47 protein-coding genes and 3 pseudogenes (1 of these 50 running past the window's edge) are annotated in these 57671 nt (G+C 58.7%); 20 read left to right on the top strand and 30 right to left on the bottom strand.

The genetic code is table 11. The features are described 5' to 3' along the window. Positions 1-225: 225 nt before the first annotated feature. Positions 226-1161, bottom strand: coding sequence for an NAD-dependent epimerase/dehydratase family protein (locus tag BLW62_RS16410; RefSeq protein WP_090508124.1), 936 nt, complete (start codon positions 1159-1161; stop codon positions 226-228). Between the two features lie 356 nt (positions 1162-1517). Between BLW62_RS16410 and BLW62_RS16415 the strand changes: the two genes are divergently transcribed. Genes BLW62_RS16415 through BLW62_RS16430 form a run of 4 tightly spaced genes read left to right on the top strand, consistent with a single transcriptional unit; the run spans position 1518 to position 6110 of the window. Then, the gene (locus tag BLW62_RS16415) at positions 1518-2687 is read left to right on the top strand and encodes a glycosyltransferase family 2 protein (RefSeq protein ID WP_090508312.1); all 1170 of its coding nucleotides are present in this window, start codon (positions 1518-1520) and stop codon (positions 2685-2687) included. Between the two features lie 7 nt (positions 2688-2694). Continuing rightward, a complete protein-coding gene (locus BLW62_RS16420) occupies positions 2695-3840 on the top strand; it encodes a glycosyltransferase (protein ID WP_090508125.1) in 1146 nt (381 codons plus the stop codon). Between the two features lie 50 nt (positions 3841-3890). Beyond that, positions 3891-4793 (top strand): glycosyltransferase family 2 protein, encoded by a 903-nt coding sequence (locus BLW62_RS16425; protein ID WP_090508126.1) that lies wholly within the window; start codon positions 3891-3893, stop codon positions 4791-4793. A gap of 36 nt (positions 4794-4829) precedes the next feature. Next, positions 4830-6110, top strand: coding sequence for an O-antigen ligase family protein (locus tag BLW62_RS16430; protein ID WP_090508127.1), 1281 nt, complete (start codon positions 4830-4832; stop codon positions 6108-6110). 94 nt (positions 6111-6204) lie between these two features. Here BLW62_RS16430 and BLW62_RS16435 read toward each other — a convergent pair whose 3' ends face one another. After that, entirely contained in the window at positions 6205-7629 is a 1425-nt protein-coding gene (locus BLW62_RS16435; protein ID WP_090508128.1) for an O-antigen ligase family protein, read from the bottom strand. 243 nt (positions 7630-7872) lie between these two features. On the opposite strand from BLW62_RS16435, the gene aglF reads away from it, so the two are divergent. The 3 genes from aglF (at position 7873) to BLW62_RS16450 (ending at position 11419) form a co-directional block, all read left to right on the top strand. Further along, positions 7873-8610 carry a UTP--glucose-1-phosphate uridylyltransferase AglF gene (gene aglF, locus BLW62_RS16440; protein WP_090508129.1) on the top strand — a complete coding sequence of 246 codons (738 nt, stop codon included), beginning with the start codon at positions 7873-7875 and terminating at the stop codon, positions 8608-8610. Between the two features lie 105 nt (positions 8611-8715). Then, positions 8716-10518 (top strand): ABC transporter ATP-binding protein, encoded by a 1803-nt coding sequence (locus BLW62_RS16445; protein WP_090508130.1) that lies wholly within the window; start codon positions 8716-8718, stop codon positions 10516-10518. A 112-nt stretch (positions 10519-10630) separates the two neighbouring features. Next, entirely contained in the window at positions 10631-11419 is a 789-nt protein-coding gene (locus BLW62_RS16450) for an AAA family ATPase (protein ID WP_090508131.1), read from the top strand. A 96-nt stretch (positions 11420-11515) separates the two neighbouring features. Here BLW62_RS16450 and BLW62_RS16455 read toward each other — a convergent pair whose 3' ends face one another. The 3 genes from BLW62_RS16455 to BLW62_RS16465 all read right to left on the bottom strand — a co-directional run bounded on the left by BLW62_RS16455 (position 11516) and on the right by BLW62_RS16465 (position 15651). Continuing rightward, positions 11516-12934: a sugar transferase gene (locus tag BLW62_RS16455; RefSeq protein ID WP_245726737.1), complete on the bottom strand. Its 1419-nt coding sequence runs from the start codon at positions 12932-12934 to the stop codon at positions 11516-11518. An 892-nt stretch (positions 12935-13826) separates the two neighbouring features. Then, positions 13827-14657, bottom strand: a complete 831-nt coding sequence (locus tag BLW62_RS16460) for a hypothetical protein (protein ID WP_090508133.1) — start codon at positions 14655-14657, stop codon at positions 13827-13829. Positions 14658-14934: 277 nt separating this feature from the next. After that, positions 14935-15651, bottom strand: a complete 717-nt coding sequence (locus BLW62_RS16465) for a phosphatase PAP2 family protein (RefSeq protein WP_090508134.1) — start codon at positions 15649-15651, stop codon at positions 14935-14937. Positions 15652-15969: 318 nt separating this feature from the next. Between BLW62_RS16465 and BLW62_RS19235 the strand changes: the two are divergent. Both BLW62_RS19235 and BLW62_RS16475 read left to right on the top strand, forming a co-directional pair. Then, positions 15970-16541, top strand: a pseudogene (locus tag BLW62_RS19235) (IS6 family transposase). 160 nt (positions 16542-16701) lie between these two features. Next, positions 16702-18804, top strand: coding sequence for an acetate--CoA ligase family protein (locus BLW62_RS16475; protein WP_090508135.1), 2103 nt, complete (start codon positions 16702-16704; stop codon positions 18802-18804). Positions 18805-18845: 41 nt separating this feature from the next. Here BLW62_RS16475 and BLW62_RS16480 read toward each other — a convergent pair whose 3' ends face one another. Further along, the gene (locus BLW62_RS16480) at positions 18846-19694 is read right to left on the bottom strand and encodes an HpcH/HpaI aldolase/citrate lyase family protein (protein WP_090508136.1); all 849 of its coding nucleotides are present in this window, start codon (positions 19692-19694) and stop codon (positions 18846-18848) included. Between the two features lie 126 nt (positions 19695-19820). On the opposite strand from BLW62_RS16480, the gene BLW62_RS16485 reads away from it, so the two are divergent. Then, entirely contained in the window at positions 19821-21152 is a 1332-nt protein-coding gene (locus BLW62_RS16485) for a CapA family protein (protein WP_090508137.1), read from the top strand. A 59-nt stretch (positions 21153-21211) separates the two neighbouring features. Here BLW62_RS16485 and BLW62_RS16490 read toward each other — a convergent pair whose 3' ends face one another. After that, positions 21212-21988, bottom strand: a complete 777-nt coding sequence (locus tag BLW62_RS16490; protein WP_090508138.1) for an enoyl-CoA hydratase/isomerase family protein — start codon at positions 21986-21988, stop codon at positions 21212-21214. 123 nt (positions 21989-22111) lie between these two features. After that, positions 22112-23107: an LLM class flavin-dependent oxidoreductase gene (locus BLW62_RS16495; protein ID WP_090508139.1), complete on the bottom strand. Its 996-nt coding sequence runs from the start codon at positions 23105-23107 to the stop codon at positions 22112-22114. A gap of 95 nt (positions 23108-23202) precedes the next feature. Here BLW62_RS16495 and BLW62_RS16500 point away from each other — a divergent pair, with 95 nt between their 5' ends. Continuing rightward, positions 23203-24213, top strand: a complete 1011-nt coding sequence (locus tag BLW62_RS16500; RefSeq protein ID WP_090508140.1) for an LLM class flavin-dependent oxidoreductase — start codon at positions 23203-23205, stop codon at positions 24211-24213. A 95-nt stretch (positions 24214-24308) separates the two neighbouring features. Here BLW62_RS16500 and BLW62_RS16505 read toward each other — a convergent pair whose 3' ends face one another. The 5 genes from BLW62_RS16505 to BLW62_RS16525 all read right to left on the bottom strand — a co-directional run bounded on the left by BLW62_RS16505 (position 24309) and on the right by BLW62_RS16525 (position 29292). Next, positions 24309-24737, bottom strand: coding sequence for a universal stress protein (locus BLW62_RS16505; RefSeq protein ID WP_090508141.1), 429 nt, complete (start codon positions 24735-24737; stop codon positions 24309-24311). Positions 24738-24883: 146 nt separating this feature from the next. Further along, complete coding sequence (locus BLW62_RS16510; protein WP_090508142.1) at positions 24884-26386, bottom strand: tripartite tricarboxylate transporter permease; 1503 nt, start codon at positions 26384-26386, stop codon at positions 24884-24886. Position 26387: 1 nt separating this feature from the next. Further along, positions 26388-26906: a tripartite tricarboxylate transporter TctB family protein gene (locus BLW62_RS16515; RefSeq protein WP_175459781.1), complete on the bottom strand. Its 519-nt coding sequence runs from the start codon at positions 26904-26906 to the stop codon at positions 26388-26390. Positions 26907-26987: 81 nt separating this feature from the next. Further along, entirely contained in the window at positions 26988-28034 is a 1047-nt protein-coding gene (locus BLW62_RS16520) for a tripartite tricarboxylate transporter substrate-binding protein (RefSeq protein WP_090508144.1), read from the bottom strand. 376 nt (positions 28035-28410) lie between these two features. Then, positions 28411-29292, bottom strand: coding sequence for an LLM class flavin-dependent oxidoreductase (locus BLW62_RS16525; RefSeq protein ID WP_090508145.1), 882 nt, complete (start codon positions 29290-29292; stop codon positions 28411-28413). A gap of 123 nt (positions 29293-29415) precedes the next feature. On the opposite strand from BLW62_RS16525, the gene BLW62_RS16530 reads away from it, so the two are divergent. From BLW62_RS16530 to BLW62_RS16550, 5 genes are all read left to right on the top strand, one after another. Next, positions 29416-30387, top strand: coding sequence for an NAD-dependent epimerase/dehydratase family protein (locus BLW62_RS16530; RefSeq protein WP_090508146.1), 972 nt, complete (start codon positions 29416-29418; stop codon positions 30385-30387). A 113-nt stretch (positions 30388-30500) separates the two neighbouring features. Then, positions 30501-31082: a carboxymuconolactone decarboxylase family protein gene (locus tag BLW62_RS16535; protein ID WP_090508147.1), complete on the top strand. Its 582-nt coding sequence runs from the start codon at positions 30501-30503 to the stop codon at positions 31080-31082. Next, complete coding sequence (locus BLW62_RS16540) at positions 31079-31849, top strand: SDR family NAD(P)-dependent oxidoreductase (protein ID WP_090508148.1); 771 nt, start codon at positions 31079-31081, stop codon at positions 31847-31849. Before BLW62_RS16535 ends, BLW62_RS16540 begins: the two co-directional genes overlap by 4 nt. Positions 31850-31955: 106 nt before the next feature. Continuing rightward, positions 31956-33176 carry an MFS transporter gene (locus BLW62_RS16545; protein WP_090508149.1) on the top strand — a complete coding sequence of 407 codons (1221 nt, stop codon included), beginning with the start codon at positions 31956-31958 and terminating at the stop codon, positions 33174-33176. 98 nt (positions 33177-33274) lie between these two features. Further along, the gene (locus BLW62_RS16550) at positions 33275-34642 is read left to right on the top strand and encodes an MmgE/PrpD family protein (RefSeq protein ID WP_090508150.1); all 1368 of its coding nucleotides are present in this window, start codon (positions 33275-33277) and stop codon (positions 34640-34642) included. Positions 34643-34663: 21 nt separating this feature from the next. Here BLW62_RS16550 and BLW62_RS16555 read toward each other — a convergent pair whose 3' ends face one another. The 7 genes from BLW62_RS16555 to BLW62_RS16585 are packed head-to-tail and all read right to left on the bottom strand — an operon-like array spanning position 34664 to position 40898. Further along, on the bottom strand, positions 34664-35734 hold the full coding sequence (locus BLW62_RS16555) for an isocitrate/isopropylmalate family dehydrogenase (RefSeq protein WP_090508151.1): 1071 nt from the start codon (positions 35732-35734) through the stop codon (positions 34664-34666). Between the two features lie 7 nt (positions 35735-35741). Then, positions 35742-36512 (bottom strand): SDR family NAD(P)-dependent oxidoreductase, encoded by a 771-nt coding sequence (locus BLW62_RS16560; protein WP_090508152.1) that lies wholly within the window; start codon positions 36510-36512, stop codon positions 35742-35744. 57 nt (positions 36513-36569) lie between these two features. After that, positions 36570-37811 carry a CaiB/BaiF CoA transferase family protein gene (locus BLW62_RS16565; RefSeq protein WP_090508153.1) on the bottom strand — a complete coding sequence of 414 codons (1242 nt, stop codon included), beginning with the start codon at positions 37809-37811 and terminating at the stop codon, positions 36570-36572. Positions 37812-37828: 17 nt separating this feature from the next. After that, on the bottom strand, positions 37829-38302 hold the full coding sequence (locus tag BLW62_RS16570) for a MaoC family dehydratase (RefSeq protein ID WP_217630543.1): 474 nt from the start codon (positions 38300-38302) through the stop codon (positions 37829-37831). Between the two features lie 2 nt (positions 38303-38304). After that, a complete protein-coding gene (locus BLW62_RS16575) occupies positions 38305-39471 on the bottom strand; it encodes an acyl-CoA dehydrogenase family protein (protein ID WP_090508155.1) in 1167 nt (388 codons plus the stop codon). Continuing rightward, on the bottom strand, positions 39468-39965 hold the full coding sequence (locus BLW62_RS16580; RefSeq protein WP_217630544.1) for a MaoC family dehydratase: 498 nt from the start codon (positions 39963-39965) through the stop codon (positions 39468-39470). Before BLW62_RS16580 ends, BLW62_RS16575 begins: the two co-directional genes overlap by 4 nt. 21 nt (positions 39966-39986) lie before the next feature. Further along, positions 39987-40898: an HpcH/HpaI aldolase/citrate lyase family protein gene (locus tag BLW62_RS16585; protein WP_090508157.1), complete on the bottom strand. Its 912-nt coding sequence runs from the start codon at positions 40896-40898 to the stop codon at positions 39987-39989. Between the two features lie 257 nt (positions 40899-41155). Between BLW62_RS16585 and BLW62_RS19295 the strand changes: the two genes are divergently transcribed. Continuing rightward, entirely contained in the window at positions 41156-41884 is a 729-nt protein-coding gene (locus BLW62_RS19295; RefSeq protein ID WP_449289558.1) for a DUF7260 family protein, read from the top strand. Positions 41885-41967: 83 nt separating this feature from the next. On the opposite strand, the gene BLW62_RS16595 is transcribed toward BLW62_RS19295, so the two are convergent. Next, the gene (locus BLW62_RS16595; protein WP_175459783.1) at positions 41968-42759 is read right to left on the bottom strand and encodes an IclR family transcriptional regulator; all 792 of its coding nucleotides are present in this window, start codon (positions 42757-42759) and stop codon (positions 41968-41970) included. Between the two features lie 1310 nt (positions 42760-44069). Here BLW62_RS16595 and BLW62_RS16605 point away from each other — a divergent pair. Beyond that, positions 44070-44640, top strand: a pseudogene (locus tag BLW62_RS16605) (AAA family ATPase); the annotation flags it as partial. A gap of 1055 nt (positions 44641-45695) precedes the next feature. Here BLW62_RS16605 and BLW62_RS19240 read toward each other — a convergent pair. The 7 genes and pseudogenes from BLW62_RS19240 to BLW62_RS16640 form a co-directional block, all read right to left on the bottom strand. Beyond that, positions 45696-46620 (bottom strand): annotated as a pseudogene (locus BLW62_RS19240) (aldehyde dehydrogenase family protein). Positions 46621-46625: 5 nt separating this feature from the next. Continuing rightward, positions 46626-46721, bottom strand: a complete 96-nt coding sequence (locus BLW62_RS19245) for a hypothetical protein (RefSeq protein WP_394328165.1) — start codon at positions 46719-46721, stop codon at positions 46626-46628. 158 nt (positions 46722-46879) lie between these two features. Then, positions 46880-47983 carry a zinc-binding dehydrogenase gene (locus BLW62_RS16620; RefSeq protein WP_090508163.1) on the bottom strand — a complete coding sequence of 368 codons (1104 nt, stop codon included), beginning with the start codon at positions 47981-47983 and terminating at the stop codon, positions 46880-46882. 209 nt (positions 47984-48192) lie between these two features. Beyond that, a complete protein-coding gene (locus BLW62_RS16625; RefSeq protein WP_090508164.1) occupies positions 48193-48765 on the bottom strand; it encodes a hypothetical protein in 573 nt (190 codons plus the stop codon). Positions 48766-48825: 60 nt separating this feature from the next. Next, positions 48826-50493, bottom strand: coding sequence for a sodium:solute symporter family protein (locus BLW62_RS16630; protein ID WP_245726739.1), 1668 nt, complete (start codon positions 50491-50493; stop codon positions 48826-48828). A 438-nt stretch (positions 50494-50931) separates the two neighbouring features. Continuing rightward, positions 50932-52230 carry a histidinol dehydrogenase gene (gene hisD / locus BLW62_RS16635; protein ID WP_090508165.1) on the bottom strand — a complete coding sequence of 433 codons (1299 nt, stop codon included), beginning with the start codon at positions 52228-52230 and terminating at the stop codon, positions 50932-50934. A 68-nt stretch (positions 52231-52298) separates the two neighbouring features. Next, positions 52299-52733 carry a universal stress protein gene (locus tag BLW62_RS16640; RefSeq protein WP_090508166.1) on the bottom strand — a complete coding sequence of 145 codons (435 nt, stop codon included), beginning with the start codon at positions 52731-52733 and terminating at the stop codon, positions 52299-52301. Positions 52734-52859: 126 nt separating this feature from the next. Here BLW62_RS16640 and BLW62_RS16645 point away from each other — a divergent pair, with 126 nt between their 5' ends. Beyond that, positions 52860-53633 (top strand): SDR family NAD(P)-dependent oxidoreductase, encoded by a 774-nt coding sequence (locus BLW62_RS16645; protein ID WP_090508167.1) that lies wholly within the window; start codon positions 52860-52862, stop codon positions 53631-53633. A 6-nt stretch (positions 53634-53639) separates the two neighbouring features. Here the strand turns inward: BLW62_RS16645 and BLW62_RS16650 are convergent, their stop codons facing one another. Both BLW62_RS16650 and BLW62_RS16655 read right to left on the bottom strand, forming a co-directional pair. After that, positions 53640-54401: an IclR family transcriptional regulator gene (locus BLW62_RS16650; protein WP_090508168.1), complete on the bottom strand. Its 762-nt coding sequence runs from the start codon at positions 54399-54401 to the stop codon at positions 53640-53642. 533 nt (positions 54402-54934) lie between these two features. Further along, a complete protein-coding gene (locus tag BLW62_RS16655; RefSeq protein ID WP_090508169.1) occupies positions 54935-56194 on the bottom strand; it encodes an iron-containing alcohol dehydrogenase in 1260 nt (419 codons plus the stop codon). A gap of 567 nt (positions 56195-56761) precedes the next feature. Here BLW62_RS16655 and BLW62_RS16660 point away from each other — a divergent pair. Then, positions 56762-57671: the 5' portion of an FAD-binding and (Fe-S)-binding domain-containing protein gene (locus tag BLW62_RS16660; RefSeq protein WP_090508170.1), read on the top strand. 2075 nt of this gene lie beyond the right edge of the window; only the first 910 of its 2985 coding nucleotides appear in the window; its start codon is at positions 56762-56764; the stop codon falls past the right edge of the window.

Raw genomic sequence — 57671 nt, forward strand, 5'->3', positions numbered from 1 at the left:
AAGAACGGTAAGAACGGTAAGAACGGTAAGAACGGCAAAAACGGCAGAAGGGGTCCCCCAGATAACCGTCCTCCAGACAACCGTCCTCCAGACAACCGTCCTCCAGACAACCGACCTCCGGATCGGTAGGGTCCCTCATTGTCAGATTTTTTTGCTCCATTGAAAATGCAGTACGGCGGTAGAATCATAGTTTCTCAGCGGCCATTCCGTTTTGAAGACGACGGGTTATTCTCGTTTGCGAAACCACGCAACGGTCCGCTCGAGACCGTCGCGAAGCGAAACCGTGGGTTCGTATCCGAGCGCCGTTCTGGCCGTCGTAATGTCGGCTTCGCTGTGACGGATATCACCAGTCCGCCCTTCGGTATGGGCAATCTCGGAATCGGAGTCGGTAACGTCGACGATGGTTTCGGCCAGTGCACGAATCGTGACGCTCGTTCCGGTGCCGACGTTGTACGCGGCGCCGACCTGGTCGGTCGTCGCCGCCTCGAGGTTCGCCTGCACGATGTCGTCGACGAAGACGAAATCGCGAGTCTGTTCGCCGTCGCCGTGAACCGTAATCGGCTCGTCGCACAGCGCCTGCTCGCAGAAGATGCTGATAACGCCGCTGTAGTCGCCGGCGGTTTGGCCCGGTCCGTAGGCGTTGAAATAGCGCAAAGCGACCGTCTCGAGACCATAGAGGTCGTGGTACTGTCTGGCGTAGTGGTCGATCGAGAGTTTGTCGAGTCCGTAGGGCGAACTTGGCGTCTTGGCGTCGCCCTCCCGAATCGGCACGCACTCGGGGTGGCCGTAGATCGCCGCGCTCGAGGCGAGGACGACCCGCGCGTCCTCCTCGCGGGCGGCCTCGAGTACCTCGAGGGTCGCGTCGACGTTGATCTCGTGACTCGTTTGCGGCGCTTCGACCGACCCCTGGACGCTGACGAGGGCGGCCTCGTGAAATATCAAGTCGACGCCGTCGGTCGCTCGCTCGAGCGTTGTGCCGTCGCGAAGGTCGCCCTCGATGAGCGTCGCGTCGTCGGGGACGTTCGCTCGCTCGCCCGACGTCAGGTTATCGAGCACTCGGACGTCGTTGTCGGCGACGAGTGCGTCCGCGAGATGGCTGCCGATGAACCCTGCACCACCCGTAATGAGAATCGTCCGTCCCGTCGGCTGGCCGGTAGTCATACGCGAAGATCCCCACGGAAATTACATGAGTCTGCTGATCCCGCCGACCAGCAGGAACCGGCCCGTCCACGTCGGTCGTGTTCGTGCAACGGACGTTCCGACGGTGATTGTCACATCCGTATAATATATCAAAAGTAAAGACTGTGTGTATTTCTGATTTTGGACCACAATGGAGAGAGTACGATAATCGACCGATAGACGCCCCAATCATCAGCTTTAGTCAGAGACAGAGCGATCGGGTATTGAAGTCACTCTATGTCGGAAGTTTGAATTTGATGCTGTTAGAAGAGAGCGGAAGAGCGGACCTACTCGAATCGCTACCCGAATCGCTACTGAATCACCCAAAAGTGATCTCCATGCTCGAACTCACGCTCCTCGCTGCATTCGTCCTCTCCGTCGGGTTGTTGTTCCATACGTACGCCCTCTACGTCCCGATTCTGTACGTATTGAGCAGTATCTTCCCGAATTCGTCTACGGACCGTCCGGACGACACCCCGTCGGTTGCGCTCGTCATCGCGGCCTACAACGAAGCAGACGTGATCGCGGAGAAGATCGAGAACAGTCTGGCCCTGGCGTACCCGGACGACGAACTGTCAATCGTCGTCTTCTCCGATGCATCCTCGGACGACACCGACGAAATCGTTCGCTCGTACGCCGACGACGGCGTCGAACTCGTTCGGATCGAGGGTCGAGTCGGAAAGACCGAATGTCAGAACAGAGTCGTCGCACAGCGAGACGAGGACATCATCGTCTTCTCGGACGCGAACAGCATGTACGATCCCGACGCGATACGCAATCTCGTCTCGTCGTTCGCCCCGGGAGTGGGGTGTGTCGTCGGCGAACTCACGTATCGGGACTCGAGCGACGTGGACGGCGAATCCGTCTACTGGCGCTACGAGTCGCTCATCAAACGACTCGAGTCGAAACTCAACTCGTCGGCGGCTGGAAACGGCTCGATCTACGCGGTTCGGCGCTCGTCGTACGTCCCCCTTCAAAGCGGTGCGATCAGCGACTTCGCCGAGCCGCTAGCGATCGTCGGAAGCGGCGAACGGGTGACGTACGCACCCGACGCGGTCGCCTGGGAGAACACGGGAGAGGGGGTCGACGAAGAACTCGAGCGCCGGAGCCGGATCGTCACTCGCGCGTGGCACACCCTCGCGAACAATCTACAGTTGCTCAACCCGGTTCGGCACCCGGTGTTTGCGTTCCAACTCACCTCGCACAAGCTCCTCCGGTGGCTATCGCCTGTGTTCCTCGGCGTTGCACTCGCGGCGAACCTGGGGCTCGTCCTCGTCGACTCGAGTCCGCTCTATCTCGGGCTTCTCGCGGCGCAACTCGCGTGCTACGGTCTCGCCGGCGTCGGCGCGCTCCTCGAGCGGACGTCGATTTCGACGCCGACGGTCGTCCACATCCCCCACTACTTCGTCGTCGCGAACTACGGCATGCTCGTCGGATTGTGGAACTTCCTCCAGGGAGAGAACATCGTCACCTGGGACACCGCCTCGCGACAATCAGACCAAAGCTAAGACACACATGACACACGTCGTTCACCTCTCGTCCGTCCATTATCCGTTCGATCCCAGAATCTTCCACAAACAGCTCCGAACGCTGGCGGCGGAGGGCTACCGGGCGACGCTGCTCGTCCATCACGACGAATCGACGGTTCGAAACGGCGTCCACGTCCGCTCGGTCGGCGACGTCGAGACGCGCCTCGAGCGCTGGCGAAATCTCCCGCACCTGTTTCGCGTTGCGCGCCGCCAGGACGCCGACGTCTACCACGTTCACGATCCGGAGTTGCTCCCCATCGGCGTCGCGCTGTCGGCGACGACCGACGCCGAGGTCGTCTACGACATCCACGAGGACTACACGGACGCGATCCGCGTCCGCGAGTGGATTCCGAAGCGCCTCAAGCCGATCCTGCAGACAGCGTTTCCGACCGTACAGTCGGCGTTGACGCGACCACTGGATCTCGTCATTACGGCGGACGAATCGACCCGCGAGAAGGTCGCCGCTCGAACGAGTACGCCCGTCGAAACGGTCCGGAATCTGCCGAAAGTCGGCGAGATCGACACCGATGGTACCGACCTCGAGCGCTCGCACGAGTACGTCCTCGCGTATGTCGGAGGGCTGGATCGCGAACGCGGGCTATTGAACATGCTCACCGTGACGTCGCGGCTCCGGGAGGAGGGACTCGACGTCGGCCTCTGGCTCCTCGGCCCGTTCCAGGACGACGAAATCGAGCGCCGGGCCCGGGAGTTCATGGCGTCCGAGGAGATTACGGACCACGTTCGGCTGTTCGGGTACGTCGATTACGACGAGATATTCTCACACCTCTCGCAGGCCGATATCGGCTTGCTACTCGTCGACGAGGAGCGCTTCGAGCGAAACGTGCCGACGAAGTTCTTCGAGTACCTCTACTGCGGCCTCCCGGTCGTCTCGACGGCGGTCCCGTCGCTCGAGTCGTACACGGACGACGACTACTGCGTCACCGTCTCCGAGGACAATCTCGACCGGGTCGTGGCCGAAACTGAACGGTTGCTCGAAGACTCCGAAACGCGGGCAACGATGAGCGACGCCGCCCACGAGACGGTCGTCTCGGAGTACAGTTGGGAGGTCGAACGGGAGCGACTGGTGGGCGCGTACGAACGACTGCTCGCGACGGAAACGGACGGCAACTGAGACAGACGAATGGATCGACACGAAATCGAACGGACACACAGAACTCACGAATGACAACCGTTTCAGTCATCACACCGACGTACAACCGGGCGGACACACTACCACGAGCGATAGAGAGCGTCCTCGAGCAGCGCTACGACGATTTCGAACACGTGATCGTCGACGACGGGTCGACCGACAACACCGAAGCCGTCGTCACCGACTACGACGACGACCGAATCGAGTACATTCGACTCGAGGGCAACAACGGCGCGAACGCCGCCCGGAACGAGGGAATTCGGGCCGCTTCCGGGGAGTACATCGCCTTTCTCGACTCCGACGACGAGTATTACCCGGGGAAACTCGAGGCCTGCGTCGACGCGCTCGACTCGCTACCGGAGTCCTACGGCGGCGTCTTCCACGGCTACGACGTCTACCGGGGCGAGACGTATCTCGGGCCGGAATCGACCGACGAGGGCCGGGTGACGCTTTCGGATCTCGGCGAGCGAAACGTCCCCGGTAGTTTCATCACCTCGACGTTCCGCCGCTCCGTCTTCGAGGACGTCGGCGTCCTCGACGAGGCGATGGCCTCCTCGCAGGACTACGAGTTCTACCTGCGGGTGGCTCGAGCGTACGACCTCTACGGACTCGGGGAGATCCTCGCGAAACACTACCGACAGGAAGATTCGATCTCGCTCGACCTCGACGCGAGGCGGCGGGGGAAAGAACAATTGATCGAGCGACACGACGACGTGCTGACCGATCGGCGACACTCCCACCATCACTACCTGCTCGGAATCTCTCACGGGAAACGCGGCGAGATGGCGATGGCGCGTCGAGAACTCGCCAGGACGATCCGGTTGCACCCGACGAACCCGTTTCCCTACTTTCACCTAGCGACGTGTGCAACGCCGGGGACGTTCGCGGCCGGACTGTCGATCAAACGAACGGTGAAACGACAGCTCACGAAATGAGACAACACGAGACCGACAACGAGGGAGTACGTCCGAATGCGTAAGGACGGGGTACTCCTGGACGCGGCCGTTGCACTCTGTTACGTCGCGTTCGTCTTCGCCGGCGTCTACAAGAGCGCCTGGTACCTCGAGTGGCTCCCGATCGATCTGACGCTCCTGCTCGGCGCCGCGACCGTCGGGCTCTCGGCACTTCTGGTCGCACTCGGCCGGCTCAGGCTCTCGTTTCGGGGAGTCGCCGTCTGTGTCCTGTTCGGAATCTTCGCCGGGTACGCGGTTCTCTCCGGCCTCTGGTCGCCGAGTTCCGAATACTACGTCTCCAAGTCGTTCCGACTGGTCGCGGTGACCGGATTGGCGCTCGGACTTGGCGCGACCGTGATCGCGACGTCGTCCCGGCGGCTTCGGTACGCCGGCTTCGCCACCGTCGGCGTCGCGCTCGTCACGGCCCTCGAGGTCATGTCTCAGTACCAGCAGGCCGGCGGCGACGGCGTCCTCCAGCCGTTCGGAACGAACTACCTGATCACGGGTCGCGCCATCGGGATGGGGCTAGTGCTCGCCGTCGGCTACCTCGTTCTTTCTCGAGACGACAGGTTCCTCACGGCCGGGGCACTCGCCATGATCCCCGTGATGGGCTACGCCCTGCTCGTGAGCGGAGCGCGCGGACCGACGGTCGCCGTCGCGGGGGCGGTCGGGGTGCTCCTCCTCGCCGGCGTCTGGACCGGCCGGCTTCCAAACGGCCGAATCGCACTGGCCGGATACGGCGTCGGGGGGCTCGTCTCGATGATCGGTCTCGTGACCGTCGCCGGACAGTTGCGGGGAATCCGTCGAATCCTCGCGTTGACCGACGGGCCGGGACGCTCCGTCGGGCTCCGACTGGGGTACTGGGAGGGGACGATCGACGCGTTGCACCTGCGGATGCTGCCATTCGGCGAGGGTCTCGGCGCCTGGCCGGTGCTGATCGATCCCGGAGCCGACACCCGCTACTACCCGCACAACATCGTCTTCGAGGTGCTGTTCGAACTCGGACTCGTCGGCCTCGTCCTGCTCGGCGCGCTGCTCGGCTACGCCGTTCTGGCGCTCGCTCTCGACTGGCGCGAGCACGGCGGAGCGACGCATCTCGTTCTCGGCGCGCTGTTTGCCTACATGCTGGCGAACGTGATGGTGACCGGCGACCTGAACGACAACCGGTTTCTCTTCGCGATCGTCGGCGTGATGGCGTACGCCGTCGGCGATCGGACGGTGAAACCGATTCGATCGGTGCTCGAGCCGGGTGACTCGTCGGTTTTGTCGTCGCTCTCGTCGGAAACGCGTCGGGAGTGACGTGACGACTCGAGGTGTCGGAGAAAACGTCACTGAGGAGAGTCAGCGGAGAGAGTCACCGCAGAGAGTGAGCAGAGAGAGTGAGCGGAGAGGGTTAGTCGTCAACGAGGAGGTAGCCGAGGGTCAACGCCGCGAGCACCGCGCCGAGTGACCAGTCGAACATGGTGTAGGACTCGAAGAACTGGTGGACGGCCCACCCGGTCACGAACGCGAGGATCGCGACGTTCACGTTCTCGTAGTCGATCGCACCGGCGACGATGCTGCCGACGACGAGGCCGACGTACGCGAGGCCGCCGACCAGTCCGGTCTGGATGATCACCGAGAGGTAGGAGTTGTGTGGTGTGGGCGCTCCGTCGCCTGCGAGGTAGGGTTCGATGACGGCATTCTCCGAACCGCTGCCGTGCCCGAACAGCAGCGGGCCATCCTGTATCGCGTTGACGCTCGCGGACCAGAGTTCGAAGCGGTTTGTCGCGGAGATGCCGATGAAATCGACGTACATTCCTCCGATCAATCCGAACAGGCCGATCACGCTCGAGGCGAGCACCACGGGGACGACGCGCCGGCCGCCAACGGCGTAGCCGACGTAGATCACGAGGGCAACCGCCGCGGCGAGCATCGCCGCTCGAGCGTTCGAGAGAAACAGCCCGAGTCCGCAGAGTCCGGCGAGGACGGCGGTGATCGTTGCGCTAATCGGTCGCTCGGCGACGACGGAGCGGTGGAAGTCGATGGCCGCGGCGACGAAGCCGGCGAACGAGAGGAACCCCAGCCCGTTCGGGTTGGGGAAGATCGATTGCAGCGTCATCACGTCGGGATCGAATCCGGGAACCGACGGGGAGGAGCCGGGGTATTGGCGGACTTCGAAGAGCCACAGCGTGTAGTCGCCGACGGAGTACGTGGCCAGCCCGAGCACGACGACGACCGCTGCCAGACGAGGGAGTATCCAGAGGAAAACCCGTTCGGGAACGAGCCGAGGGAGCACGAAGAGGCTACTTCCCATCACGACCGCGGCCCACAGCGGCCACCGGGATTGAGAACTCGAGGGGTAGTACTCGAGGGAGTGGGCGAGGTAGATTCCGGCGAGGACGCCGAAACAGGCGATTGCCGCCCAGTCGCGGGCCCCGTACTGCTCGGCATCGGTGACGACGAGGAAGAAGGCAATCGTGAGCAAAAAAACGACCACGAGCCCGAGCGACCGGTTCGATCCGGGACCGAGTCCGGGTGAACTGCTCTGGTAGACCATCCAGAGTGTGAGAAGCGACACGCCGAGAACCGAGAGGACGCTCGCCCACAGGTATCTGGCGTCCTGAAAGGCGTCTACAGCCCACCGACACCCGAGAATCGCGCCGAGAACGACCGTCGAGGCGGCGAGGTGCCACGCTAATACCGAGTCGGTCGTGTGCGCGAGCAAAACGAGAATTAAGTAGGCACCGAACAGTCCATAGATCACGCCGTTCGCGACCCGCGCTATACTCCAGTCGTGGGTGAAAACAGTCACCGGATCTCGTTCGGCGGTACTCACTATCGTAGTGATTCGTCAGTTCCCCCAAATATCAGTTCTGATACTCAGATGGGCTGTGAAGCAGTCGGCTAGCCTCGAGTGTGTGAATCACGCAAGCGTCGAACCCTCGGTTAGCGGTGGCCGCCTCTTCGGCACCGAAACGGGAGTAACTGGACGCTCGAGGCGGTGTCCGTTTCGATACAAAATGTGGGAATACCGAAAACCAGAACGTTATTGTGAGGAGAGAGGTATTGATTAGTCTCGATGCAAGCTGTCGTACTCGCCGCAGGAGAGGGAACCCGACTCCGGCCATTAACCGAGGACAAACCGAAGGGGATGGTCGAGGTCGACGACGAACCGATCCTCACGCACTGTTTCGATCGGCTCATCGAACTCGGTGCCGAGGAGTTCGTCGTCGTCGTAGGCTACCTCAAGGAAAAGATCATCGATCACTATGGCGACGAGTACTGCGGCGTCCCGATCACGTACTCCCACCAGCGCGAACAGCAGGGACTCGCTCACGCGTTGTTGACCGTCGAAGAGCACATCGACGACGACTTCATGCTGATCCTCGGCGACAACATCTTCCAGGCGAACCTCGAGGATGTCGTTCGTCGCCAGCAAGAAGACCGAGCAGACGCCGCGTTCCTCGTCGAGGAGGTGCCGTGGGAGGAGGCCTCACGCTACGGTGTCTGTGACACGAACAAGTACGGCGAAATTACTGACGTCGTCGAGAAGCCCGACGACCCACCGTCGAATCTCGTCATGACCGGCTTCTACACGTTTACGCCGGCGATTTTCAACGCCTGTCACCTCGTCCAGCCCTCCGACCGCGGCGAGTACGAGATCAGTGAGGCGATCGACCTGTTGATCCAGAGCGGGCGGACGATCGACGCGATCGGTCTCGAGGGGTGGCGAATCGACGTCGGCTACCCGGAGGATCGGGACAAGGCCGAACGGCGGTTACAAGACGCCATCAGCGCCGAACCAGTCTCGGACTGACGACGGTTCCCAGAGCGACACCGAACGCGTTTTTTCGAGACGATTCGTCTCGGTATCGACGGGGATATACGACGCCAGCGTGCACTAATAGCTGATTACTCCCGAATGTCCTCCGACACTGCCGAGGATATCTCTCGACGTGACAAAATCGATGCACTGGCAGATGTCGCTCGGTTCAGCCCGAAGTTCACGGCGCTCATCGTCGGCCTCGGATTGCTCGCCGCGGTTCTCGAGGGGATCGGCCTGAGTTTTATCCTCCCGATCATCGAAATCGTGCAGACGGACGATCCGGCCGCGGAGGCGGACGGACTCATGGAGGCGTTCGTCGTGGTCTACGAGACGCTCGGCGTGCCGTTCGAACTCGGCTTCGTGGTCGTCGGCGTGACGGTCGTGATGACCGTCCGGTACACGGCGAGTTTCCTCGTCGGCTGGCTACGCGAAGCCCTCCGAACCTACTACATCCGCGATCTGCAGGTGCGAGCGTTCGACAACGCCCTCGACGCTGAAGTGAAGTACTTCGACGAGGAGGGCTCCGACGACATCCTCAACGCGATCGTCACCCAGACCTACTACGCCGGTCGGGTGATCAGGCGAGTCATCAAGGTCCTCGAGCAACTGTTCCTCTCGCTCGCGTACCTCGTCATCGCGCTGGTGATGGCACCGATGTTGACGCTGATCTCCGTCGTTATTCTCGGCGGGCTGACGGTCTTGTTGCGCGGCGTGATAGAAGGAGGATACGATCTCGGGGACGAGGTCGCCGACGCGAACGAGCGTCGACAGGAAGCCGCCCAGGCGGGAACCCAGGGGATCCGTGACGTGCGGATCTTCGGGCTCGCCGCCGAACTCCGCGAGAACTTCCTCGACGCCGTCGACCAGTACACGACTGCCCGGATTAAACTCCGGCGCAACGAGGCGGCGATCAACAACTTCTACAACCTCGGCGTCGCGGTCTCGGTCTTCATCCTCATCTACATCGCCCTGACGTTCGCCGACCTGTCGATCGGCGCGCTCGGCGTCTTCCTGTTCGCGATGATGCAACTCGGACCCAAAGTCAGCGCGCTCAACGAGTACTACTACAAGGTCGAAAACGACCTCCCACACCTCGTCCGGACCCAGCAGTTCATCCGCGACCTCGAGAATCGCGAGGCAATCAACGATCCGACGCGCGAGGTTCCCGACGCGGTCGACCGTCTCGAGTTCGACGACGTCGAGTTCTCGTACGACGGCAACGAACGCGTCCTCGACGGAATCAGCTTCGAGGTCGAGAAAGGCGAATTCGTCGCCTTCGTCGGGCAGTCCGGCGCTGGCAAGTCGACCATCGTCTCACTGCTCGCCCGCCTGTACGAGATCGATCGCGGCGAGATTCGCGCGAACGACGTTCCGATCAGCGAGGTGGACGCCGACGAGTGGCGCGATCGGGTCTCGATCGTCCGTCAGGATCCGTTCATCTTCAACGACACGCTCGAGTATAACCTCACGATCGGCAACCGGGACGTGACCCAGGGCGAGATCGAACGAGCCTGCGCGATCGCGAAAGTCGACGAGTTCGTCGACGACCTCCCGGACGGGTACGATACCGTCCTCGGAGACGACGGAACCCGGCTCTCGGGCGGACAGAAACAACGCGTCTCGCTCGCGCGGGCGTTACTCGAGGACACCGAGTTGCTAATCTTGGACGAGGCGACGAGCGATCTGGACTCGAACCTCGAGCAGGAAGTGCAAGCGGCCATCGAGCGGATGGACCGCGACTACGCGATGATCGCCATCGCCCACCGACTCTCGACCGTCGAGAACGCCGACCGAATCTACACCCTCTCGGAAGGCGAGGTCATCGAGTCGGGACAACACGGCGAACTGATCGAGCGGGACGGCCAGTACGCGGACCTGTACGCGATCCAGTCGCAGTGAGCCCACTCGCAGTGAGCCCGGTTGCAGTGAACCCGGTCACAGTGAACGACGGCGAAGGACACCCTGAACGCCGCCCGGCCGTTTCCAGACACCATCCGATCCGACACACCGTATGACCGATCCACCGCATCGCAGAACCGACGCCCCGCACCGCGAGACCGACCCGCCACACGTCGAGTTCATTGGTCCGCCGGGAGCGGGTAAGTCCGCGATCCATAGACGGTTGATCGAGAATCCCCGGTACTACGGCGAACTCTACGAGGACGCCGTCGAACGGCTGTTAGTCGCAGAATCCGGACGCCGATACCGACTCGCGTACCGGCTGTTGCCGTCGCTGGTCACGTCGCCCCTCGAGACGCTGTTCGTTCAAACGCCGGTACAGCGACGGATGTTCGCCGCGTTCGTCGCCGAGCGGCCGGCGTTTTCGAACGCGCTGTATCGCGCTCGCCAGGCGGCAACTCACGATCCGGACCAGGTCGTCTCCCTACTGCAGTACGCGGCGGAACGGTACCAACTGGGCGTCTCGACTGTCCGTCCGGACGAAACGCTCTGTCTCGACGAGGGGTTCATGATGGGTGCCGTCTCGGTGCTGTGGCGGAGCGAAGGGGACCAGACTCGGTTTTCGATAGACGAGTACCTCGAGGACGTGCCGACGCCAAAGACGCTCGTTCACGTCACCGCGCCCACGGAGGTCTGTCTCCGTCGACAGCGCGAACGAGACGAACTCGTCTCGGAAACGCACGACATGGGCGCGGTCGAAGCTGCCCAGCGACGACACGAAGACGCGTGTTCGAGGGTTCTCGATGCCGCGGCCGAACGAGAGTCGATTACGACGGTGACCGTCGCGAACACAGCGGCCCTCGAGGACGTCGTCGGCGAGGTCGAGCGGGTCCTGGAGTAGCGCCGAGACGGTCGCTACAACTGTGACGACGACGCTGCGGAGAAAGGGGGAAGGTGGGAGGGGGAAAGGGAGTGTAGCCGACGAGCGGACGGCCGTTCAGTCGGCACTCGACCGGTCGTCGTCCCCCACTCGGTCCGTCGCCAGGTCGACGACGTCTGCGAGGACCGACGACACCTGTAAGACGACGAGTTTGCCGTCCAGCCAGATCGACTGTCGGCGGGCGTACTCGATATCGTAGGCGAGTTTTTGCTTCGGCGTGAAACCAGTGACGTCGTTGATCTGTGCGATCCCGGTCATCCCCGGCTTCACGAACCAGCGCTTGGACCAGTCGACGCCATCGGCTGCAATCTCGCTGTCGAGTTCGGGTCGCTCCGGTCGCGGGCCGACGACGCTCATCTCGCCTGTAAGGATCGAGAACAGCTGTGGAATCTCGTCCATGTGCGTTTTGCGGAGGACGCGCCCGACTCGAGTGACTCGCGGATCGACGCCGCCGGCGTCGGCCTCACTCAACTGTGCGCCGTCGGACTCCGCGTCGGTCACCATGCTTCTGAACTTCGAGATGGTAAACGTGCCTCCCAGTTCGGACGAACGCGTCTGATTGTACAACACCGGGCCGGGGGAGTCACGTTTGATCGCGAGCGCGATGATCAGGATCAGCGGCGACAGCACGACGACGCCGACCGCTGCGAAGACGATATCGAACGCGCGTTTTGCCGCGCGACCGTACCACGGCCACGGCTCGAGGGTAACGCGTACCACGTCGTCACCGACCCGTTCGTCCACGAGGAGGAGGTCGGCGAACGATTCGTGAGCTAGTGCGTCGACCCCCTGGTCGTGACACGTTCGCAACACGCCGAAACACTCCTCGCGACACCCCTGTTCGAACGCGAGCGCGACGGTGTTGACGTCACGTTCTCGAAGCACTGACTCGAGGCGCGAGAGGCCCTCGAGGCGGTCGACGCCAGCGATCGAATCGACGCGGTCGCCGACCGCGAGTCCGCCGTCGGTCACGATGACGGGCGCTGTCTGCTTCGACTCCTCGGTGGACGTCGACTCCGTCTTGGGTGTCCCGTCGGCCGGTCGCTCGGAAAGCGCCGGCGAGAGAAATCCGATCGGCGCGACCGGCAGCGACCGGATCGTCTCCTCGAGCAGTGCGGGGTCGTCGCCGACGACGAGTATCCGCTGTGACTCGCTTCGGCGTCGACAGGCCCGATACCAGACCGGGAGGACGAAGACGAGGAGGGCTCCGGTCACGAGCGCCGTCGCGAGATCCGGTGCGGCCGCGACACCGGCCACGTCGAGGGCACCGAGGGCGAGACAGGCGATTGCAAGCTGACGGCCCGTGTGCCCGACCAGCGTCGTCACCGTCCGTGGCCGCGGTGTGTAGAGTGAGACGAGTGCAACGCCGACGACTGCCCCAGTGAGTGCCACTGTAGAGACAGGAACCCCCGCGAGCGCGGCCGACTCGCCGGTAAGGAGGCGCGCGATGGCCGCCGCCGCGAAAGCGAGCACCACTGTCCCTGTGGCTGCCTCACTGCGGTAATCACGGCTTAGGAACATTCAACACGTCCGTTTTGTGAGATATCGTATTAAAGGTTTTGAGGTCCTCTAACGCCCGATATCACGACATTCAGAGAAAGTAATATATTACTACTTACGACTATCACGATAGTTTTTATTAGGGAGATTAGGTACCGGAGAGCAACTCAACGGTGGAGGGACGACGATAATATCAGAAATTTGGTATCGCCCATAGACGGTTCTGAACACGTACAACGGGCGAGTTGAGAATTTCGATTGCACCACCGCGTTGCTCCCGGCATCGTTTCGAGCGCAGTAGGCCACCATTACTATCGCATATCAGTCATAGAGTAGATGGTAGCGAATCAGAGACATCGATAATGTGGGTCCGACACTACCTTTCTTCGCGGAGTGAATCTCACCGTTTACGGCGTCGACGAGAGCGAAGTCTCCTCTCCGGTTTCGACGAGGAAGTCACTCGGCCCGAATCTCGTTCACCATGAAGTACGGAAAACGCTCCAAGAACCATTGGAACCGCCGAAATATCTCGGTTCCAGGATCGCTCGCACCGATTCGTGATCTCGTTTCGACCTCGACTCGTTTTCCACTCAGTCGAGCGCCAGACGGCAAGTCGTCTCGTGGTTCACCCACGGTTACTCATCGCACCGTCCCGCCTCGAGGCACTCACTCGTTGAGAGCGACCATCACCATAAAATACCTAACAAACAGTTCTAAATGAGAGACATACCAATGGGAGTACTGCTTTCGGTCGCGGTGTGGGGCGTCCTTCTCTCAGCCTATCTGCTGTTTTTCTTCGGTGCAAGCCGCGTCGACGCTCGGTACCGATAGACAGCACGCGGGTTCGAGTAGTGACCTCGAGTTCGGACTACGCCAAGGAGTCGGGGACGTGTGCATCCACGTCCGGATGACGAAGGTGGTCGCGGGCCGTCGGGCTTAACTGCTCGATCGATTCCGCGTCGGTGATCTCGTCTCGAATCGATTGCCACTCGGCGTGTCGCACGCGAACCGTAACTGGAACGCGCTCGACGCCGACGAGCTTCGCGATGGACAGCCGGTGAAACCCCGCCCCCTTCTTCGCCATCGTCCCGTCCCGGTAGATGTTCACTCCGATCTCCTGTATCACCGGGTGTGGGGCGTCCGTGTTCTGACGCCGAACCGAGTCGGGGTTCTTCGAGAGCAGCGTTCGCTGGCTCTCGTACCCGTTTTCGGAGATCGTCCCGTACAGTTCGTCGATCGACTCGAGGTACGCCTCGAGTTCCTCGTCCGTTCGACACCGCCAGTACGGGTCGCCGGCGTCGATTCGGTCGGCGTAGCGATCGTACAGTTCCGTCTCCGACCAGTCTCGACCCTCGTCGTATCGCTGTCGGAGCGATCGGTGAACGACGTGATCGTCGAACCGGCACTCGGGCTCGTCCCAGTCGCCGTCGACGACGCGGCCGAAGCCGCTCGGTCCGGAGCCGTGGTAGTACGTGATCCGGCCGGGATCGACCCAGACCGGTCGTGTCGGGTTCGCGTCGCTCATCCGCGAACTGCAGACCGATTTGGCGTCGAAGTAGTACTCGACGGCGAGTGGTGGCAGGTGCGGAAAGGTGACGTCGACCAGCGTTCCGGCCAGAACCGTCCACGTTTTCCGGACGGCGGCACGCAGACCCTCGTTTCGCACCGTCTCGTACCCCTTCCGGACCAGCCCCGTCATTACATCCGGCTGGTTACGCCGAGCGAATAGACCTTGTGATCCTGACGACGGCAATCGGCCCGATGGCACGACTCGAGGATCTCTGGTCCGGACCCCGTCGCCACGTCCCCCGGTTGCTTTGCGGGTCCGGTCACACTCACGAGTGGACCCCCGACACGGTGAGTTCGCAGTCGCGTCGATGTCGATGCCCGCTTCAGCGGCCGAAGTGTCGGCCACGCCCTCGAGTGAGACGTACTCGTCACACCAGAAATCGACGAATCGAGCGACTGGCGAAGGGTCAGTTCACTCGCTGAGCCAAAGTTACCAAGCGCCGACGGACAACCGGTCGTTCGACGACGTACCAGCCCACTGCTCCGCCGACGGTTCCGAGGAGTGCCAATACGGCCCGACTACTTCCGTTGCTCGCAACCACCGCGAGCACCGCGATGACGATCGCTATCCCGAACGCTCGCTCGGGACGCCCACGGGCGAGCCACGCGATTCCCGCGAGATACACGACGCCGAAGGCCATCGACGCGAGGACGTCGACGAGGTAGTGGACGCCCAACGCGAGCCTCGAGAGCGCAACGAGCGACACGAGTAGCCCTGCACCAGCGAGGCGGCTCGCTCGGTCACCGATATGGAGCCACAGTGCGAGCATTCCCCAAAAAACCGTGGCGGCCATCGTATGGCCGCTGGGGAAACCGTGTTCGCTCGGCTCGATTGCATGCCACTCAACGGGCGGCCGTGGAAGCGCAAACACCGCTTTCACGAGGACGATCAGTGCGAGTCCGCCGAAGACGGCCGCAATGAGAAATGCCGTTCGATCGGAACACAACGGTTGATCTCGTTCTCCACGAGCGAGGCTTCGACCGACAGTCACCAGATAGAGCAAGCCAAGAATCGGAACGATCACGAGTAGATCTCCGAATACCGAGAGGACGGCAAAGCCCTCGAGCGTCCATTCGGGGACCCACTCTCGGACTGCCTCCGTAACTCCAACGCCGCGGCTCATTGTCCCTCGAGAGTGAGCAGGCCATCCAGCGTCCACATTTCTCCCATCTTATCGCCTCACGAGTTCTGCAGCAGCGACCCGTTTCAAGCGTGAATCGTGCGGTAACAATCCGCTCGACGACCGCTGCATTGCACACATCGTCGCCCATGAGTTCGGAGGTTCTGCGTCGATACAACCACTGTGCACCCTGTCGGCCGAATTCACTGTTCTGTTGATTGATTTTGGTGTCACGAGACGAGTAGAAGCTATCCGATACGGTGTCGTTGTGACCCTCCGATCCAAACGACTCGACGAGATGTCCGCCGACAAGGCCAACCCATCAATTCCGAGAACGTCCATCGGTGTAATAGAATCGAGAGACGAATCAAATATCTGCTGGTTATCAGTATTCAGCCTCATCTTGCCGAGCACTCGTTTTCGAACATTGTTCTAATTTTCGATATCTTCGGTGCCGAACGGGCTCGATCCACCGTTCATAACTGGGTTCACAAAGCCGATTTGCAACCAGATTCTGGTCGGAATGTAGATCGCGTCTCAGTTATCGAGACCGTGGTTCGGCTCAACGGTGAGCAGTACTGGCTGGACGCTGCGGTCGGTCCTGGGTCGAACAAATTCCCCCATACACAGCCCGAACCGTCAATAATCGCGGAAATAATAATCCCGTTATTTGCGGAACTGATCGAGAAACACGGTGTCGTCAACGGTGACAAAACACTGATCTACGCTTACTAACGACACTTCCTCGCTTTCAGATACGAACGCCGCGGAAATCAGAACAGGTCGAACGTGTTTTTCGTGAGGTAAATATCCAAACCCCTTCGTCCTAAAACATATTAGTGACATATCCGCAGAAGCAGCAAATATGGCTTAGATCGTTCGTATTTCCATGAGATTAGCTCATCTGAACACGACGCGTATCCCTATATGATTATTTTTATTCTTTGTGGCAATCAATATCCTGAACACGATTCTCATATCACAGCGAATACGGCCTGATGTCTTCCACAAAATCGCCTCAAATGATATGTACCCGCACGATGATAGAGAGTTGTGAACGGGACACCAATAGATCGATTGTTCGGTCCCGAGTCGGTCGCCGTCGTGGGCGCGAGTCCAGACGCGACGTATTCGGGAACCCTCATCGAAAACCTTCTGGAGTACGGCTTTGCGGGCGAGCTGTACCTCGTAAACCCGAACAGAGAACGGGCCTGGGGACGAACCTGTTATGATTCGATCGACGACGTGCCGACTACTGTTGATCTTGTGATCGTCAGCGTCCCTCGCCAGTACGTCGTCAAAACCATCCGCTCGGCCGGCGAGCGGGGTGTACCGATAGCACTCGTGATCACGGCGGGGTTTGCTGAAGCCGACGAGACCGGTCGAGATCTCGAAAAAGCACTCGCCGATGTCGCGTCGGAGACCGGAATCCGAGTCTGTGGGCCGAATACGCTCGGCGTTGCGAGCGGGCACCACGGAACCGTCGCGACGAGTACGTCCTCTCGGCCGCCGCAACCGGGGCCGCTCGGCCTCGTCTCTCAGTCCGGTGCCCTCGCGTTTACGACGTTCTTCGAACGGGCGGCGGACGAGCGCATCGATTTCGGGTACGTCGTAGCGACGGGCAACGAAGCAGATCTCACGCTCTCAGAGTACGTGACGTACCTCGCTGGACAGGATCACGTCGACGCCATCTGTGCCTATATCGAAGGACTCGAGGAACCGAGGGACTTCATGGTCGCCGCGGAAAACGCCGTTCGATCCGGGACGGCCGTTATCGCGATCAAAGTCGGCAAATCGGACTCGGCCGCGGCCGCAGCGCTCTCGCACACGGGATCGGTAACCGGTGACGACGATGCGTGGGACGCAGCCTTCGAGCAAGTCGGGGTGGAGCGTGTCCACGATGTCTCCGAAATGCTCTCTCGCGCTCGAGCGCACGCTGCGTTCGATCCGCCCGAGACTGATGGCGTCTGTATCGCATCGACGAGTGGCGGGCTCGGGAGCCTGCTTGCAGACATGGCGGCGACGCGGGGAATCGAGGTCCCTTCACTCGAGGCTGAGACGGAGCAGGCGTTGCTCGAGATGGACGAGTTGCTCACGTTCGACGAACTGCACAATCCGATCGACATTCGGGGCTACGGCGCGGAAATCCTCACCGAGATCGCGGATGTCCTCTTCGACGATGACGGGTACGACGTCTACGTGTTCGCGATCGGACTCTCGGCTGTCGACGAACGAGCGGAGCGCATTGTCGAACAGATCGAAACGATCGCTGAGCGTGTCGAGGCACCAATATTTGTTCTCTGGACCGGGAGGAAGGAACCGCTCGATCGCCCAGATCCACAGCCCTACGAACGACTCCGCGAGACGGTGCCAGTATACTACGATCCTGGCGCATGTATGGATGCGATCGCCTCGCTGGTCCGGTTCGGCGACGCCCGCGAGCGACTCACCACGGAATCCGCAAGAACTGACCTCGAGGACGGCGACCGGTCGGCGTTCGAGTTCGAATCGGACCGCGTGCTCTCGTGGACGGAAGCCGAATCCCTCCTCGAGAGCTACGACCTCGACACGGTTCCGTCAGGGCTCGCACACGATCCGGACGAGGCCGTCGAAATCGCCGACGAACACGGCTATCCGGTCGTACTAAAGGTGGACTCGCCAGGGATCCCACACCGGACTGAAGCGGACGCTGTTCGAATCGACCTCGAGTCGCCAAACGAGGTCCGAGCAGCTTACGAGCGGATCCTCGATAACGCGCGATCGTTCGACCCGGACGCGACGATCGACGGCGTTCTCGTCCAGCCGTATCGACCCGACGGTGTCGAAGCGCTAGCAGGCATCACCGACGATCCGACGTTCGGCCCGCTCGTAACGGTCGCACCGGGTGGCCGTGACGTCGAACTTCACGATGGTGTTGTTCGGGTTCCGCCGTTAACACGCGACGAGGCCGAGCGAGCAATCCGAGAGACGGCACTCGACGACCTCCTCGATGGGTACCGAGACGGCCCTGAGGCGGACATCGACTCGTTGGCATCGGCGGTGGTCAATCTTGGACGACTCGCTGCAAACGAGGATATCGCCGAACTCGATCTCAATCCAATCTTGGTGGACGAAGACGGTATTTCGATCGTCGATATCCTCGTCCGAACGGGCTGAGCGGTTCCGAAGTAATTCGGACTGAACGACATCGCCAGATGTCACTCCGAGTCATTTGAGTTCGGACCTCGGTCGAGCGTTCGACGGGCCTGCTCGTAGACGGGACGGTCGATCATTTGACCGTCGACTCGGACGACGCCGCCCTCGGACTCCTCGAACGCCTCAACGATCCGTTCGGCAGCCTCGAGTTCCGCTCGAGTGGGCGTGAATACGTCGTTGATTACGGACGTCTGTGCTGGGTGGATCGCACTCTTCCCGTCGTACCCCAGTCTTTTTGCCGTGAGCGCAGTTTCTCGGAGGCCCTCGGGGTCTTCGATGTCGATATAAACGGTATCTGTGGTGGTGATTCCAGCGGCCGCTGCGGCCATCACGATTCGCTGTCGTGCATACTGGAGTTCATCGCCGACGGTGACCGTCGCACCGACGGCTGCTGACAGATCTTCGCCGCCGAAGCCGAGGCCTGAGACGCCCGGACTCGACGCGATTTCGGGTGCGTTCAACACGCCTCGAGCAGTCTCGATCGATGCCCGAACCGATACCGACGAGCCACGATCGTCGAGTTCGGCCGTTACTGCACGGACGTCGCTCGCTCGGTCGACCATCGGTACGACGAGATACGCGGGATCACGGGGTCCGCCGATGATCGCGTTCAGATCGTCCGACCCGCCTGCGCTGAGTGGGTTCATCCGGACCCCGAGTCGGGGAGATCCCTCGCGAGCCGCGCTGTCGAGGAATCGGCACACCTCCTCGCGGGCCGTCGGTTTCGACGCAGGGGCCACAGAGTCTTCCAGATCGAGCGTCACCGCGTCCGCCTCGGTATCGACGGCCTTGCGCATCATTTCGGGCTCGTCACCCGGCGTGAACAGCGTCGATCGAGCTATCGAAGGCATTCGAAAGGTAATCGGTGCGAAATATCTTAAATCCTCCCTCGGCCGCGGCGGTCGTGTTCGGTGAGGAGAAGATCGAATGTGATAGTTACTCACAACCATTATGACAACCGGTGAAGATACGAGACTATGTCAGAAACCGACAAAGCACTCACGATCGCTGCTGGCGGTGACGCGATGGTAACTCAGCGACTGACACAACTGGATGACGACGGCTTTCAAGAACTCCAGCGCGTCGTCGCTGACGCCGACGCATCGGTAGTTAACCTCGAAGGACCCCTTCACGACGACGAGTCTACGCCAATCCCGGGACCGTTGACACACTTCCGATCCCCGCCGTGGGCCGTCGACGAACTCGTCTCGACGGGCTTCGACCTCTTCGCGGTCGCGAACAACCACGTCGGTGATTACGGACAGTCGGGGATGACAGCGACGATCGACGCACTGGAGCGACGCGCCCTCCCGCACGCGGGTATCGGGCGAAATTTAGCGACAGCACGTGCGCCAGCGTATCTCGAGACGTCGTCGGGTCGAATCGCACTGGTCGCTGCGACGACGACGTACGTCCCTGGCACCGAAGCGGCCGCTCAACGCAAAGACGCCCCCGGTCGTCCCGGCGTCGCGCCCCTCCGATTACGACCCCGGTATTCGATCACTGACGAACACGTAGCGGCGCTCGAGGAGCTACGCGAGGCGCTGGGAATGGACGACTCGATTCGCGATCGGGGTGGATACGTCGGTGACCCCGACGACCCAGACACCGTTTCTTTCCTGAACGTGGACGGTGGACCCGCCGGTGAAGTCCTCCAGTTCGAGCGAGGGGAAGAAAATCGAGTCCGTTACGATCCCCATCCCGATGACCTCACGGAGATTCGGGGCGAGATTGAAACCGCGAACCGAAACGCGGACGCGGTGATCGTGAGCCTCCACAGTCACGAAGCTGAGAACGGGCGGTACAATCACGAATCGGTGCCACCCGCCGTCGAGACGATCGCTCGAGGGTGTGTCGACGCGGGAGCCGACGCGTTCGTCTGTCACGGCCCACACCGGGTGCGCGGAATCGAACTGTACAACGGTGCTCCGATTTTCTACAGTCTCGGTAACTTCGCACTGCAGTACCACACGGTTCCGTTTTTCCCTGCCGAAAGCTACGAGGCGATCGGTCTCGATCCAGACGGTTCTCCCATCGACGTTCAGGAAGCACTCGGAAGCCCTGTAACCGATACAGTCGAGAAGCAGGGGTTCGTTCCGGTCTGTACCTTCGAACGCGGTACCGTCCGCGAAATTCGCCTCTACCCGATCGAACTGGGGATCGGCCGAAACGTCTCAGAACACGGTATCCCGTCGCTCGCGACCGGTCAGGTCGCGAGCGAGATTCTCAGTCGGCTGTCCACGCTATCGGACTCGTACGGAATCGACGTTCGAACGCGTGAGAGCATCGGGATCATCGAACCGGAGTAACCGGTTACTCGACGGTTTTGCCACAATAGCCCCGAACGTTCGTCCACCTCGCTTCGCCCTCACTCGTCGTTGAACGTCGGTTTCCGACCTTCGGAGAACGCGCGAACGCCTTCGCGATGATCCTCGCTCTCTCGAGTGTCGTCTCGTAGCCGTTGAACGAATTGCTTCTCCGTCTCGTTCAACGATCGCTTGTTAAGCAAGGCTCGGACGACCTGCTTCATTCCGCGAAGCGATTTGGGTGCGTTGGTGCTGATTTCCGAGGCGATTTCGTACGTTCTATCCTCGAGATTCGATGCGTCGACGACGTGATTCAACAGCCCGATCTCACCAGCTCGATCCGCGTCGATCGATTTCGCGGTGAACAGAAGTTCTTGGACGTTTGCCGGACCGATGTGGTGCATGAGTTGATTGATCCCGCGGTCACCGTATACGAGACCGAGCTTCGCAGGGGTGACTGCGAACGACGCGTCTTCGACGGCAATCCGAAGGTCACAGACGGCGATCAGTTCCATCGCACCGCCGTACGTGTCGCCGTTGATCATCGCGATCGTCGGATACGGAAATTCGTAAATGCTCGTCACGGCGTCCTCGAACGCTCTTCCACCCTCGTCGCCGTCCGCTGCTTCGAACTCCGAAATGTCGTAACCGGAACTGAACGCGCGGTCGCCGCTACCGGTAATCACGAGAGCGCGAGTATCGTCTCGCCGTTCAGCCGTCGTTACCTCCTCCTCGATCGCCCGTAAGATCGAGGGCGAGAGTGCGTTTCGCTTTCCGGTATTTTCGATCGTCAACGTACAGATTCCACTGTCGGCCTCTGCGTGAAGTGTGCCACTCATTGTCCTCCTCTCGGATATCACCTAGCGGGGAGAAATAGATTGTCATCATCGAGATTACATTTCCGGGATCGAGGTCGCCGTCCAGAACGACGACACAGGACACACCGCGGACAGCAGCGGCTATCAGGACTCGATCGCCGGAATGACTTCGTTACCGAACAGTTCGATCGACGAGCGGACATCGTCGAAATCGAGTCCCTGATACTGCATTCTGACACCGAGACGATCCGGATCGACGACCTCCCGATATCGCTCGATCTCCTGAATTACGTCCTCGGGGCTGCCAACCAGGAACCGATCCGTTTTCAACCGTTCCCACTCCGATCTGAAGTCGTCCGACTCGAACACCTCGTCTTGGCCCCAATCGATATATCGTTCGTATTTTCGCATAAGTTTCTCTCGGACGATCGCTTCCGCTTCTTCCGTCGTTTCGGCGAGGAAGGCTTCGCGGCCAACCGAGACGTATCCGTCGCCGTGTTCGGTCGATGCCCGTTCCTCGCGGAACGTCGACGCGTACTCATCTATGAGATCGAGCGGAACGTGAGCCCCGAGCCAGCCGTCGGCGATCCGTGCCGCTCGCTCGACGCTCGAGATATTACTCGCACCGATGAGTATCGGCGGACGCGGATCCTGAACTGGCTTCGGATTGATCGACACGTCCTCGAGTTGGTAGTGACGGCCGTCGTAACTGACCACGTCTTCCGTCCAGAGCTTCTTTATTATCTGTACGCCTTCGACGAACCGACCGAGTGCGTCCGCTTTGTCGATTCCGAACGCCTCGAACTCCTCGTCTCGATATCCTTGACCCACCCCGAGCGTGAAATTGCCACCGGTCAGGACGTCGACTGTCGCACCCCACTCTGCGATACGAACCGGATGGTGGTACGGTAAGAGACAGATCCCGGTACCGATATCCATCTCTCCGATATAGTTCGAGAGGTAGGGAAGCAACGCTTCGTTGTTCAGGTACTGATCGTCCGTCACATGGTGTTCCGACACGCCAACCATGTCGAAACCAACCTCGTTCGCGAGTTCCACCTGATTTGCCAATTCGTTTGCGATCCCGCTTATCTCTCGATTCGGTTTGTACTGTGAGACGAGGGTGTACCCGAACTCCATACTGTCATAGGTTGACAGGGGCGATATTAAACGTTCTCCTCGGGCGAAAAACCGAGTTGAAGGTCTCGACGAACTTCTCTTTCGAGGGGTTGATAATGTCTGGCATAGACACCGACGGTATGAAGCTCGGATTTCGGTGCAGCGAAGGGAGCGACAACTTTCAGAATGCACTTCGTGAAGTGACCTACGCGGAGGAACGTGGCCTCGATTCAGCCTGGGTCGCGGAACACCACGGCTGGGACATCATCTGGCCCTCCTCACACCTGGCGTTGGCGGGGTTGGCGACGCGTACCGAGTCGATCGAACTGGGCACCAGCGTGACGCTGCTCCCACAGGTGAATCCCGTTCGGTTAGCCGGCGAAGTGAACCTCCTCGATCAGATTTCGGACGGACGGTTCCGCCTCGGTGTGGGCGTCGGCTGGCGGGAGTCAGAAATGGAGAATATCGGATACGACTTCGGCGAGCGAGGCGCACGGATGACAGATCATCTAAAAGCAATGAACGCGCTCTGGGATGACGACGTCGCGAGCTACGATGGCGAGTACATCTCGTTCGAGGAATTCGAGTTGACACCAAAGCCGGTTCAAGATCCGCACCCACCGGTCTGGGTTGGCGGCGGCGTCGAGCAGTCGCTCGAGCGCGCGGCGTTTCTCGGTGAGACGTGGTTCCCGGTGTGGCTGGACACGATCGAAGAGTTGGAACCGATGTACTCGAAGTTCGATGACTTCGTCCGTGAGGCTGGTGACGAGCCGTCGGAACGCGACCGTCCGATACTCCGCGTCGCGTGGATCGACGACGATCCCGACGTTGCTCGAGAACGATTGCAGGAGTTTTTCGATCGGCTGGTCCAGAACTATCGCGATCGGAACGCAACGATTCCGGCAGCGATGCAGGAAGCGGTCAACGGCGACTTCGAGGAATTCGCCGACGGTCGACTCATCTACGGCGATCCCGAGGAGTGCGTCGACCGAATCGAAGAGTTCGAGGACCGACTAGGTATCGATCACATGGTGTTGAAGCTATACAATCCCGGCGTCGATCACGAGCAGATGATGAAGTTCATCGACCTTCTCGGTGACGGGGTCGTCCCACACCTCGAGGAGTGAGAGTGAAATCGATCGTACCGCACGCTCCTCGAGAACGGACAGATTTAGCGCCGGTGAATTTACGGGACCGTACGGGGCCGATATTCCGCTTCATTCTAGTCCTTTCTGATCGCCACGACCGGTTGCCGGCTGTTGAGGAGAATCGATTGTGTGACGCTTCCGAACACCGCTTTACCGACCGGTGAGCGCTTTCGCCCCCCGACGACAATGTACCGCGCACCGATATCGTCGGCGTACCGAGTGACTTCGCTGGATGCGTCACCGACGAGTCCGACACTCTCTGCGGTGGCGTTCGCGTCCGTAATCGCATCTTCCGCGACCGAAGCTGCGATCTCTCGAACGCGATCGAGATCCATCGCGTCACCGGTCTCACTAACGTTCGTTTCTTCCATATCGACGAAATCCGACCGGCTCAGGACGTAAACGACGTGAAGTGAATCATCGAACGCGTTCGCGAGGGCATTCGCTTCCTCGACGACTCGACTCGCGTGTGACGACTCATCTACCGCTACAACAATTGTCATAGTCTGGTATTCTCACGCAAGGCCATCACTGTTTCCCCGATATCTAACGCGGCCGCGATGGGGATTGAACCGAACGGCTCCAACGGCACGTACAGGACGGAAATTCGCGTAGAGGTGAGACTGGTAGGTACCGTAGTAGATAGACCTCAGGCAGGTTCAGCTCCCTTGTACTGTTGGTACTGCGCCTTCACGAACGGCCCGAAGAGGATCGCGATAGTCACGATGACCATGAGCAGCGAGATCGGGCGCTGAACGAAGATCAAATACGAACCGTCTGATATTTGAAGTGATCGGTGCAGATTCGTCTCCGCAATCGGTCCGAGAACGACACCGAGAACCAGTGCGATGATAGAGTAGTCGTATTTCACCATGTAGTACCCAAGAATCCCGAAGAGAACGACGGTAACGATGTCAATGGGATTGTCTCGCATTGCGAACGAACCGAAGATAGCGAGTGGAATGATGATCGGAATGATGTAGTCCGTATCAATCTGCGTCACGTATCCTGCGTACGCGATCACCGCTAAACCGATCAGAGCGATGATGAAGTTTCCGATGAGGAGTGCAACGAAAAAGCTGTAGGTGGTAACGGCTTCCTGGGCGAATAGATTCGGACCGGGCTGGAAACCGTGCATTAGTAGTGCGCCCAGAAGGACCGCAGTCGTTCCGCTTCCGGGAATACCGAACGACAACGTTGGAATTAGCGACCCGGCTACCGTCGCACTGTTCGACGACTCCGCCGAAATCACACCGCGTTCGTTTCCGTTTCCGAAGGAATCCGGATTCGTGTCGTTACGCATGGCTTCGCCGTACGCGACGAAATTCGAGACCGACGACCCTGCACCGGGTATTGCACCGATACCGAGACCGATCAGCGAGGACTTGAATACGGTTACCGGTCGTCGCAGTACGCCGGTTACGCCCTCCCGTCGGCTTCCAGAGACTTCGGAGTCCTCTTCCGATATTTGCCCCTCCCTGCCCGCAAGTTTGAGCATCTCGGTTATTGCGAACAGTCCGATCAAGACGGCGACGAAATCGATCCCGTCGAACAGCAACAGGATGCCCATGTCGTATCGAATCGCACCGCCGACCTCAGATATTCCGACGCTCGAAACGAGGAGGCCGAACGCACCCATCGTCAGTCCCTTTATCATAGATCCGCGGGCAATTATCGTAATCATCGCGAGTCCGAGTACCGCTACCATGAAGTATTCTGGCGATCCAAAACTCAACAGAATACTCGTCAAGAACGGTGATATCGCGATGAGAATAATAATCGCGATTAGCCCGCCGATCGCCGACGAAATTGCAGAGATCGATAGGGCGTTAATTGCGAGGCCCTGCTTGGACAACGGATAGCCGTCGAGGGTCGTTGCCGCTGCTGCCGCTGTCCCGGGAGTGTTGATGAGAATTGCCGCGATACTCCCACCGTACATTCCGCCCAGATACATGCTCACGAAGAAGATGATAGCGAGACCGCCGTCCATCTGCAGACTCAGCGGGAGCAAAATAGCCATACCGATCGCTGCACCGATACCAGGGATGGCCCCGAGGAGAATCCCCAGTGCGATACCGATGACAACCCAGAGGAGTTCCGGAAAGCTAAACACGATCACGATCGCTTCCATGAGCGAGGAGATCGTACTCATATTACAGGCCTCCGATCAAGATCAGAAGATGTCCTTCGTGTACCGGAATTCGGAAGATGTCTACGAACACCGACGTGATGATGAGACCGAGTATCGCCATCCCGACGACGGAATACCACGGATGATCGAACCAGTACATGTATAGGGCGATGAATAGCGGCGTAACCAGTAGGAAGCCGAAAAGTAACCCGAGACTCGCGTAAAGTACCATTATAACACCGGTGAAGAGTCCTCCGTGGATTCCAAATTTACCAGTCTTCGACTCTACTGGAGCGCTCGTTTCAGAATCGACATCGTCTACGTCTAGCATTCCGCCGCTATCGTCTTTTTCGGGGAACAGCCTCTCTTCGAGGGACGGAGGAATAAAATTGCGCGCTAGTATGAGTACCGTGCCGAGTACGGTCGCTCCTGCGGCCAGTTGCGGAAAGCGCTGAGACGCACCACCGAACGATTGAGCCTCGTACAACATATAGCCGGAAACCAGCAGTATGAGGCCGACCATTACGGTTTCCTCCGTCACACTATTCATCCGATCGCTTCCCTTTATTTTATCAATCATATTGAATATATGGCCGGAAAGGCCATTCGGTTGTGACGTTGCTCAATCTTCGTCTTCCTCGACCTCGTCTCTGTAGTCCTCCACCGAAGCCTCTTCTTCGATCGCCGCCTCGATCCGTTCCGGTCCTTCGGTCCACTCTTCTTGCCACCACTCGCGGTCGTTGAATTCGACCATGTTACCGGAATCGTCGGACCAATCCTGTATCTCTTCAGACTCGACGGCCGTCTCGAGGGCTGCCTCCCACTCCTCGAGGATATCCTCGTCCGTGTCGGGTGGGAACAACAGCCCACGGCTGAAGTCACCGTACGGTAGTGGATCGAAGCCTTCGTCCTCGAACGTCGGGACATCCGGCAAAGTTGGGCTTCCGTCGGAAGCGGTCGCGACGACCGGCTCGAGAAGCTCGTCGCCTATGAACTCCTCCAGGGTCGTCTCCGTCGGGTTTCCGGACGGAATTTCTTCTGAAGCGTTCGCCTGAGCCAATTCACCGGAACTCGAATACGCGACGTAGGACTCGAACTCGAGTCCGTGTATGTCCCGCATGAGGTTCGCGACCAACCACTGTCCTTCGCCGATGGTTAGTCCGCCGAACTCGGTGAATTCCCCGTCCTGATAGCGATCGACCAGATCTTGGTAATCGTCGATGTCGTCGTCGGGATGGGCGGAGATCACGAACACCGTCCTGGCGAACGCACCAGCCGATTCGAAGTCCAGGTAATCGAACTCGAGGAGGTCCGGTCGCATGATGTACAGGATCGACGGACCGTTGATCACACCGACGGTGCTACCGTCCGTGTCGGCCTGGTACAGTTCGTTCATTCCCTGTATCGTACCCGAGCCGACTACGTTGTCGATCTCGACGCTCACGTCGAGTTCCTCAGCCATGACCGGTGCGAGCTGTCTCGCGTAAATGTCCGTCCCACCGCCTTCTGAGTATGGAACGATCACACGGACGTCGTCTGATCCTCCGCCACCCAAAACGTCTGCGCACCCAGCGAGGCCGACCATGCCCGCTGCACCACCATATTTCAATACAGTACGGCGGCTTCGCCTATTGTTGCCTGCCATGGTATGCCAATACACAACATCCATTATAAATGTTCTGAATAGATAGACTCGACACCAATCATTCGTACCGTCTCAGTCGAAATGGTCGCGGAAAAATTCAAACGGTCCCCGCCGTCGCCCGTACAGGCAGCGATTGCGACGTTCGTCGCCACCGAGTACGTCGTCACCTCGTCACTGGCCGATAGCTCATCTCGAGAGAGAGAGAGACGCACACCCGACGACGACCCCCAGTTCGGCGCGGATCTGCGGACACCTCCGCCCAGACCGTATGCGTCCGAGATCGACGGGTATCGAATCGTCTGCTGTGACAACTGCCACGAGTGCCGCGCGCCTCGAGACACTGTTACTCCATCGAATAGATGCCCTCGCGTCACCGAAAGCGGTCTCTGGTGTTCGAGTACTACAGTAGATCGCGTGCCACACCACACTGACGGAGCGTCTCCACCGCGTGGTCGGTGCTCATCGGGCGAACGACAACCTCCGAAACGCCAGCCTCAGTGAGCGCCTCGAGGTCGGCTGCGACCGTTTCGGCGTCGCCGACGAGCGGGTACTCCGCTTCGACATCCCATCCGCGATAGCCAGACTGCAAGAGATCAGCGGCAACGTTTCGCGCACGTTCGCCGTCCTCGAGAACCAACGCATCTCGTCTGGCGATGACCTCCGTCCCTCCCTCGCTCTCGAACCACTCGCGCTTCGAGTCGATTTCGTCGGTCGTCTCGGTCGGAAGCGCTACCCACGCGTCGCCGAGTCGACCGGCCCGGCGGACCGCAGGCTCGGCACTTGCGCCGATACAAACGCGCTCGGGAGCCGCGTGAGGGGAAATCGAGACGTCGTCCAACGAATAGTACTCCCCGTCGACCGAGACGAAACCCTCCGTCAATAGGGACTGGACGATGCCGAGTGTCTCGACGAACCGAGGGACGCGTTCCTCGAGCGGGACGTCGAGTGCCCTGAACGCCTCAGAATTGTATCCCAGCGCACACCACAGTTCGAACCGATCGGCGAACGTTGCCAGCGTTCCACAGCGTTCTGCCAGATGCAGCGGGTGATGGAGTGGGAGCAGAAAAAGCGGCGCGACGTGATCGGTGACTGCTGTGAGCCGAGCGAGCGTCGGAACGTTCTGGAGGTACGCGTGATCCGATACGGCGTGGTGATCGCCGGCCTGAACGTACTCGAATCCGGCGTCGGTGGCGGTTCGGACGCGCTCGAGGAGGCAGTTCGTGTGTGAATCGACAGATCGGGTGGCGGGCACAGCCGAGTTGATGGAGTATCCGAGACGCATGCGCTGAAATTGATCGCAACCGGCTTCGTTGTTTCGTCTGTGGCTGACTCGAGACGACAGCGAGAACTCGCGGCTGGTCGACGGACCGAAAGCTAGGTAATAACACGCAAGGAATCGCCGTCCATGCGAATACTCGTCACCGGAGGGAACGGATTCATCGGCGCACACGTCATAGGGCAGTTGGTCGCTAACGGCCACGTAGTGAGTAGTTTCGACGTGTCAGAGCCGTCGCCGGTAGTCGAATCGATCGAGGACGAGGTGTCGTTCGTCTCGGGTGACGTCACCGATCCAGTGGAGGTCTACGACGCGATCGCACGGTTCGAACCCGACCGAATCGTTCATCTCGCGGGGTTGCTCGGTCACGCGTCGCAGGCGCGTCCGAGGGCGGCGTTCTCGGTCAACGTCGACGGGACGTTCAACGTCCTCGAGGCTGCGGACGGCCTCGGAGTCGATCGGGTGATTGCGGCCTCGAGCGCCGCGGTCTACGGGGACGTCTCGAGCGACGTGGATCGACTCGACGAAACTGTCCCGCGACGGCCGACTTCCGTTTACGGACTGACGAAGCAGGTCGTCGAAGATATCGGGTCGGTGTATCGGGACCAGCGCGGTCTACAGTTCACGGCGATCGAACCGGTCCACGGCCTCGGACCTGGCAGACGACGCGGAAATCTTCAGGACGTCAGTATCGTCAAGGCGGCCGTCGCTGGCGAACGCATACCGGTCCCCGCCCGGTCGAATCCGTTCGAAATCGTCTACGTCGAGGACGAAGCCCGGGCGTTCGTCGACGCGGCCCTCGCAGACGACCTCCCAAACGACCGGTATCTCATCGGTAGCGGTGAACGAACAACCCTCGTGGACTTCGTCGACGCCGTTCGAGAGCACGTTCCCAATGCGACCTTCGAACTCGAACCCGTCGAAAACGAAGACCGATTATCCGGATTGCCGCCGAGCAATACGACGCGGATTCGCGGCGATTTCGGCTGGCGACCCGAGTACACTATCTCGGAAGCTATTGGCGCGTACGTCTCGTGGTTACGCGACAATCCCTCTTCTTGGGAGTTCGACCGTGACGTCGTTCCGTGGTCGACCGAGTAGACTGCACTGGCAAGATGCCGTTCTATTCGTATCCGGGGACCACCGGAATCGAGACGTAAAGACCGTTCTGGGGCCATGAAAGAGTTTATCACACAACCGATAGAACGGAGGATATGGTTCGAGTGCCATACGTGAATCGGGACGACCTCCCGGCGGAGAAACGCGACTTGTTGCGGTCGTTTCGAGCGGAAACCCCCGAGGAGTATCGCCACTTGCTCTCGAGTGAGGAGCGAAACGTCTACCGGACGCTCGCCCACGTTCCGAATTCGCTCGAGCAGTTTCGGGCGTTCGGTGGAACGCTCCGAGAGGAACTCGGGTTGGATCCACGCGAACGGGAACTCGTAATCTTGACCGCCGCGAACGCGCTGGGGTCTGCCTACGAGTGGCACCAACACGTTCGGATTGGACTTGCCGAAGGTCTCTCGCGCGAAGAAATCCTGGCGATCAGCGATCGGCGGTACGAATCGTTCGAGGGAACGGAGCGCGCCCTCGTAGAGTACGTCGACGCGTACGTCGCGGGGAGCGTCGACGACGAGACGTTCGGTGTGCTCTCGGAACGCGTAAACGAGTCGAAAATCGTCGGAATCGGCCTCCTCGCAGGGATGTACATCGTCATCGGTCGGCAGATGGACGCGCTAGAGGTCGAGACCGAAGAACCGTTCGTCGGTTGGGAATTGGAGAATATAGACCCATGATGGATGACCTCACCGAGCAGACGGTCATCGTAACCGGTGGGGCGAGAGGAATCGGTCGCGCCATCGCCGCCGAATTGGGCGACGCGGGCGCCGAAATCGTCGTCGCAGACATCGACGAGGAAGCGGCTCACGAAACCGCCTCGGAACTGCGCGAGGACGGCTTACCCGTCGAATCAGTCGCTTGCGACGTCGCGTCGACGGAGGACGTGGAGCGATTAGTCGTACAGACCCTCGACCGATTCGGCGGAATCGACGCTCTCGTGAACAACGCCGGCATCGGTTCTCGTGGATCGTTCGAGGAACTGACCCACGAGGACTGGCAGCGCGTTATCGACGTCAATCTCACGGGTGCGTTCAACTGCTCTCGTGCCGTCGTTCCCGGGATGATCGACGGAGACGGCGGCTCGATCGTGAACATCTCGTCGATGGCCGGCCGAAGCATCAGCTACCACGGTAGCGCGAACTACACGGCGTCGAAGTGGGGGTTGATCGGACTGACGAAACACATGGCGTGGGACCTCGGCGAACACGGGATTCGCGTCACCGCGGTCTGTCCGGGGTCGACGCTCACGCCGCTGACAGAGTCTGGGACGACCCCCGAAGAGCGAGCCTCGACCACGGAGAAGATTCCGTTGGACCGATGGGCGTCGCCCGAGGACCACGCCGCGGCAGTCGCCTACCTGATCTCCAAGACGAGTTCCTACGTCACCGGAACGGTGCTCGAGGTCGACGGTGGGAAACAGTTGGGCGTCCGAAACGAAATCTAAGCGTCCGCAGACAGCATTACTTGGGGATCGACGGACCAACGACGAAAGCGGCAATGGCGAACACATCGAGAGGGTTCATGGTGTGTGTACACATAAGCCACGGTAGATGCGATCGTCCGTTGCCCGCCGCCTCCATCCGCTCACGCGGCGGGCGAAGCACGCGTTGAACGACGGCCGGAGTCGAATCATTTTGGCCGTTGCCGCCGGGTGGTTCCTCTCGCTCGGCGTCCGAATGGTCTACCCGGTGTTATTACCCCACATTCGCACCGCGTACGGACTCGATCTCACAGTCGCTGGGTTCCTGCTGACCGTTCTGTGGGCCGCGTACGCGATCGGACAATTTCCTGGAGGTATCGTTACCGATCGAATCGGTGAACGGATCACGCTCGCGGTTAGTACGCTTCTTGCGGGAATCATGCTCGTCTTGGTCGTCACGGCGGGTTCCGCGCTCGTCGTGTTCGTTGCGACCGCGCTGTTCGGTCTCGGTACCGCACTGTACGGCGTTGCCCGGTTCACGATCATCTCGAAAACGTACCCGGAAAACAACGGTGCCGCCATCGGCGTCACGCTAGCGGCCGGCGACCTCGGAAACGCGGTGCTACCCGTGATCGCCGGTGCGGTCGCGGCGACCTTCGTCTGGCAGCTTGGACTCGGATTCGTCGTCCCGCTGTTCGCACTCGTGAGCGTGGTCCTCTGGTTCGTCGTTCCCCGGCACACCCCCGACGGCGACGGCGATGGAATGGTGGTCTCTCTCGAGATGGCCCGGCACGTCGTTTCGGAACTTCAGCGACGGTCGATCGTTGTCGTGACGTTAATACTGATCCTCGGATTCAGCATCTCACTCACGCTTACGGGGTTCTACCCGACGTACCTGATCGAAGAGAAGGAGCTGTCGTCAACGGTCGCGGCAGCGCTGTTCAGCCTGTACTTTGCCCTCGGGGTCTTCGTCAAACCGCTGGCTGGATCGGCATACGATCGGTTCGGAATTCGACAAACCCTCCCCGTGATCTTCGGTCTGGCGATTACGGCACTCCTGGCCCTCTCAGTCGTCGAGTCGCTGTGGGCCCTCGTGGCGGTCACCGTTCTGTTGAGCAGTCTGCTCGGTAACATCGCGGTCACGATGCCCTACCTGACCGATTTGCTCCCGACGGAAATTCAGGGGACGGGACTCGGCGTCCTGCGGACCACGTACATGTTGATCGCCGCACTCAGTCCGTCACTCTTCGGAGTGCTCGCCGACTTCGGATACTTCGACGAGGGGTTCGTCCTGTTGGCCGGAATCGCCGGCGTGATGACGCTGCTCGTTCTCCTTTTACCGTCGCAGTGAACTGACGACGGCGCCCGTTCCGACGCGTTCACTCGCGCCACCGGACGGCAGTGCCGGAGCCGGTGATTCTATTAGTTCGATCATTGTTGGTTGGTAGCATGGGTCAACAAGCTGTCGACCAGCGGTCTTCCGAAACTGAATTGGCATCGTTCGTGTCCGGGCTTTCGTACGAATCGATTCCCGACGAAGGAGTCCGGCTCGCGGAACGGTGTTTCGTAGACACGGTCGGAGTGACGATCGCCGGCGCCGTCGGCGAGGCGGGATCGACTGCGGCGGCCGCGGTCGATCAGACGTCGTCCGACGACGGCGTGCGACTCGTCGGTCGCGACGCGACCGCGTCGGTGACCGACGCCGCCTTCGTCAACGGAACGGCCGGACACGGACTCGACTTCGACGATGTCTCGAGTGGTATGCAGGGACATCCGAGCGTAACGATGGTACCGGCGCTGCTCGCCGTGGGTGAGTCCGAAGACGCGACGGGTGAAGAGTTACTGACGGCCTTCGTTGCCGGATTTGAAACGCAGTGTTACCTCTCGGGGCCGCTCAACCCGGACCACTATGAGAGAGGATGGCACGCAACGGCGACCCTCGGCACGTTCGGCGCGACAGCAGCGGTGACCAATCTGCTCGGCCTCAGCGAGCGAGAAATTCGTCACGCGCTGTGTGTCGCCGCGTCGTTCCCCGCCGGTCTCAAGCGAAACTTCGGCACAACGACGAAACCGATACACGCCGGCGCTGCCGCCAGGTCGGGGGTGACCGCGGCTCGGGCGGCCGCGAACGGTGCAACCGGCGACGAACGCGCGATCGACGGCCAGAAAGGCTTCTTCGAACTCTACAGCGGACCCGATGGCCCCGACCTCGAGGAACGGTACGACCTGGGAGAACGGTGGGCGATCGTCGACGACGGCGTCGGCGTGAAAAAGTATCCGTGCTGTTACTTCACACACTCGGGAATCGCGTCCGCCGAAGAACTCGCTGCTACCCACGACATAGAACCCACTACCATCGAATCAGTCGGCGTCACCCTCTCGCAGGGCGCAGCCGACGCGCTCCACCACGCGAATCCCGACACCGGACTCGAGGGGAAGTTCTCTATCCAGTATACGCTCGCCAACATGATCGCCCGGGGTCGAGTCGGACTCGCCGCGTTCGACGACGAAAACGTCGACGACGAAGTGGTTCAGATGGTTAGGGAGCGTATCACCGCAACCGTCGATTCCGATCTGCCGTACGGCTCTCATCGAACGACCGTTAGTATCGAGACCGCCGACGGAGACGAGTACGAAAACGTACTCGAGGAACCTCCGGGCACGCACGAGAACCCGCTCTCGAACGAGGAACTACGCGAAAAATACCTGATGTGTGCGACGAGAGCGTTCGACCGCGAACGGGCTGTCGAAACCTACGACCGACTCGACGATCTTCGTAACGAATCGGACACCGCCGATCTGGCCCACCGTCTCTGAGCCGGCTGGTCGAACCGGTGTTTAAAGGCGAGCCGCGACCGCCGCGATCAGTTCGTCCGTCGTGCTCGATCCGCCCTGGTCTGGTGTGAGCGCGACACCCTCGAGGTAGACGCGTTCGATCGCATTTTGAAGGGCTTTCGCCGCCGATTCTCGCTCGAGATACTCGAGTAACATCACGGCTGACAGGAGCGTCGCTGTCGGATTTATCGATGACTCGCCCCGCAGGTCGGGGGCCGTCCCGTGGACCGGTTCGAAGTACGCGCTTTCGGGCCCGTAGCAACCGCTCGGGGCGAGACCGAGACCGCCGACGGTACCCGCTGCCACGTCGGAGAGCAAGTCCCCGGCGAGGTTCGGAGCGACGAGCACGTCGAATCGCTCGGGATCGGTCACGAGCAACTCGCCGACGGCGTCTGCATGAACGTGTTCGTACTGGGTCGACGAGTCGGCTGCAACGGATTCGACCGTCCGTTCGAACAAGCCGTCAGTCTCGGGGAGAACGTTCGATTTCGTCGCACAGGTCAATTGGGGCACGGTATCCTCGTTGCTCCGCCGTTCGGCCAGATCGCAAGCGAAACGTGCGAGCCATCGGACCTGTACTGCCGTGATCGGCCGGAGTGCATAGCGGCCGTCGGTCATCGATACATCACGATCGAGACCGTGAGAGTCCGCGGGCGGGACGAGGCCATCGAGGTCCGCGATATTCCCCTCGATTCCGGCGTAGAGCCCCTCGAGGTTCTGTCTAACGACGACGTAGTTGATCTCATCTGTGTGCTCGAGAGGCGAGGCCGCTCCCTCGAGCGACCGTACCGGCCGGGCGTTAGCTGGCAGTCCGCCGTCGAGTTCGTATCGGAGATATCGCAGAATCGGGACGTGTCTGTCAGACGCCGCGCCGAAGAAGACGGCGTCGGCGTCGTCGATTCGTTCTCGGAGCGGATCTGGGATGTCTCCGCGATCAAGGACATTGGCGAACTGTTCGACCGACGGCGTCTCGAACCGAATTTCCGGGACTAGCGACTCGAGTAGCTCCACCGTCGGCGCGACGGCCTCCGGCGCGGCACCGTCGCCCTCGAATACGCACACACTGGTCGTCATCGTGCGATCACCCGCTACCCGGACGTTGTGGGACGCCCTCGGCGGTGTACGTTTGTCCGTCGACGTAACTGGCACCGGGAGAAACGAGGAAGCACGTCAGATCCGCGATCTCGTCTGGGTGGCCGAGCGTCCGGTCGACGGCGTCTCGGTCGACGGTCTCGGCAGTGAGGCCGCGATTCTCTTCGACGCCGGGGGTGGCAACCAGACCGGGACGGACGCAATTGACGCGGACGTCGCGTTCGGCCCACTCCATCGCGAGCGAGCGAGAGAGCGCCTCGATCCCGGCCTTCGAAGCCGAATAGTGAGCGCTCTCGGTGGTTCCATCGCGGCCGATGACGCTGCTCATCGTGACTACGCGCCCGGTGTTGGCGGCCGCGAGTGCGTCGGCGAACGCGTGGCAACAGCGATACGTCCCGTCGAGATTGATGTCGACGATCGTCCGCCATGCGTTCTCGCTCAGCTCCGTGACGGGAGCGTGGAAATTCGCACCAGCGTTTGCGATCAGCATCTCGACGGTCCCGTCGCCGAACGCCGTCGCCCGCTCGGCGAGTCGTTCAACCGCCTCGACGTTTCGCACGTCGACCGTAACGTCAAGGACATCGCTCCCGGTTTCCGATTCGATTTCGTCGGCGACGGTCGCGAGGTCTCCGCTCGAGCGGGCGGCAACGACGATGTCGGCGCCACACGTGGCCAGTCGGTGGGCGATCGAGCGACCGAGGCCCCGGCTCGCACCGGTGACGACGGCAGTCTCGCCTTCGAAGAGGTCGTCTTGATACATCGACAGCGAACGATGCGGGGCCGAGTGTGGAAAAAGTATGGGTAGTGGTAACAAGGGCTACTCGATCGTGCCGTAAACACCCTCGTCGAGGAGGTCGTCAATTTCGTCGTCAGAGAATCCCTGTTCGCGGAGGATCTCTTCAGTGTGTTCGCCGAGGAACGGGGCTCGTCGCTCGACACCGCTGTTGCTCTCGGGAAACTTGATCGGTGTTCCGGCGATTGTGGCAGTTTCACCGGTATCAGCGTGATCGACCTCGGGGAGCATCTTCCGGGCCTGGAAGTGCTCGTCCTCGAAAATGTCTTCCGCGTCGTTGACCGGCCCACACGGGACATCGTCGGCGAGCATCTCGAACAGTTCGTCTTTCGTGTGCCGCTTCGTCCACTCCGTGACGATTTCGCGGAGTTCGTCTGCCGATTCAATGCGATCGAGTTTCTCAGCGTACTCGTCGGCGAGATCAGGACGGTCCATGTGGTCGCACAGGGATCGCCACTGGTGGGCCGAGGGCGCAGCGATGACGACGTAGCCGTCGTCGGTCTCGAAGCGATCGAACGGGAACAACAACGGATGGGTGTTTCCCTGCGGACCGGGGATATCGTCGGTAAACGAGTGTTGATGAACGATCCGCTCGGATAGGGAGAGTACCGCGTCGACCATTCCGACGTCGACGTACTGCCCCTCACCGGTACGATCCCGTTCGCGCAGCGCCGACAGCACTCCGACCACCGCGAGCGTCGCGGGGAAGATGTCACCGACGCCGGGACCAACCTTGGTCGGACCGGCTTCTTCGGTACCAGTGATACTCATGACGCCGCCCATCGCCTGCGCGATGAGGTCGAACGCGGGCCGGTCAGCGTGCGGGCTCTCTCCCCCTCTCGGGTCACCGAATCCGCGAATCGACGCGTAGACCAGTCGGGGATTGCGCTCCGAGAGCGTCTCGTAGGAGAGATCAAGCTTCTCCATCGTCCCCGATCGGAAATTTTCGATCACAACATCGGCGTTCGAGACGAGGTCAAGGAACGCCTCGCGACCCTCCGCGGACTTGAGATCGACAGCGACACTTCGTTTGTTTCGGTTGACGCTGTGAAAGTAGCCGCCGTAGGCCTCGTCCTCCTCAAGGTGTGGCTGGTTTTGTCTGGTCATGTCACCGTGTGGAGGTTCAACCTTGACGACATCCGCTCCGAGATCGGCGAGCAGCATCGTCGCATACGGTCCAGCGAGCATCTGCGTGAGGTCAACGACGAGTACATCGGCGAGTGGGCCGTTCGAGACAGGCACGTTTCGGGTGGGTTTCTCGGACATGGTCGGTTCAGTCGATGTCAGTCATCATCGTAATACTCGTGTTTTTTCAGCAGAACACGCTTGGTTGCGCCAACGACCTGCTCGTCGTCTTGGTTGAAGCCGCGGACTCGGAACTCGACGACGCCGCCGTCGGGGCGCTCGTCGGAATTACGCTTCGAGAGTACCTCGCTCTCGGCATAGAGCGTATCGCCGTGGAAGACGGGATTACTGAATCGCACCTCGTCGTATCCGAGTTCGGTGATCGCGTTCTCGGAGATGTCCTCAGAGGCGAGTCCGCAGACCATCGAGAGATTGATCCCCCCGTAGACGATTCGCTCACCGAACTCCCGGTCTTCCATCTGATCCTCGTTGAAGTGACCCTGAGCGGTATTCAATACGAGGTTCGTGATGGCGACGTTGTCCATCTCGGTGATCGTCTTCCCGCGAGTGTGTTCGTAGATCTCACCGACGCCGAAGTCTTCGTAATAGTTGTGGTTGCTCGTTCGGCCCATGATCATGACCCCGATCCGGTTGCGTGTACGCCTCGTTCGAAGAGCCGATCGGCGATAACTCGCTGTTGGATCTCGCTTGTCCCTTCGAAAATCTTCGTCAGTCGGGCGTCTCGCCAGTATCGCTCGAGCGGGTAGTCGGTTGTGTAGCCGTTGCCGCCGTGGATCTGAATCCCTTCGCTGGTGACTTCCTCGGCCATCTCGCTGGCCTGATACTTCGCCATACAGGCTTCCATATCGCAGCGGTCGCCCTGTTCTTTCTGGTGGGCGACGTAATGGGTGAGCTGACGGGCCGACTCGATCTTCGTCGCCATCGTCGCCAGCTTGAATCGGATCGACTGGAACTCGCCGATCGGCTGATCGAACTGTTGGCGCTCCTGTGCGTAGTCCAACGAATCCTCGAGCGCGCCGCGAGCGAGGCCGATCGCTCTAGCAGCGGTGTGGATCCGCGCCGGTTCGAAGAATTCCATGATGTTGTAGAACGCTTGGCCCTCTTCACCGCCGATGAGTTTGTCCTCAGGAATTCGGACGTTGTCGAGGTGAAGTTCCCACGTCTCCCAGCCCTTGTAGCCGATCTTGTCGAGAGAGTTCGCCTCGAGGCCGTCGACGTCGAACTCGCCGGGAGTCTTGTCGATAATGAACGAGGAAACTCCCTTGTGGCGTTCGTCGGGATCGGTCTTCGCGTAGACGACGATGAAATCCGCTCCCTTGGCGAACGTACACCACGTCTTTTGTCCGTCGATTTCGTACTCGTCTCCGACTTTCTCGGCAGTCGTGGTCATGCCGGCCACGTCACTGCCGGCCCCCGGTTCGGAGATGCTCGTCGCCTGAAGGCGCTCTCCACGGACCATGTCGGGGACGTACTCTTCTTTCTGTTCCTCGGTGGCACCGTGGAGGTTCTGCCCACGAGCAATGATACTTGCGACGCTCATCCAACCGCGTGAGAGTTCCTCGGCGACGACGGCGTACGCCAACGGCCCCATATCGAGGCCACCGTACTTTTCCGGACCCATAATTCCGAAGTAGCCCATTTCGCCGAGCTTAGTGATGAGTTCGTCACTCATTGGTTCTCCCTTCGGATCGCGTTCGTTTGCCTCGGGCAAGACTTCGTTCTGGACGAACGCTCTCGTCTCGTCGCGAAGCATCTTCAGTTCGTCGTTCAGGTAGGTCATGGTTCGGATTCCTCTTGGTGAGATCGTTTGTTGATCAGGTTCTTTCGCTCGAATTCGACGACTAGATCGCCGTTGGGTCGCGTCCCCGTCGTTTTCCAGTGAACAATCCCCTGGTGCGGTCTGGACTCGCTTTCTCGTTTTGAGACGACTTCGCTGTCGGCGTACAGGGTATCACCGGGGTAAACGTCCTCGTGGAATTTGAGGTTGTCAATTCCGAGGAAGGCACCACCCGCCTCGCTCAGGTCCTGGACACTCATTCCGAAGACGATATTGAACGCGAGTAAGTGGTTAGCAACGACGCCGTCGTGACCCAGATCCTCGGCGTAGTCTGCGTTGAAGTACATCGGGTTTGCATTGATAGTCAGTGTCGAGAACAGACTGTTGTCGCCCTCAGTAATTGTGCGACCCCAGTGATGTTCGAACTCTTGGCCGGAATCGAAATCCTCGAAGTAGTTGATCTTCTCCACTCGCTTGCGCTTTGGATCGTCCGACACGGGCTCTTCTCGTGACATGGTTCAGTCGATCATTCCGATCTGGCGTGCGCGCTCGAGCGTGTTTCGGGCTTTGCGCGCGGAGGCTTCGTCGATCATCTCGCCGTCGACCCGGACAGCACCGAGACCATCCTCGACGCCCTCGTCCATCGCGTCGACGACCTTCTGGGCGTGGTCGACGATCTCGTCTTCCGGCTTGTAGGCCTCGTTGGCGATCTCAATCTGACTGGGATGGATCGCCCACTTACCGACGAATCCGAGCGTATTCGAGCGAATGCACTCCTCTCGGTAGCCTTCTGGATCCGAAAAGTCTCCGTACGGTCCGTCGATCGCGTCGAGGCCGTTCGATCTAGCCGCGACGACGATCTGATTTCGGACGTAGTGCCAGATGTCGCCGGGGTAGTTCCCCTCGTCACCGTGTGCACCGATGCTCTTGAGTTGTACACCCTGCGAGGCGGAATAGTCTCCCGGCCCAAAGATGAGCGCCTCGAGTCTGTCACCGGTTGCAGCAATCTCGTCGACGTTCTGGAGCGCTTCCGTCTCCTCGATCAGCGTCTCGATTCCAATCGTGTTCTCGATATCGTGATTCGCCTCGATCTGGTCCAACAGCGTTTCCACGGTGTAGATATCGCCAGCCCGCTTGATCTTTGGAACGATGATCGTATCGATGTGTTCGCCGGCACCTTCAACGACTGTAACGATGTCGCCGTACGCGTTGGGCGTCTCGAGGTCGTTGATGCGTACTGCGACCACCTTGTGGCTCCAATCGAACTCGTGGATCGCGTCGACGATTTTCTCGCGAGCTGGTTTCTTTTCAGATGGTGCAACGGCGTCCTCTAAATCAAGCATAACCTCATCAGCATCGGACTCCGCTGCCTTTTCCATCATTTTCATACTACTGCCTGGAGTCGTCAATTCGCTTCGCCTAGTCCGCATACCACTTAGGACTGAGTCGAATACCTTATATCTTGTCCCAAGTTCACATGTTGGTTGATAGCACGAACCGAGGTTTCCTGACGAAATACTACCGGGTCGTTACAACGCCCAACCCCAACCAGTGAGCGAGAGGAGGTGGAATACGTGCAGAAACATCGGGTACCAGTATTGTTAAGAGAGTGTGTGGTGACAACATACATCACGCACGCACCGTCACCAGTCGGTGGCACGTGACCAGATGAAGCGGATCCGAGACTATGACAGCAGACACCAACCGGATCAAACGAGCAACAACGTGTGTTGACGAAGAGCGTTCGATACTACAGGAAGAACGAGAAGCGTTCCGCGAGTTACGAACATTTCTTCGGTCGCAGCAACCAGTTAATTCGACTCACAGTGGCACACCGACCACGCGAGCCGTCGTTCAAAATCGGGGGTCATCGGCAGAATTCATCGAAGTGTATCAACGAACGGTGATGGGAGTCAACCACTACGAATCACAGTACGGTGAACCGACTGAGGACAATATAGCAATGGAACTCGGGACAGATATCTCTACCGTGATTCGGGCGAATACCGAGATCGATCCGTTGGTTTATCAGAAGTTGCTTCTCGCTATCGAAGAGTGTCTTCAGAAACGTTCCCAGCTACTGGACGTACTCATCTCCGAACGCGATTATCTCGAGACAACGATACAGGACTGCCGAAGGATCGACCACCAACTCGCTGAAATACCCCACTGCCGAACGGACGGCGTCACGTTCGACAAATTGGAACACCAGTGGAATCAGTTGATCGACCTCGAGAACCGGTGTGAACAGTTGGTACAGTCACGCCAACAGTTCATAGCTGACCGTCGAACCGGCACACTCGAGATAAACGATTACGGATCTTTCAACAGGTACATCTACGAGTCCATCGACACGCAATTTCCGGTCCTCGAGACGGTCCTCGAACTGCGTGAGGAAATCGAGCGTCGCCGCTAGTTTCACAGTCACTGAGTGAGAAGTGAAAATGAAGACCGAAAACAACAGTCGAGTGAGACTGGAGGATCGGTGATTAACGACAGTCACCGCGAATGCGACTCGGAAAAGTTGATGTTAAGTTCGAGTTCGTTCGACGCACCCAGGAGAACCTCCGGAAGTTTGGAATTTAATCGCTCACCTCGCATCCGGTGAGTCGGACCTGAAATGCTGATCGCACCGATAACGGTTTCGTCCGGTCCGATCACGGGTACACCAACGGCGTAAAGTCCGTCAATATGTTCTTCCCTGTTTATCGCATATCGACGTTCACGGATTTCCTCGAGGTCGTCCAGTAACTGTTCTCGATCCTGAATCGTATTGTCGGTGATTTTCGACATTCCCCAGTAGTCGAGAACCGCATCGCGGCGGTCGTCGGAGAGAAAGGCCAAAATCGATTTCCCCGCAGCCGTCGCGTGGAGTTGCGCGCCGCCGAGTTGGCCGACGGACGTGCGCGATTTGACCGCTCTGTCCCCCTCAGCGATATGAACGTACACCGAGTGCCCGTGTTCTTCGGCGACGAACTGTACCCGTTCGCCTGTTGATTCGGCGAGTTCTTCAACGACCGGCTTTGCTTCCTCGAAGCCGGGCCGTTGGCGCTTGACGAACTCGCCGAAGTTAAGAAATTGTAACCCGAGGTGGTATTCATCGTCCCGTTTGACGATGTAGTGGTTCCGCTCGAGAGTAACCAAGTGATTGTGTAGCGTGCTTTTCGGTAAATCAACTTGATTGGCGATTTCGGTGAAGGTCCCGCCGTTTATCTCTCGGAGAACGTCGAGCACACTGAGCGCTCTATCGATCGCTCGAACGGGGCCATCTTGTGTGTGTTCTGGTATCATACCAATGAGTAACATCGACCACCCATTAAAATCTTGCCTAGCTGAAAGCTCAAATCACGTATTTTGGCGAAAACGTAGCTGAATAGGTCCTGAAAGGGTATGATTTCGCCCTTAACCTTATTTCAGCATGACTGAAAAGGCCGAATCGGTTATGTCCTTGACTTACAGTGTAGTCAGATATTCCACCATTTGGTCCCACAACGGACGAGTTTTCATCCATGTGTGTACAATTGAGTAATATCTTGTTCGTATCTTGTGCTGATTGGATTAGCGTCCCCCCGATGTATTACAGTCGTATCATTGTAAATTCCCTCTGCAAATCGTCTGGTCCAGTTATGGTACATAATAGCACACCGCATTCGAAATCCAGTAGAGTGAAACATCAATAGCAATAGTGTCTTCCAGGTGGATGACGTTTCACATACGAGGTAACTATAGAGTCCCAAGTATATCGTTTCAGTGTTATGAGAGACCAACATAACTAGCACAGCGGAAATTGACTGGGGCAATGGCCTTCGTTTCAATGCAGATGGTCTTCCAGCCAGTGGTATCAGTGATCGATGCACCCAGTGAGAGAAATAGACTCGAACACCGACCGACCGAGAGTACCCAAACGTCTTTCGACCGGAAGAAACGCTGCTTAAATTGGCGCTCGGTTCAGACCAACGACCGGTGGGGTGATGTTGAGTGTGAAATAGACAAAGAACGTATTTTTGACAGGGAGGGCACCGTGACGAGCCATAAATACAACCGGCTCAAAACGGAAACCATCCCACTGTAGGTTACAGGCACACGGGTGTAAAATTATAGAGATACAAACACATTTTACCGGTCGAGTAGTACACACTCTCAGTGACCGGTCGTAGCCAAAGACCGACGGAGAACCCACTTGTGGGTGCAAACTCGGTCGTGTCGCAGTGGATTACGGATCTCAGCTCTCGATGACGATCTAGTCGTGTACTGGAGTGGTGATGGCGACGAACAGTTGAGCACACCCCAACTCGCAACCCACGTTAACAGCAGATCCTCAAAACGGCCCTTGAGGACACAGAGATTGTCCCGAAAGACGGCGAAGTCGAAAACACGTACCGACTGCTGACTGACGACGGTTACATCTGAAGACTGTCTCCAAGAGTACCCCGTTCGAACGGTCTTCGAGGAACGAAACTGTGGCTGTCAAGAACGAGACACCGTTTGAAGCGAATCACTGGCAGTTATTCCGTAGAGACTTCGCTCTGATGCGTTCTCGTATGATACGGGAGTAAAATATTTTTGTGGGCAATGAAAACTAATCGACAGAGAAAGCGGGGCAAGATACGCCGCCACGGGCGACGCTCTACGCTAACAATATCAGTGGAATTGACGAAACGACGGTTACGTTCCGGCAGGAGTGACAGTCCTCGCCGAACGAAACGCGACGAATCGAACCTCGCTCCTACAGGCACTTATGCCGGCTCTCGGAAGTGACCAAGTCAGTCTCAAGGCCGACGCTACTGAAGGCGAAGTCAAACTTAAATTCGGTGAGGAACGCTACCGACGTTCGCTCGAGCGACGAAACGGTACGATCGTCACTGACGGCAACCCGTTCCTCGAAAAGTCAGAGTTTGTCGGACTTTTTTATTTCTCCTCGAATCGAACGAAGCCAGACAGGCTGTCAATCGTGGCGAGGGGCTTCGTGAACTGATTATGCGACCGGTCGATACCGACGCCATCAACGCAGAAATAGAACGCTGTAAACAGCGCAAGCAACAGATCGACGGGCAACTCGAGGAACGACTTCCCGACCTCGAGGCCAAACGAGCGCGTGTAGTCGACGAGATCGAAGCTCTCCGCGAGGAACTCGAGACGGCACAATCTAAACTCGAGCGAACGCGAGGTGACCAGGTTGGTTTTCGCACTCACGGGGTATTCCGTCCACGGCGTCTACGAGACGGTCCCGTTCATGCTGCTCGACTCGCTCGAGGCATCGAGGCGATCGACTCCGAACGCATCGCAAAGCTCATCGAGTACTTCGAATCGTACGTTCCCTATCTCGTCGTCGCACTGCTCGACGAGGACGCGCAAGCGGTCGACGTCGAGCACAACACTGTTTCGAAAATTGGATCGGCGTCGAACTCGTAATACCGATATAAGCCTGTTAGAATAGAACTGGGTTGGAATGTGCACTGACTCGATATCATTATGTGAAATCTATCTGTGATATCTTCACCAAACGGCGAATCTTTGTAATTGCGTTATGGTGATTGCTAAATCGACGTGGCTTACCTATCCTCGGCCAGTCAATTTCAGTGCTTTATCTTTTTAGAAACATGTTCGGCAGTGATCTGGCATCCGTGACGTCCGGGACAAAATCAAACCACGGTTCCCTAACGTGCAGCCACCAGGTGCTGGACGTAGTTGACGAGAAATACAACGCTCAAGACGTCAAGTTTCTCGTAGAGGCCTCGAACAAATGTACTCACCATAACAGTTTATATACCGTTTTGGACCTTTTATTCGGTTATTTGCTTGTTTTGTATCGATAACGACGTGTAGGAAGTAGTGTTCATCGTCGAGGGGGATTACGGTTTCGTTGATCACAATACGATCAGGGATACGTCAGTGTTTGGCTGAAACTTAGGTTTGAAAACCCAGGTATGGACCGGTGGTCTCGAGAAATTCACCCCCGATATACCAATATATGGACTATTATATAAAATAGATAATAGCTGGTACCCTCACTCAGTCTACCAACACTAGAACTACGTTAGTACATTCCGACACATATATCTAGGATCTTCACTCCTTCCACTGGATTTGGCCACCAGTCAGAATGATAGGGAACTCGACTGATTAGTAATCATATACTTCCGAATCGTCCTTGGGATTGATAGTGATGTTCTTCGTCTGAAGGTACGAATCAAGCGCCTCGAGGCCTTTTCTCGGCCGATTACTCTTTATTTGTAGCCGCCGAAAGATGTTTGCGAGGTGTCGCCGAACCATTTGTCGATGTAGACGTTTTCAGCCTCGAGTTGCTGTGCGAAACGGTGAGCGAGAGTGACGTCGCTCGTGAAGACGCCAGCGGTAAGTCCATAGATGGAGTCGTTGGCTATTTCGACGGCCTCGGCTTCGTCGTCGAAGATGCATACGGCCAAGACAGGTCCAAAAGCCACCTCGCAGGCGATACGCGCGTCGGGGCCAACATCGGTGAAGACTATCGGCTCGACGAGGAATCCGTCGCCGTCGCGCGCCGCGCCGTCACACCCTCTTCCGTTCCGTCTTCGATGTAACTTGTGATTCTCTCGAACTGTTCCTCGGACACGACAGGACTCATATCTAGATCATCGTGACCGGGACCGAGGTCAGTCGAGTCAGCGGTTGCAACGATCCTCTCGATGAGTTCGTCGTGCACGGACTCGTGGACGACGACACGGTCGACCGCCGAGCAGACCGGCCCGTGTTCGTGAAGATACCCGTAGTGATCCACTCCGCTGCGTTGTCGAGGTTCGCATCTGGAAAGACGGTTGCCGGGTTCTTCCCGCCTAACTCGAGCGTGACTGGCGTGACAGTCTCCGTAGCCGCTTTCATGATGTGCTGGTCGGTCGATACGCACCCCGCAAACGTAATCTGGTCGACCCTTTCTTGTTCGGTCAGTGCCCGACCCGTAGGGTCGCCAAAGCCCGGTGCAACATTGACGATACCGTCTGAAACGCCCGCATCTGTATAGAGTTCTGCCAGTCGAAGTGATGACAGCGGCGTTTGCTCGGCCGCCTTCACGAACCTCGCGTTGCCAGCGACGAGCGTCGGTGCAACGGTACGTACGAAGAGGTCTCCCGGGAAATTCCAGGCGTAATCTGAGCGCTGACGTTGTACAGTTCCCAAACGGTTTAGTCGACTTGATCCGTTTCAACGCGGATGCTCGCCCCTTCCAGTTTGTCCGACGCGCCCGCGTAATACTCGAAGTAATGGGCGGCGCCGATCATGTCGCTTTCCGTCTGGGAAATGGGCTTACCCTGATCGAGATCCTCGAGGGTGGCGATATCTCAATTTTTTCGTGGAACAGTTGGCCGACTTGATAAATGATGTGGCCGACGCCCATTCGGGAATCACATCCATCGTCTGCTCTCGAGCGCGAGACGAATCAGTCTGCGTGGGGATGCAGCGCCGCTCGAGTAATCTCGCGAGTGTCAGACTTGGCCAGCGCCTCCTCGGCGTCGAGAAGATCGTACTCAGCGTCGATCAAATCCTCGTAGGGGTAGTCGTCGCCGTGTTTGGACAAGAATTCGAGCGCCGTCTGGAGGTACCACGGCTGGTAGCGAATTGCCGTCGTTATATCGATTCCCTTGCGGGTCAACGTGCCGGTGTCGAACTCGGACATGATGCCAGGATTGACGTTTCCGACTTCGAGATAGCGTCCACCCTGGCGCAGCAGGTGAGGACCTTCAGCGAACGCCTGGGGGACGCCTGCGACCTCGACACCGACGTCCGCGCCGACGCCGTCGGTCAATTCTCGGACCCGCTTTGCGCGCTCCTCGACGGTTTCGTACTCGCGGAAATCGATCACGTGATCGACGCCGAACTCCCTCGCCCGTTCTATCCGACCGTCGACGCCTTCGACGACGATGGTTTTTGCGCCGCGTTCGCGCGCGATGGCGATCGTGTTGAGTCCGAGGCCGCCAGCTCCTTGGATCACGACCGTATCGTTCCAGTCGACGCCAACCTCGTCTACTCCGTAGAGCATTTGTGAGAGCGCACAGTTCGCCGCAGCTGCGACTTTCGGGTTCACGTCGGCGGGAACCTTGTAGAAGTATTGATTCGGATGGACAAAATAGTGCGTCGAGAACGTCCCGTGGAAGTGAGGGGGTTCCTCCGGCGGTTTCGACCAGTAGGTGTACGCGTTCTCACACAGGTTAAACTGACCCTCTTGGCATGGTGGACACCGCTGGCAGGTGAGGAAATACGCCGGTGCGATCGTGTCGCCTCTCTCGATCGGCTCGCCCGCGTAGTCAGTCGCCACACCCTCACCGAGTTCACTAACCCGACAGACCGCCTCGTGACCTAACACGCCGTCTTTCACTTCGGGGTGGTGGCCTCGCCAAATGTGCAGTTCCGAACCACAGACGTTCGCTTGCTCTATCTCAGTCAGCACTGTCCCGGGTTCCGGCTCCGGGACCTCGTATTCCTTAATCTCGAGTTGTTCGGGCTCCGATAGGTAGACGAGCTTTCCAGTGGGTCGTGTTCCCATACATCGATATTTTCATCTCACAGAATAAGTCTTCCGTCAATCGAAATCACGTACATCGAGTGATTTCTCCAGACGAACGTCTGAGCCCACGTTGGCGTGTCTGGAATCGAATCGAGACGTTTGCCGCTTCGTCGGTATCGGTTACCTGCTCGAGGCCAGCGAAGTGCTCGAGTTGACGTGCTAACTTCGAACAACACGGTCGCCGTATGCTACATGTGATGGAGGTAGAAGTCCTCGATAACGTCGATTTCTTCGACTTTCGCTGTCCTACCCGTCAGATCACTGACCGCGAGACTCTCCTCGGCAGATCCGAAGTCGATGACCCAGTATGGTGTGTAGACGAGTTCCAGGTCGTCGAGGGAGTACTCCGGCATCTCGGTTGCGCGGTGGAACCGTCCAACGTACTTGAACAACCACTCGCGCCAGATCGAGCGGACTTCGTCCTCGTCGATTTCCGGTTTGATGACGAGCGTTGGATCGATGTCAATCGTGTTCCGATTCGGTAATTCGACGTCGATTTCGCCCGGTTTTCCGGTGATAGCGTCGACGCCGGCGAGAAATTTCAGCTGTTTTTCTCCGCCCACGGTTTTTCTGATCGTTGCACTCGTGTACGCGATGTAGTCAGGGTAGTAGACGGCTCGAACGTCGAAATCTTCTGTTTCAGTCCCCCAGCCGAAGTAATCGCCAAGCCACGCGTAGACGTAGTTTTTCGCGCTCAGATTTCGAGTCCGCTCAACCGCAGACTCCTCGTCGAATCGCGCTTCGAACGCGGTAATCTCCATACTTACAACGATGGTAACCTATCAGTGAAAAACGCTCCGTCGAAAAGCGCGTCGGCGGCGTTAGTCGTCGCTCTCGGAAGTGCTGGCTGGACCGGGCGCACCGGTGTCGGTGTCGTAACGGGCATCGTCGATGAGACGCTGTTCAGCCGAGAACACCTCCTCTAAGTGCTCATCACCCGGTGGCTCGGTGAAGAAGCTCACCACGACAGTCGTAACGACGCTAACGATAAACCCGATGCCAGTCGAAGCATACGGGTTCTCGTTTAGCGGCCAAACGCCCTCGGTGACGCCGAATTGTGGACCGAGATGGATGAAGAAATACACAGTGAAGCCCACGATGATCGCCGCGTAGGCCGCGTGTTTCGTCGCCCGTCGCCAGAGCAGCCCGATCAAATACGGTCCGCCGAACGACGAGATTATACCACCGATCCCGGTCCACATGAAGACGACTAAATATTCAGGTGGCGTGATTACTGCGGCGACGGCGACGAAGACGATGAATATCGTCGAGACGCGCGAGATCAACAACGAGCGTTGTTGGACCGCTTCCGACTCGGGGTCGCCACCCTTCCACGGCACGTACGATTTTCGGTAGAGGTCGTTCGCGAAGATTTGCGAGATCGAGATTACGAGCCCGTCAGACGTCGAGATGATCGCACTCAGGATTACGATCCCCAGGAAGGCTGCCATGATCGGATGGAGGTTCTCGACGAAGAGCGTCGGGATGATTGCATCGGGGTCGGAAACTTCGATACCCTGTGCAGCACCCAGGATTCCGCCCAGGTACATAACCGGGAGGAAGATACCGACGAACGACGTTGCAAGTAGGAACCGGCGCATGTACCGGTTGCTCTTGATTGCGAAGAACTTGTTACCAAGATGAGGCTGAGCGGTGAAGCCAATGTGTGCGATCATCAACAGGAGGATCGCCCACCAACCGGTGAAATACGGATTATCCGAGTCCGTATGTTGATCCCACTGCTGACCACTCTCGAGGGCAGCATTGACCGAACTCATGCCGCCGTCGATCCCCCACCCGATAACGAACATAATCATAACCAACACGGCGATTCCGATCATGATTGCGCCCTGAACAGCGTCCGTTAGAATGTCCGCGTGGGACCCACCCGCCGCCAGGTAGACCAGTAGCAGTAAACCGGCTACCCAGATTCCGACGACGTACTCGACACCGAGGATAACTTCGAACATCCATCCGGCCGCAGAAATCTGCGCCATAGCGTAGAAGATCAGGAACAACGATAGTACTGCGGTGATCACTCGGAGTCCCGGACTCTGGAATCGATCGCCAATGAGGTCTGGGACCGACTGCGAGTTGAATCGGTCACTGACTTTCTTGCTTACACGGGCAATGATGATCGCCCCGATGAACACACCGATGGGGTAGATAAGCGCGTAGTAGCCCGCCATGAACCCCATGTCGTATCCCATTCCGGGGATGCTCATGAACGTCGCGCCGCTTGCGACCGTTGCAGCGTACGCAAGCGCCAGGGCCAAGAAACCGAACCCGCCTCGAGCCGTCGCGTACTCGTCTTGGGAACTCGTCGCGTTCCGTCCACCTTCGACTCGTTGATACCCGATGTATCCGAGTCCGAGGATGAGAATGAGATACGCAGCGAGGAATATCCAGCCCCACGTGATGACGGAACCGTGATCGAGTTCGTCCCCCGCCTGCATGACGACCTCGCCAACGAGTAGTTCCGGTCCCATCAGTTACCACCAGCCTGTTGAGGGGGCTCTTCCGTCTGTGGCGATTCTTCACCATTTTGCCCCATTTGGTTTACCTCTCGTTGCTCGAGCCACTCTTCTATGTAAAACACCCACACTATCGCAAAAATGACGAACAATACTGAGGTTGCTGCCAGCACTTGTAATACGTTCATGCGTGTTACAGACAATCATGATGATCTATGCAGTATAATAATTATGGGTTTTTTCGTAGTGTCCGTTTGACGAGTAATACTCGGGACGGTAATTTTACTCCGTCCGATCACTACGCCGACTTCTCGAGGGAGTATTACTATCGAAGGTGCGTGATATCGTCCATAGAAACCGACTCGAACCGCGCTCCAATAGCGCCCCAGCCGTCCGGCTTCTCGTTGTGAATTTCCGTTTCGCTCCGGGGACGTCGTCGAGACGAGTGAACCGTTATTCGCCGGGTCCGTACTTCGGACTGATATCGTCGCGGAGTCGTGCTTCGGCCGAGAGCTGATGAGCGTGAGTCCCCTCGAGTTCGCAGATTTTGGCAGCCCACGGAGCGATCCGTGCCGCACCCTCTTCGGTTGCCTCCTGATGGGTGAGCACCTTCAAGTACGTATTGACCGTAATGCCGCTGCTGTAGCGGGCGACCTCCAACGTCGGGAGACTGTGGTTCGTTCCCACGGCCTTGTCGCCGAAGACGACCGGAGAGTAGTCGCCGAGGAACAGTGACCCGTAGTTGTGGAGGTCGTCAACGATCGAGCGCGGTTCGTCGATCATAACCTGTAGGTGCTCGATTGCGTACTCGTTGGCGACGTCTACGGCGTCGGACATCGTCTCAGCGACGAGGACTTCGCCGTTATTCTCCCAGCACTCCCGGGCAACGTCTTCGGTTCGAAGCTGCGTCGCCTGTTCGTCGAACGTTTCGATGGTCGCCTCGGCGATATCGCGATCGGTCGAGACAAGGATCGGCCGCGAGTTGGGGTCGTGTTCGGCTTGGGCGAGTAGATCCGTCGCGACGAGGTCGACGTCGGCCGTCTCGTCGGTCAAGATAAGGACTTCGGAGGGACCGGCGAGGAAGTCGATTCCCACGTGGCCGAAGACCTGGCGCTTGGCTTCGGTCACGAAGACGTTGCCCGGGCCTGTAACCTTCGCAACGCTCGGGACGGACTCCGTCCCGTAAGCCATCGCAGCGATTGCCTGTGCGCCGCCGATGCTGTAAATCTCGTCCGCACCAGATCGGTCCATCGCGTACAGTTGGGCCGGCTGGATCCCCCCGTCCGCCTGGGGTGGTGCACAGGTAACGATTCGATCGACACCAGCGACCGTCGCCGGTACGATGGACATTGCCGGGGCAGCGACGAGTGGGTGGCGTCCGCCCGGAACGTACGTGCCAACCGACTCAACTGGAACGACTCGCTGTCCGAGGCGGACGCCCTCTTCGAACTCCTTCTCGAAGCCCGAAATGTGTTCGCGCTGTTCCGTGTGGAACGCGCGAACGTTCTCGATCGTCTTATCGATCGTTTCTTTCTCCGAATCGGTTAGTTCATCGGTCGCGTTTTCAATTTCGGTCTCAGAGACTCGAAATTCCTCGAGTTCGACGTCGTCGAACCGTTCGGTGTATTCGTGGAGGGCATCGTCACCGCGCTCGTTGACTTCCGAAAGGATGTCGTGGACCGCATCCGTTACGTCCTGTTCGATTCCGATAGAGACGTCTTCAGCCTCCTTGAGATACTCGATAGTACTCATATGCGTACGACTACCAATATCGTTTCCAGTGCATAAATCGTGGGGTCTACCGACTCACTGCCGAGGAGTCAGTCATTTCGGGGAACACAGTGAACGGGCACAGGGCTGAGTCGCAGAACCTTTTCCGTCGTGCTCCCGAGTAGGACGCGGTCGAAGCCCGAACGACCGTGGGTTCCCATGACGATCAAATCCACTCCGTTCGACTCCGCGTACTCGATAATTTGCTCGTGGGGAACCCCCGAGAGCACGGCCGACGAGAGCGTAACTCCCGCGTCGTCAGCCGCCGACTCGAGCATTTCGAACGACCGTGAACCGGCCTCTCGAAGTTGGTTCTGTATGGATTCACGTTCGATGTCGTTCGGGAGACCCGCGTAGGTGGTTTGATCGACTACGAACACCGTGTGAAGTGGCGCGTCGTACGTCTGTGCCAGGTCTACGGCATGATCGATTCCCTGTTTGGACAGGTCGCTGCCGTCGGTGGGAAAGAGAATTGTGTCGTACATCCGACCCCAATATTCGAGAGACGATATATTATAACTACGCGTTCATTCCGTCTCTTGGGAGAAAACGCATCCGCAGAACCACAATCTGGACGAACAGTTATTGTCCGGGCCAAGAAACGAACGATCATGCACGAGGGCAGAACGATCATCGTCACCGGTTCGAGCGGCGGAATCGGCCGAGAGATCGCGCTACGGTTACTCGACGAGGGAGCGAACGTCGTTCTCGCAGCACGAAGCGATGGCATCGAGGAGACGGCGACCCTAGCCGATGCAGACGACCGCGCCCTACCGTATCGAACGGATGTGACTGACGAGACGGCAGTCGAAAGTGTAATCGATAAGACGATCACCGCGTTCGGTGGACTCGACGGCGTCGTGAACAACGCCGGTATTGCCGGGCCGACCGCTCCCGTTACCGAGATCGACGCGAGCGATTGGAATCGGACGATGGCGGTCAATGCGATGGGGCCGTTCTTCGTGGCGAAGCACGCGACGCCCCACCTCGTCGAGAGCGAGCGAGCGAGCATCGTGAACATCTCTTCGATCAGCGGGAAACGTCCCCTCGAGAACCGAACGCCGTACACAGCGTCGAAAATGGCGGTGATAGGACTCACACGCACACTCGCGTTCGAGTTGGGGGACGACGACGTGACGGTGAATGCAGTTTGTCCGGGACCGACCGCCGGTCCGCGAATCGAACGGGTTATCGAAAATCAGGCCGAACAACGTGGACTCTCGTACGAAGAGGCGAAGCGAGCGGTATTCGCGGACGACGCTGCGCTGGGTGAACTGGTCGATCCGGAAGACGTCGCTGAAGCGGTGTCATTTCTGCTCGGGCCGAACGCTCGACAGATTACTGCTCAAGATATCAACGTTGATGGTGGAACAGTTTGGTACTAACTGACTCTACCGACTCGCGAGGCTCAGTTCGATCGCGTTCGCCGCCCCCGTCACAATTTCGGGGAGTTCCTGTCGAAATCGCTCCCCGCGAAACCGATTCTCCGGACCGGAAACGGCAATCGACCCGAGAAGTTGTTCTTCGTGGACGATGGGGCTGCCGACGGCTCTGAAACCCTCGAACGTTTCCCCGTCGTTCAGGGCATAGCCACGGTCTCGGACGATTTCGAGTTCCTCGAGTAGCTCGTCGACATCGGTAATCGAACGGTCGGTTACCTTCTCCAGAGAGTTGGTCTCGACTATTTTTCGGACGGACGACTCCGGAGTGTGAGCGAGAATTGCCTTACCAGCCGCGATATTATGCAGTGGAACGCGCTTACCGATTTCACCGTACGGTTGGACCGCTCGTTCGCCCATCGCCTTCTCGAGGTAGACGCCCTTGCCGTGCTCCTCGACCATCAGCCAGACGATTTCGCCGGTTTCCTTCGCCAATTGCTCCATCGATGGCATGGCGACGTCGGCGAGTTCGATCCGGTTTTTCGCCTGGATGCCGTAGTGAAGACACTTCAATCCAACTCGGTACGTTCCCTCGCTCTTTATGAGAAATTCGTGTTCGACGAGCGTGGTCAGATGATCGTGGGCAGTGCTTTTCGCAATCCCTCGTTCTGAAGCGATTTCCGTTACACCCGCACCATCGAGTTCGTGAACCGCGTTTAGTACACCAAACAGATTGTCGGCCGATTTAACGGTCTGGGTTCGGTCGTTCGCCATCGCCCGAGTAATCGACGGTGATTCGCATAAGTACCGTGATCAACTAAAAACCGAAACGGGTTCGGTATTGGCGAACGGACGTTCCGGGGGGACTAAAAGAAGGGAGTACGAACCGGATCAAAAGCCAGCGGCGTTCGGTAACACGGAACGCGAAACTAACAGAATCTTCCTACAAGGTATTATAGGAAGGTTTTATTTCACCGGTGGAAAGAAGAAATATGGCCACACGTAGAAAAGCATTACACAAATAATACTGTAATGCCTTTGCTATCCGGTAACAGCGAACAATCAACGGATGACGATCCGTAGATTGACATCGGTTGTAGAAGTCGAGCCGGGTTGAAAGATAAAGTAACTGATTATACATTTCTCATGACTATTTAGTTTAGTATCTCCGTGGCTGTTGTTCGTTTAGTAGCTAATTCGGCCACTGTGTATTCTGGTTATATCAACCTTATTATTATTCTCGTAAACTGTAAGAAGGGACCGACAGCATCAATCCCGAGTAAGTGTCCAATAATAGAGAGAAGGAGTTATTCGACGCTGGAGTTCGTGTTTGACCGCCGGGAGCTATCCGGATCTAACGACCCACCGTAAAGGTCGATATAGAGACCCTCGATTTCGTCTTTCGTTGGCTTCCTCGGATTGTTGGCAGGAGATCCGGACTCGATTGCATCTTGAGCCATCTTCGGAACGACTTCCCTGTACGCCTCTCGACCAGGAACTTCACCGAAGTCCTCGAGGTACGACGCGAGTTCGACGTCCGTACACAGTTCGAAAACGGCGTCGCTGGCTTTTCTCGCAGCCACTTGATCCGGGTCGGCGTCATCAGCAACGTCGAATAGGCGGGCAATTTCCGCGAACTTTTCCGGTGCGGCCATCGCGGAAAACTCCATCACGTACGGGAGCAAAAGTGCGTTGGCGAGTCCGTGTGGAATGTGAAGTTGTGCTCCCAGCGGCCGGGCCATGCCGTGTACCAGGGCGACGGACGAGTTGGTGAACGCCTGTCCTGCTTGGAGTTGTCCGATCATCATCTCCGTGCGAGCTTCGATGTTCTCTCCGTTGGCCCACGCTTTCGGGAACCACGTCGCTATTCGTCGGATCGCCGAGCGAGCGTAGTCGTCCGAAACGCCATGAGATTTGACCGAAACAAACGCTTCGATAGCGTGCGTGAGAGCATCGATCCCGGTGAACGCCGTGTGATTCTGTGGCAGTGAGACCGTGAGTTCGGGATCTTCAATCGCGACGTCTGGGACGACGTGCTCGGAGACCACCAGGAATTTAGTCGACGTTTCGCTATCGGTGACGACGATCGATCTAGTGGCTTCGCTTCCGGTACCAGCGGTGGTATTGACGGATACGAGCGGTGGAATCGGATTCGGGACACCCTCGTATCCTGCTTCGTCGACGGCGAACTCTCGAATCGACCCGTCGTTCGTCGCCAAGACGCCGACGGCTTTGCCCGTGTCGATGGAAGAACCACCGCCTATCGTGACGATAACGTCACAGTCTTGGGCCTCCCAGCGAGCGTGGGCTTCCTCCACGTTCGTTACGGTCGGGTCCGGCCTGACATCTGTGTAAGTGACCGTCTCGATACCGGCATCATTGAGGTTCTCGAGGACTTGTTCGCCGTGAATATCGAATATTTGTTTCGTTGCGATAACGAGCGCTTTGCTCCCGTGGAGCGTCGCGTACTCACCAACGTTCGTGACGGCTTCGCGTCCGAGCACAATTGTCGGTGGTGAGACGACGACGCGCGTTCCGTGAGCTGGCGTGGGATATTCGGGTTGCATGGATTACGGTAGGTGATTTGCGACGCCGATACGAACGTACCGGTCGGCGGTGCGTGTGGAACGATGAGAGCCGAGAAGAAATAATCGACGCTCGAAACGACGACGTGAATGACGAGCGTCGGGACCCCTCGAGCACGATAGAGCGGGCGAACGAGTCCAATTGCGAAGGAGTCCAATATCGTGAGGATAGTCGGTGAGTATCCGACTGAGTACGGTCGAGAATACGATGTTCTGCTAGTGAAATTATTTGGCGGCTGCAACAGCGCTCCCTTCACAGCCAGCACGAAATGCGAAAGCGCACACCCAACAGCGAGGCACAGCCGACACGGTGTTCTTACTGAGTTCGATCACGTTCACCGGCCGCTGGGGTTCGCTGACGAATAACCGTATACACCATGATTCTGTCACATTATATCTTGGTCTGGGTACTCTCGTCCGTTCGCTATTCGAAACGACTGTGGTCTACGGAGGAGGCCGTTTGCGTCGACGACAGAGTAGTCCGTCACCAGTCTTCAATATGAGACCAACAACAGTGTTTATAATGATCGATGTTCGAGGATACCGACGATGGCCGTCGAAAAGCCCCGGGACGACCGAAGTAGCTACGAGGCGTTTCGAAGTGTGCTCGAGAACGACTACGATGACGTCAGCGAATACGCCGATCTAGCGAACGATCTTCGATCTGCTGTCGAGGGAGAGGTTCGATTCGACGAGTACGCACAGGTGCTGTACTCGAGTGACGGGAGCATTTACCAGGCTCGACCCGCGGGTGCTGTTCTTCCGAGGGACGCGAAGGACGTTCGCAATGCCCTCCGCGTCGCGAACGAACACGAGGTGCCCGTTATCGCTCGCGGGGCAGGTTCATCCCTCGGCGGTCAGGCGGTGGGTCCGGGATGCGTCGTTCTCGATATGACGACGTACATGGACGAGATTCTCGAGGTCGACGTCGAACGGCGACGAGCGCGCGTCCAACCGGGGGTCGTTCAGGATCACTTCGACGACCGTGTCGCCCAGCATGGACTGCAGTTCGCCCCGGATCCGGCTTCCTCGAACCGCGCCACGATCGGGGGCGGCATCGGAAACAACTCGACTGGAGCCCACTCCGTTCGATACGGTATCACCGACGCCTACACCGAGGAGTTGAAAGTCGTCCTCGCCAACGGCGAGTTGATCCACACGCGAGAAATCGAACTCGACTCTGCGGAGTACGAGAGAATCGTGGCGAAGGACGACCGTGAAGCGAGCATTTACGAAACCGTTCGATCGATCGTCGAGGAGAACGAAGACGAGATCAAGGCCCGCTATCCGGACCTCAAGCGCAACGTCTCCGGTTACAATCTCAACAAGGTACTCTACGAGAACGAGGCGGGTCAGGAGATCATCAACCTCTCGAAGCTCTTCGTCGGCGCAGAGTCGACGCTCGGCGTCGTCGTGGAAGCAGAAATTAGTCTCGTCACGCTCCCCGAAGAGACTGCAC

It is taken from the genome of Natronorubrum sediminis (assembly GCF_900108095.1).
GTDB classification, from domain to species: domain Archaea; phylum Halobacteriota; class Halobacteria; order Halobacteriales; family Natrialbaceae; genus Natronorubrum; species Natronorubrum sediminis.

Bases quoted from the DNA above. Each gene is read 5' to 3' on its own strand.
- BLW62_RS16410 (WP_090508124.1), bottom strand. From the start codon at position 1,161: ATGACTACCGGCCAGCCGACGGGACGGACGATTCTCATTACGGGTGGT.
- BLW62_RS16415 (WP_090508312.1), top strand. From the start codon at position 1,518: ATGCTCGAACTCACGCTCCTCGCTGCATTCGTCCTCTCCGTCGGGTTG.
- BLW62_RS16420 (WP_090508125.1), top strand. From the start codon at position 2,695: ATGACACACGTCGTTCACCTCTCGTCCGTCCATTATCCGTTCGATCCC.
- BLW62_RS16425 (WP_090508126.1), top strand. From the start codon at position 3,891: ATGACAACCGTTTCAGTCATCACACCGACGTACAACCGGGCGGACACA.
- BLW62_RS16430 (WP_090508127.1), top strand. From the start codon at position 4,830: ATGCGTAAGGACGGGGTACTCCTGGACGCGGCCGTTGCACTCTGTTAC.
- aglF (WP_090508129.1), top strand. From the start codon at position 7,873: ATGCAAGCTGTCGTACTCGCCGCAGGAGAGGGAACCCGACTCCGGCCA.
- BLW62_RS16445 (WP_090508130.1), top strand. From the start codon at position 8,716: ATGTCCTCCGACACTGCCGAGGATATCTCTCGACGTGACAAAATCGAT.
- BLW62_RS16450 (WP_090508131.1), top strand. From the start codon at position 10,631: ATGACCGATCCACCGCATCGCAGAACCGACGCCCCGCACCGCGAGACC.
- BLW62_RS16460 (WP_090508133.1), bottom strand. From the start codon at position 14,657: ATGACGGGGCTGGTCCGGAAGGGGTACGAGACGGTGCGAAACGAGGGT.
- BLW62_RS16465 (WP_090508134.1), bottom strand. From the start codon at position 15,651: ATGAGCCGCGGCGTTGGAGTTACGGAGGCAGTCCGAGAGTGGGTCCCC.
- BLW62_RS16480 (WP_090508136.1), bottom strand. From the start codon at position 19,694: ATGCCTTCGATAGCTCGATCGACGCTGTTCACGCCGGGTGACGAGCCC.
- BLW62_RS16485 (WP_090508137.1), top strand. From the start codon at position 19,821: ATGTCAGAAACCGACAAAGCACTCACGATCGCTGCTGGCGGTGACGCG.
- BLW62_RS16490 (WP_090508138.1), bottom strand. From the start codon at position 21,988: ATGAGTGGCACACTTCACGCAGAGGCCGACAGTGGAATCTGTACGTTG.
- BLW62_RS16495 (WP_090508139.1), bottom strand. From the start codon at position 23,107: ATGGAGTTCGGGTACACCCTCGTCTCACAGTACAAACCGAATCGAGAG.
- BLW62_RS16500 (WP_090508140.1), top strand. From the start codon at position 23,203: ATGTCTGGCATAGACACCGACGGTATGAAGCTCGGATTTCGGTGCAGC.
- BLW62_RS16505 (WP_090508141.1), bottom strand. From the start codon at position 24,737: ATGACAATTGTTGTAGCGGTAGATGAGTCGTCACACGCGAGTCGAGTC.
- BLW62_RS16510 (WP_090508142.1), bottom strand. From the start codon at position 26,386: ATGAGTACGATCTCCTCGCTCATGGAAGCGATCGTGATCGTGTTTAGC.
- BLW62_RS16520 (WP_090508144.1), bottom strand. From the start codon at position 28,034: ATGGATGTTGTGTATTGGCATACCATGGCAGGCAACAATAGGCGAAGC.
- BLW62_RS16525 (WP_090508145.1), bottom strand. From the start codon at position 29,292: ATGCGTCTCGGATACTCCATCAACTCGGCTGTGCCCGCCACCCGATCT.
- BLW62_RS16530 (WP_090508146.1), top strand. From the start codon at position 29,416: ATGCGAATACTCGTCACCGGAGGGAACGGATTCATCGGCGCACACGTC.
- BLW62_RS16535 (WP_090508147.1), top strand. From the start codon at position 30,501: ATGGTTCGAGTGCCATACGTGAATCGGGACGACCTCCCGGCGGAGAAA.
- BLW62_RS16540 (WP_090508148.1), top strand. From the start codon at position 31,079: ATGATGGATGACCTCACCGAGCAGACGGTCATCGTAACCGGTGGGGCG.
- BLW62_RS16545 (WP_090508149.1), top strand. From the start codon at position 31,956: ATGCGATCGTCCGTTGCCCGCCGCCTCCATCCGCTCACGCGGCGGGCG.
- BLW62_RS16550 (WP_090508150.1), top strand. From the start codon at position 33,275: ATGGGTCAACAAGCTGTCGACCAGCGGTCTTCCGAAACTGAATTGGCA.
- BLW62_RS16555 (WP_090508151.1), bottom strand. From the start codon at position 35,734: ATGACGACCAGTGTGTGCGTATTCGAGGGCGACGGTGCCGCGCCGGAG.
- BLW62_RS16560 (WP_090508152.1), bottom strand. From the start codon at position 36,512: ATGTATCAAGACGACCTCTTCGAAGGCGAGACTGCCGTCGTCACCGGT.
- BLW62_RS16565 (WP_090508153.1), bottom strand. From the start codon at position 37,811: ATGTCCGAGAAACCCACCCGAAACGTGCCTGTCTCGAACGGCCCACTC.
- BLW62_RS16570 (WP_217630543.1), bottom strand. From the start codon at position 38,302: ATGGGCCGAACGAGCAACCACAACTATTACGAAGACTTCGGCGTCGGT.
- BLW62_RS16575 (WP_090508155.1), bottom strand. From the start codon at position 39,471: ATGACCTACCTGAACGACGAACTGAAGATGCTTCGCGACGAGACGAGA.
- BLW62_RS16585 (WP_090508157.1), bottom strand. From the start codon at position 40,898: ATGCGGACTAGGCGAAGCGAATTGACGACTCCAGGCAGTAGTATGAAA.
- BLW62_RS19295 (WP_449289558.1), top strand. From the start codon at position 41,156: ATGACAGCAGACACCAACCGGATCAAACGAGCAACAACGTGTGTTGAC.
- BLW62_RS16595 (WP_175459783.1), bottom strand. From the start codon at position 42,759: ATGATACCAGAACACACACAAGATGGCCCCGTTCGAGCGATCGATAGA.
- BLW62_RS19245 (WP_394328165.1), bottom strand. From the start codon at position 46,721: ATGATCGGCGCCGCCCATTACTTCGAGTATTACGCGGGCGCGTCGGAC.
- BLW62_RS16620 (WP_090508163.1), bottom strand. From the start codon at position 47,983: ATGGGAACACGACCCACTGGAAAGCTCGTCTACCTATCGGAGCCCGAA.
- BLW62_RS16625 (WP_090508164.1), bottom strand. From the start codon at position 48,765: ATGGAGATTACCGCGTTCGAAGCGCGATTCGACGAGGAGTCTGCGGTT.
- BLW62_RS16630 (WP_245726739.1), bottom strand. From the start codon at position 50,493: ATGGGACCGGAACTACTCGTTGGCGAGGTCGTCATGCAGGCGGGGGAC.
- hisD (WP_090508165.1), bottom strand. From the start codon at position 52,230: ATGAGTACTATCGAGTATCTCAAGGAGGCTGAAGACGTCTCTATCGGA.
- BLW62_RS16640 (WP_090508166.1), bottom strand. From the start codon at position 52,733: ATGTACGACACAATTCTCTTTCCCACCGACGGCAGCGACCTGTCCAAA.
- BLW62_RS16645 (WP_090508167.1), top strand. From the start codon at position 52,860: ATGCACGAGGGCAGAACGATCATCGTCACCGGTTCGAGCGGCGGAATC.
- BLW62_RS16650 (WP_090508168.1), bottom strand. From the start codon at position 54,401: ATGGCGAACGACCGAACCCAGACCGTTAAATCGGCCGACAATCTGTTT.
- BLW62_RS16655 (WP_090508169.1), bottom strand. From the start codon at position 56,194: ATGCAACCCGAATATCCCACGCCAGCTCACGGAACGCGCGTCGTCGTC.